Below are 57,671 nucleotides of genomic sequence, written 5' to 3'. Positions count from 1 at the left end.
CGCTGACGCTTTTGCCTTTATGAATATTTCGTTGCGCGGTGCTCAAGAAGGTGCAACCGGCAGCCGATGAAGATGCATTCGACTAGGTGATGCGCTCCAGGAGTGCGGTGATGTTCAACAGCAAGCTCAAGCAAGAAATCCGGCAGCTGCGCGAAGACCTGATGTCCGTGGAACAGGTCAAGAGTAGCCTCGACAGCGAGATGCTGGTACTTCAGCTCGACCCACAGGGACGGATCGAGATGGTCAACGGTAATTTCGAGAGCGAAATGCTCTACCGTTCCGATCAATTGCTTGGACGCAACATCGAGGACATCGTCCCTGCCCATGTGAAATCGCTGGATTTCTACCAACGCATGAAGAGCGCGATCAGCCGTGGCGAGCACCTGAACGGCGCCTTCCGCCTGCTGCGTGGCAATGGCCAGGAAGCCTGGCTGCGGTCGATCCTGCAGCCGGTGAAGAACAGCGAGGGGCGCATCAAGTACTTCACGCTGCACTCCAGCGACCTGACCCGCACCATCGAGACGTCCCGCGAGCACGAAAGCCTGATCAAGGCGCTGATGCGCTCTACCGCGGTCATCGAGTTTGCCCTCGACGGCACCATCCTCACGGCCAATGATCGCTTCCTGGCCAGCGTTGGGTACCGGCTGGAGCAGATCCGCGGCAAGCATCACCGCATGTTCTGCGCGCCGGAAGAGGCCAACTCGGTCGGTTACCAGGCCTTCTGGGACAAATTGCGCCGTGGCGAGTACGTTGCCGAGCGCTTCAAACGCATCGATGCCCATGGCCGGGTGATCTGGCTGGAAGCCTCGTACAACCCGCTGTTCGACGCCCACGACGTACTCTACAAAGTGGTCAAGTTCGCCACCGTGATTACCGACCAGGTCAATCAGGAGCAGGCGGTGGCCGAGGCAGCAGATGTGGCCTACAACACCTCGCTGGGTACTGATGTCAGCGCCCAGAAGGCCACCGATGTGGTTACCCAGACCGTCAGCGTGATGCGCGGCCTGGAAGCCTCGATGCAGGAGGCGGCCGAGGGCATCCAGGCGCTGGATACACAGTCACGGGTGATTGGCTCGATCATCAAGACCATCAGCGACATTGCCGGGCAAACCAACCTGCTGGCGCTCAACGCCGCCATCGAAGCGGCCCGCGCGGGCGAGCAGGGGCGGGGTTTTGCCGTGGTTGCCGACGAAGTGCGCCAATTGGCCTCGCGCACCAGCACCGCTACCGAGGAAATCGCCCGGGTAGTGAAGCAGAACGAGCAACTGGCGCAGGCGGCGGTGGAGATCATCGACACCAGCAAGCGCCAGGCAGAGCAGGGGCTGGCGCTGGCTGACGAGACGGGCAGCGTGATTGTCGAGATCCAGGACGGGGCGAAGCGGGTAGTAGATGTAGTGGGGCAGTTTTCCAGCCGGTTGGGGCAGTGAGGTGTTGCTATAGGGCCGCATCGCGGCCCCTGTAGGATCCATCGACTTGTGCAATAACCGGAAGTTGGCGCGAACCCTGTGGGAGCGGGTTTACCCGCGAACACCGGCGAAGCCGGTGCCATACACCGGGTTGGATTCTTCGCGGGTAAACCCGCTCCCACAGGGGCTGTGTCAGCATGTAGAAACTAGTTGCGCTCCCGCACCCAGAACAACGTAGCCCCCGCCACCGCCGCCGGCATCATCAGCACGTTCACCCCCGGAATCATCAGTGCCAGGTAGGTGATGCCGCCAAAACCCAGCGACTGCCAACGCTTGCTGCGCAGCCAGGCGAGCATGTCCTGCCAGCTCATCTTGTTGTTGTCCGCCGGGTAGTCGATGTACTGGATGGCCATCATCCATACCCCGAACATCAGCCACAGTGGCGCGGCGATGACGTTGACCACCGGGATCAGCGACAGGATGAACAGGCCGATGGCCCGTGGCAGGAAGTAGCCCAGCTTGCGCATTTCGCGGCTGAAGGTGCGTGGCACCATGGCCACCAGCTCACCCCAGCTGAACGCCGGGAAGGTGTCTTCGCCACGCACCACCACTTCGACCTTTTCCGCCAGGAAACCGTTGAACGGCGCGGCAATGATGTTGGCCACCAGGGTGAAGGTGAAGAACACCATCAATACCAGCAAGGCAACGAACAGCGGCCAGAGTATGTAGCTGAGAAAGCTCAGCCAGTCTGGCAGCGTTGGCATCAGGGCATCGAGCCACAGGCTGAACTGGTGGCCGGCGAAGTAGACCATGCCACCGAACAGCAGCACGTTGACCGCCAGCGGCAGCAGCACGAACAACCGCAGGTTGGGGCTCAGCACCAGTTTCAGGCCTTCGCGCAGGTATTGGGGGCCGGAGAGGACAGGGGCTTGCATCGGGAGACTCCGCAGAGAAGGAAAACGCGCTGACCTTACCGAGTTTGCCGCGCCGACGAAAGGCGGCTGGCAAACGGGAAACGGGCTGTAACAAAAGCACCGGGGGCTGGGCGATCGATGAAATCAATGAATAGACGGTGGCTATGAGGTGGATTGTCTAAGGATATTTCCTTAATCTTTGCGACCTCGCTACAGTGCGCTCAACTTTTCCGCTTTTCGGGCCTGCGCGTTGTAGCCTTCCCCAAGTGCTGCGTGGGTCCGTTTTAATTTTCCAGCTGGCGCAGCCGGTACACCGATGCCGGCCCGTGCCGCCGGCTCGACAGGAGTTCGACATGTCTGAAGTACGTCATTCGCGCGTCATCATTCTCGGTTCCGGCCCTGCCGGTTACAGCGCTGCAGTCTACGCTGCCCGCGCCAACCTCAAGCCGCTGCTGATCACCGGCATGCAGGCTGGCGGCCAGCTGACCACCACCACCGAAGTCGACAACTGGCCGGGCGACCCCCACGGCCTGACTGGCCCGGCCCTGATGCAGCGCATGCAGGAACACGCCGAGCGTTTCGAAACCGAAATCGTCTTCGACCACATCAATGCCGTCGACCTGGCCAACAAGCCGTTCACCCTGCAGGGCGACAGCGGCAAGTACACCTGCGACGCACTGATCATCGCCACCGGTGCCAGCGCCCGCTACCTGGGCCTGCCGTCGGAAGAAACCTTCATGGGCAAGGGCGTTTCGGCCTGCGCCACCTGCGACGGTTTCTTCTACCGCAACAAGCCGGTCGCCGTGGTTGGCGGCGGCAACACTGCCGTGGAAGAGGCGCTGTACCTGGCCAACATCGCCAGCAAGGTTACCCTGGTGCACCGTCGCGAGACCTTCCGCGCCGAGAAGATCCTGGTCGACAAGCTCAACGCCCGTGTGGCCGAAGGCAAGATCGAGCTCAAGCTCAACGCCACCCTGGACGAAGTGTTGGGTGACAACATGGGCGTAACCGGTGCGCGCCTGAAGAACAACGACGGCAGCAGCGACGAAATCAAGGTCGACGGCGTATTCATCGCCATTGGCCACACCCCGAACACTTCGCTGTTCGAAGGCCAGCTGACCCTCAAGGACGGCTACCTGGTGGTCAACGGCGGCCGTGAAGGCAACGCTACCGCCACCAACGTTGAAGGTGTGTTCGCTGCAGGTGACGTGGCTGACCACGTTTACCGTCAGGCCATTACCTCGGCCGGCGCTGGCTGCATGGCGGCCCTGGACGTGGAGCGTTACCTGGACGGCCTGGCCAACGCCTCGTTCTGATCCAGCAACGCCGGGGCCGCTTTGCGGCCCTATCGCCGGCAAGCCAGCTCCCACAGGTACTGCACAGCCCTCAGGCCTTTCACGGTACCTGTGGGAGCTGGCTTGCCGGCGATAGGGCCCTCAGCGACGGCAACAAAAAACCGGCTCGATGGCCGGTTTTTTTATGCCTGCGGTCAGCTCACAGGCTCAACCGCATGGACAGGTCCACTGCTTTCACATCCTTGGTCATGGCACCAATCGAGATGTAGTCCACGCCGGTCTCGGCAATTACCCGCAGGGTCGTTTCGTTGACCCCGCCACTGGCCTCCAGCTTGGCTTTGCCCGCGTTGATGCGTACCGCTTCGCGCATTTCGTCCAGGTTCAGCTCGTCGAGCATGATGATGTCCGCGCCCGCTGCCAGCGCGTCGCGCAGTTCTTCCAGGCTTTCCACTTCGATCTCTACCGGCTTGCCCGGCGCAATACGGTGCGCCGCGGTTACGGCCTCGGCCACACCACCGCTGGCGGCGATGTGGTTTTCCTTGATCAGGAAGGCGTCGTACAGGCCGATGCGGTGGTTGTCGCAGCCGCCGCACGTCACCGCGTACTTCTGTGCCAGGCGCAGGCCAGGCAGGGTCTTGCGGGTGTCCAGCAGACGCACCTGGGTACCTTCCACCAGGTCGGCCAGGGAGCGCGCACGGGTAGCGACCCCCGACAGCATCTGCAGGAAATTCAGCGCGCTGCGCTCACCGCTGAGCAGCGAGCGGGCCGGGCCTTCCAGGTGGAACAGCGGCTGGTTGGCCGTGGCGCGGTCACCGTCGGCCACCTGCCAGTGCACCGCCACGCGCGGGTCGAGCTGGCGAAACACGGCATCGACCCAGGCAGTGCCGGCAATCACGCAGTCTTCGCGGGTGATGATGGTCGCCTTGGCCAGGCGCTCGGCCGGGATCAGCTGCGCGGTGATGTCGCCACTGCCGATGTCCTCCAACAGTGCGCGGCGCACGTTGGCTTCGATTTCAGCGGTCAGGTCGGCAAGGCGTAGGTTCGGCATGGTCGGCTCCACAAGCTAGATGCCGGCGATTATAGGGCAGGGGGCCGATGTGTACAGCCGCCCCGGCCATGACCTTTGGTCGGTCTTCGTGAGCAATGCCTGCAAACGAGGGTCATTAACCCGTCCATGAATCGGCGCTGGCAGCTGTGCGATTTTTTACTGATAATGGTGACCAGTATTTGGCGTCATAGCTTTGACGATTTTCGGCCCCTTCGGGCATGACACCCTGCAAGGAGTCCAGGATGCAAAAAGAAGGCAAGGTGGTGCCCCTGGCGGCAGCCATCGACCGAGGGGCGCGTCCGCCTCTGCCTTGCCTTCCGGTATTGCTCCTGCAAGTGCGCGACAAGGCTGCGCTGCAATTGCGCCAGGGCCTTCAGGCGCTGTTCGACAATGCCGACGACACCCTGTTCGAGATGGCCGACAAGGCCGTTGATCGCTGCGACCAGAACCTCTACTTCGAGGCCATGCGCGACCTGCGCCTGAAGCGCAAAAGTATCGAACGCGGCTTCCTTGATACCTTCTATGACACCTACGCGCGCATCGGCCAGGTCGACCTGCTGGCGGATCTGGCTGAACCAGGCAACCTGCGCAGCAAGGTGCAACTGGAGCGGGCGGCGGCCATCGACGGCATGGTTGCGCGGGTGCTGTCACGCGATGGCATTGCCCTGCAGCAACTGGGCCTGCGCTTGCAGGCCTTGCTCGACCGCCCCGTGCATGAGCAGCGCAACCCGCTGGGCCCTGCTGCATTGTGCGGGTACTTCCTCGAAGCTGGCCGTAACCTGGGGGTGGGCCTGCGGGTCAAACTGGTCCTGCTCAAGCTGTTCGAGCGTTATGTCTTGCGCGATGCCGACGTCATCTATGCCGAAGCCAACCAGTTGCTGGCCGTCGCCGGTGTGCTGCCCGAGTTGCAACCGGCCCCGCGCCGTCGCGCCGAAGACCGGCGCATGAGGGCAGGGCGAGGGCCGGCAAGCCAAGGCCAGGAAGTGGGGGCGGATGCAGCAGGTCAGGCCTTCTTTGCTTCGTTGCAAACCTTGCTGGCCCCGGCGCGCGGGCAGTTCGCACCGCGATTGCAGGCGGTGGCTGCCGCCCAGTCGATCAGCACTGCCGACCTGGTCCGCCTGCTTTCGCATTTGCAGCACTACGTGCCGGCTACCGGCGAGCCTGATGATTTCGAGCTCGGCCAACAGCTCGAACAACTGCTGCTGCGGGTCAGCGTGCGCAGTGGCACGCGCCGGCGCATCGCCGTGGCAGACGAGGACATGATCAACCTGGTCGGCCTGCTGTTCGCCTGTATTCAAGGCGACGACAACCTGCCGGCCAGCCTGCGTGCGCTGATCGCGCGCCTGCATATCCCGCTGCTCAAGGTGGCCCTGCTGGACAAGGGGTTGTTCAGCCGCGCCAGTCACCCGGCCCGCCGGTTGCTCAACGAAATCGCAGGCGCGGCCATTGGCTGGGAGTGCGGCGGCGAAGGCCTGCGCGACAGCCTGCACTTGCGGGTAGAGCGCATAGTCCAGCGCTTGATCAATGATTTTGCCGAAGATGTCGGCCTTTTTGCCGAACTGCTCGATGAGTTCCTTGCGTTCAACCACGAGGAACGGCGGCGCAACGAGTTGCTTGAGCAACGCACGCGCGACGCCGAAGAAGGGCGTGCCCGTGCCCTGCAGGCCCGGCAGCAGGTGCAGCGGGTGCTCAACCAGCGCCTGCGTGGCCGGTTTTTGCCCCTGGTGGTGGTGCAAATGCTGGTACAGGCCTGGAGCCAGGTACTGCTGCTGGCCTGGCTAAAGCAGGGTGAGGCCTCCCAGGCCTGGCGGGATGCGCTGCACACGCTAGACACGCTATTGGCCAGCATCAGCCCCGGACATGAGCCGCAAACCCTGTTGCAGCAGGTGCCGGGCCTGCTCAAGGCGCTGCGTGATGGCTTGGCCAGCGTGGCCCTGAATTCGGCGGCCACCCGTGAGTTCTTCCTGCAACTGGAGCAATTGCACCTGCGTGCCTGCGCAGGCGCTGAGCTAGCAGTTGGCCATGACCAACCCTTGGCCGAAGTGCTGGTGGACGAAGAGATCGTGCTGGCGATTGCCGAAGAGCCGTCCTGCGCGCCCTTGCACGTTGCCGATAGCCAGGCAGCGGCGTTGCGGCAGGTGCAGCGCTTGCGCATTGGTACCTGGGTTGAAGTACTTGATGAAGACGAACCGCTGCGCTGCAAGCTGGTGGCACACATCGACAGCAGCGACAGGCTGGTGTTTGCCAACCGCACCGGCATGAAGGTGCGCGAGTGGAACGGTGCGGGCCTGGCGCAGGCGCTACATCGGGGGGAGGTGCGGGTGCTGGATGACGGGTTGTTGTTCGAGCGGGCGCTGGAGGCGGTGCTCGACGGGCTGCGGCAACCGCAGGTGCGGTAGCCGGCAACATTACAATCATTCACATGCAAACGGCGTTGGCGGCAGGGCATACTGTGGTTCTGTTCAAGGCGCTTTCAGGATTTGCCCCATGCAATTGGACCGTGCCACTGGCTGGTTCCACGGAATCGGAATCACCCACTGCCCCTCGCCGAACTTCAATGCTCGCCCCGAAGGCGAATCGGTTTCCCTGCTGGTGATCCACAACATCAGCCTGCCGCCGGCCTGCTTTGGTACCGGCAAGGTGCAGCAGTTCTTCCAGAACCGCCTGGACCCCGACGAACACCCTTACTTCGCCAGCATCAGCCAACTGACCGTGTCGGCGCACCTGTTCGTCGAACGTGACGGGGCGGTGACGCAGTTCGTGTCGTTGCTGGAGCGCGCCTGGCATGCGGGTGTGTCGCGCTTTGACGGGCGCGAAGGCTGCAACGATTTTTCCATCGGCATCGAGCTGGAAGGCACCGACGACCTGCCCTATACCGATGCCCAGTACGGCGTGCTGGAGCAGCTTACCCGGCACATTCGCAGCGCCTGGCCGGCCATCGACCTGGGCCGCATTCAGGGCCACAGCGACATTGCCCCGCAACGCAAGACCGACCCCGGCCCGTCGTTCGATTGGCCGCGCTACCGTGAAGCGTTGCTGCACAACGAGGACAAGGCATGAGTTTTCTGGTGTTGTTGCTGGCGCTGTGGGTCGAGAAGTTTTCAGCCCTGCGCCATCAAGTGCAACGTGATGGGTTTTTTCTTGGCGAGCTGGTACGCCTGGAGCGTAGCGGCAAGGTGCACCCTTGGTGGACGCTGGCCATCCTGGTGTTGGCACCGGTAGCGCTGCTGGTGTTGCTGCTGCATGTGCTGGAGCCGGTGGCCTATGGGCTGTTGGCCTTGCCGGTGCATCTGCTGGTGCTGGTCTACAGCCTGGGCCGTGGCGATGCCAAGGCATCGCTGGGCCCGTTCCGTGATGCCTGGCGGCGCGGTGATGATCAAGCGGCGCTGCATGTTGCAGAGCGCGACCTGGGCGTGGTGGCGGATGAGCCGCATAGCCTGTTGGTGCGTGTGCAGGGCAACCTGCTGTGGCAGGTGTACCAAGGCTTTTTCGCGGTGATCTTCTGGTATTTCGTGCTGGGCCCTGGTGCCGCGCTGGCCTATCGCCTGCTGGCGCTGGGCGGCGAGCACAGCCAGCAGCCTGCGCTGAAGGCGCGGGCCGAACAACTGCGGCACATCATGGACTGGCTGCCGGTTCGCTTGATGGCGTTGAGCTTTGCCCTGGTGGGCAACTTCCTTGCAGTGACCCGGGTGATGTTGCACGAGGTGCTCAACTGGCACATCAGCGCTGCCCACCTGGTGGCGCGGGTGGGGCGTATTGCCGATGACATTCCCGATGAAGAAGACAGCCAGCGTGGGTTGGGGCGGCTGGACAGCCTGTGGGAGTTGCTGCTGCGCTGTGCGGTGCTGTGGTATGCCGGTTTCGCGCTGTGGACCGTGCTCGTCTGACATGGGGTCGCCTTGCTATTTACGTCGCCTGGCAGATCGAGCGCCGCCCGCGCGGCGCATCGCGAGCTGTGCTCGCTCCTACGTTTGTTTCGGGCCAATTATTCCTGTGGGATTTGCGCGCGAACGCTTCGGCGCAAGGCGCGATATCACGTCGTACGAACAAGGCGGTCGCGCGCCTGTCACAGGCGTGACTGGCCCGAAACAAACGTAGGAGCGAGCGCAGCTCGCGATGCGCCGCGCGGGCGGCGCTCGATTAGGCAGGCGCAGCAACTACAAAGGCGAGCACCAGCCAAACAACTCGCAAGCATTGCGGCTGCTAGCCTCAGCCAGCTTCCCGACATCAACACCCATCACCTCGGCCAGCGCCTCGGCAATCTCCGGCAGATGCTCCGGGCTATTGCGCACGCCCGGGTACATCACCGGCGCCATATCCGGCGCATCGGTCTCCAGCACCACACTCTCCAACGGCAGCCGTGCCAGGGTCTTGCGCAGCCGCAGTGCCTGCGGCCAGGTGCCGGCACCGCCAAGCCCAAGCCTAAAGCCTAGCTTGATGTATTCGCGCGCCTCTTCGTAACTGCCGGCAAACGCATGAATCACGCCCGCCCGCGCCGGCTTGTAGCGCTTGAGCGTGGCGATTACCTGGGCATGGCTGCGGCGCACGTGCAACAGCGCGGGCAGGTCGAAGTCGCAGGCCATTTGCAGTTGCGCTTCGAACAGGGCCTGTTGGCGGGTTTTGTCCAGGTCTTCGAGGTAGTAGTCCAGGCCAAACTCGCCCACGGCGCACAGCCGTGGGTCGCCGTGCAGGCGCTCTAGCCATTCGCGCAGTTGCACCAGGTGCTCCGGACGATGCTGGTCGAGGTACACCGGGTGCAGGCCGAGTGCCGCAAACAGGCGCTGATCGGTGCAGGCGAGGTCCCACACCCGCTGGAAATTCGCCTGGTACACCCCCAGCACCACCATCCGTTCCACCCCGCGTGCCGCCGCGTTGGCCAGCAGGCGCGGGCGGTCGGCGTCGAAATCCGGGAAGTCCAGGTGGGTGTGGGTGTCGATCAGGCGCATGTTCAGGCCGCCGTGATGCGCTGCTTGAAGGTGCGGCCCACGGCATGCACGCCCGGTTCGTAGCGTTTTTCCTCGATTGCGGCCAGCGCCAGTTCCAGCGCGGTGGCAGCAATCAGGCCATGCTGCTGGGCCATGGCATTGACCGGCAGTGGCAGGAAGTCGAGCAACTGGTTGTCGCCAAAGGTGCCCAGCTGCAACTGGCGCGAGTCGGCAGGGCGCGCCTGCAGGGTGTCGAACACCCCTTGCAGCAACACGTACGAGGTGGTCACCAGGGCATCCGGCAGGCCGCCCAGGTCATGGATAAGCTGTTGCATGAGGCGCTGGCCGCACTCACGGCTGAACGCTTCGCCCTGGTAGCGACGGACATCACCGGCGTAGCCTTGCAGGGCTTCGTCGAACCCACCGGCACGCGCCTGGCTGACCGACAGCTCGGGGCGTGCGCCAATCAGGGCAATGCTGCGTGGGGCTGCGCTGAGCAGGCTGGTGGCCAGTTGGCGGCTGGCATCGCGATCATCGCTGATTACCGAGCAGAAGTGTGCAGGGTCCAGGCGGCGGTCGATGGCGATCACCGGCAGGCCTTTGTCCTGCAAGTCGCGGTAGCTGTCGTCTTCCGGTGGCAGGCAACTGGCGACGAACAGGGCATCGCAACGGCGCGCGCGGAAAAGCTGCTGCAACTGGCGCTCGCTGTCGGGCTGGTCGTCGCTGCTGGCGATCAGCAACTGGTAGCCACGGGCGCGGGCGCCTTGCTCCAGCTGCTTGGCGATGCGGGCGTAGCTGGGGTTCTCCAGATCCGGGAGAATGAAGCCCAGGGTGCGGGTGTGTCGGCTGCGCAGGCCTGCGGCCTGTGGGTTGGGTGTGAAGCCGTGGGCTTCGACCACCGCGCGCACCCGTTCGACAGTACTGCTGCTGATGCGCTGCTGTTCAGCCTTGCCGTTGATGACGTAGCTGGCCGTGGTCACGGACACACCGGCCAGACGGGCGATATCGCTGAGTTTCACCGAATTTTCCTTGTTATTTCCGGGGCTGGCTCTGAGGCCGGACCGGGTATTTTGACCCGGCGCTGGCGCCATGCGCAGACGACCATTGTCGCAATTGTCCGACAGGATGGGGCTTTTTACCGGGCAGATTATCGAGTAACGTGGCCGCCTGGTCAGATTAAACGTTTCAGCTGCCGAATTTTCTGCCTCGGCTGCCATCTGTGCAAGGCTGTTGAACTGGCCCTTCATGTGAATTTCACAACAATACTCCAGTACCCGACCGGGAACTGCAAAAGGAGAAGGTCATGCTCGAACTCGCCAAGGAGCAGATAGCCATGGGCCAGACGGCCGCCGACAAGGCCGGGGCGTTGCGCCTGCTGGCGGACCGGCTGGTTGCCGATGGCCTTGTCGCGCAGGGGTACCTGCAGGGGCTGCAGGACCGCGAGGCGCAAGGCTCCACCTTCCTTGGCCAGGGCATCGCCATCCCCCATGGCACCCCGCAAACCCGTGACCTGGTGTATGCCACCGGCGTGCGTCTGTTGCAGTTTCCCGAAGGCGTGGACTGGGGTGATGGGCAAATGGTCTATCTGGCCATCGGTATCGCCGCCCGTTCCGACGAACACCTGCGCTTGCTGCAACTGCTGACCCGCGCGCTGGGCGAGACCGACCTGGCCGAGGCGCTGCGCCGGGCCAGTTCCGCCGAAGCACTGCTCAAGCTGCTGCAAGGCGCGCCACAAGCGCTGGCGCTGGATGCGCAACTGGTCGGCCTGAACCTGCCGGCCGAAGACTTCGACGAACTGGCCTGGCGCGGTGCCCGCCTGTTGCAGCGCGCCGACTGCGTCGACAGCGGTTTTGCCGCTGTGCTGCAGCAGGCCGAGCCGCTGCCACTGGGCGAGGGCCTGTGGTGGCTGCACAGCGAGCGCCAGGTGCGTCAGCCGGGCCTGGCTTTTATTACCCCGCAGCAGCCACTGCGTTACCGTGACCAGCCGCTCAATGGCCTGTTCTGCCTGGCCAGCCTTGGCGCTGCTCACCAGGCCCTGCTTGAGCGCCTGTGCGAAGTGCTGATCGAAGGCCGCGGGCAAATGCTCTATCAGGCCACCAGCAGCCGTGCAGTGCTTGAAGTGCTGGGCGGCGAGGCGCCAGCAGACTGGCCCAGCGCGCGCATCGTGCTGGCCAACCCGCATGGCTTGCATGCCCGCCCGGCCAAGGTGCTGGCGCAACTGGCGAAAGGTTTCGAGGGGGAAATCCGTATACGCTTGGTCGACAGCGCGCAGCCGGCGGTGTCGGTGAAGAGCCTGAGCAAGCTGCTCAGCCTCGGCGCCCGTCGTGGCCAGGCCCTGGAACTAGTGGCCGAGCCGGGTATCGCCGCCGATGCCTTGCCGGTGTTGCTGGCCGCCATCGAACAAGGCCTGGGTGAAGAGGTGGAGCCGCTGCCGCCAAGTGCGGAGCCCGTTGCCAGTGTTGCTGCCCAGGTGCTGCAAGCCCCTGCGGCCGGTAGCCGCGTTCAGGGCGTGGGCGCTGCCCCCGGCATTGCCAGTGGCCCTGCCCATGTGTGTGTCGAGCGTGAGTTCGACTACCCCCTGCGCGGCGAGTCCTGTGCCCAGGAACGGCAAAAGCTGCGCCAGGCCCTGGCCACGGTGCACAGTGAGCTGCAGGCCTTGGTCCAGCGCAGCGACAAGGCCATTGGCGAGATTTTCGTCACTCACCAGGAAATGCTCGCCGACCCGGCCTTGACCGATGATGTCGAGCAGCGCCTTGCCCAGGGGGAAAGCGCTGCGGCGGCGTGGATGGCGGTGATCGAGGCCGCGGCGCGCCAGCAAGAGGCGTTGCACGATGCCCTGCTGGCGGAGCGCGCCGCCGACTTGCGCGATATCGGCCGCCGCGTGCTGGCGCAGTTGTGCGGTGTGCATGCCCAGGCTGAACCCGAGCAACCGTACGTGCTGGTGATGACCGAAGTCGGCCCGTCCGACGTCGCCCGGCTGGACCCAAACCGGGTCGCCGGTATCGTCACGGCTCAGGGCGGCGCCACTGCCCACAGCGCCATTGTCGCCCGTGCCCTGGGCATCCCGGCGGTGGTCGGTGTGGGGGCGGCGATCCTGCTGCTGGAGCCTGGCACCCCGTTGCTGCTGGATGGCCAACGCGGCGTAGTCAGCGTGGCGCCGCCGGAGGATGAATTGCAACGCGCGCTGGCCGAGCGTGATGCGCGCGAACAGCGTTTGCAGGCCGCCTGGGCCAACCGGTTTGAACCCGCTGTCACCCGCGATGGCCACGCCGTGGAAGTATTCGCCAACATCGGTGAGAGCAGCGGCATCGCCAAGGTAGTGGAGCAGGGCGCCGAAGGTGTGGGCTTGCTGCGCACCGAACTGATTTTCATGGCCCACCCGCAGGCCCCGGACGTGGCCACCCAGGAGGCCGAGTACCGCCGCGTGCTCGATGGCCTGGGCGGGCGGCCGCTGGTGGTGCGCACCCTCGATGTCGGCGGCGACAAGCCGCTGCCGTACTGGCCGATCACCGCCGAGGAAAACCCCTTCCTCGGCGTGCGCGGCATACGCCTGACCCTGCAGCGCCCGCAGGTGATGGAAGACCAGTTGCGCGCCTTGCTGCGGGCCGCCGACCAGCGCCCGCTGCGCATCATGTTCCCGATGGTGGGCCAGGTGCACGAGTGGCGCGAGGCGCGGGCCATGGTCGAGCGCCTGCGTGCAGAAATCCCGGTGGCCGACTTGCAACTGGGCATCATGGTCGAGGTGCCTTCGGCGGCCCTGCTGGCCGCGCAACTGGCGCGCGAAGTGGACTTCTTCAGTATCGGCACCAACGACCTGACCCAATACACGCTGGCCATCGACCGCGGCCACCCCAGCCTTTCGGCCCAGGCCGACGGCCTGCACCCGGCGGTATTGAGCCTGATCGACATGACCGTGCGCGCCGCCCATGCCCACGGCAAGTGGGTGGGCGTGTGCGGCGAGCTGGCGGCCGACCCGCAGGCGGTGCCGGTGCTGCTGGGGCTGGACGTGGACGAACTCAGCGTGTCCGCGCGCAGCATCGCCGAAGTCAAGGCCCTGGTTCGCCAGGCCGATCATCAGACGGCCCGCGCCCTGGCGCGCGAGGCCCTGCAACAAGACAGCGCCGCAGCGGTTCGCGCGCTGGTGGAGCGTTACTGAATGGCCAAGATCCTCACCCTCACCCTGAACCCGGCGCTGGATATCACCATCGGCCTCGATACCCTGCGCCCGGGGCAGGTCAACCGCAGCCAGGCGCAACAGAGCCACGCGGCGGGCAAAGGGCTGAACGTTGCCCAGGTACTGGCCGACCTGGGGCACAGCGTGACCGTTGGCGGTTTCCTCGGGTGCGATAACCTGCAGCCGTTCGAGGCGCTGATCGACTGGCGCGGCTTTACCGACTGCTTTGTTCGGGTACCGGGCGAAACCCGCAGCAACATCAAGCTGGTGGAGGCCGATGGCCGCGTCACGGACATCAATGGGCAAGGTCCGGAGATCGACGAGGCGGCATGCAGTGCCTTGCTGCACCGCCTGGAGCAGGTCGCCCCGGGGCACGATGCCGTGGTGGTGGCGGGCAGCCTGCCGCGAGGGATCAGCGCCGATTGGTTCCGCCAGCTGCTTGACCGGTTGAAGGCCCTTGGCCTGAAGGTGGCGCTGGACAGCAGCGGCGAAGCCTTGCGCGCCGGCCTGCAAAGCGCGCCCTGGTTGGTCAAACCCAATACCGAAGAGCTTGGCGAAGTGCTTGGCCTGGCTGTGGATAACCCGGCGCAGCAACGTGCCGCTGCCGAGCAGCTACTGGCCAGCGGCGTCGAACATGTGGTGGTGTCTGCGGGCGAGCAGGGCGTCAGCTGGTTCGCCCGCGACCTGGCCCTGCATGCCTGCCCGCCCGAGGTAAGGGTTGCCAGCACGGTGGGGGCGGGGGATTCGCTGGTCGCCGGCATGGTCCATGGCCTGCTGCAGGGCGAGGCCCCTGCACAGACGTTGACCCGCGCCACCGCGATTGCCGCCCAGGCCGTCACCCAGGTTGGCTTCGGCATCCGTGACCGTGAGCAGCTGGCGCGCCTGGAAGCCGCGGTGCAACTGACAGAACAACAAGAGGGTTGCCGATGAACATTGCCATTGTCACTGCCTGCCCCAACGGCCAGGTGTCGAGTGTGCTGAGCGCGCGCTTGCTGTCTGCCGCTGCCCAGCGGCGCGGCTGGAGCACCAGTGTGGAAGTGCAGGATGCCGAGCACCCCGAGCGGCAACTGAGCGCCGCGCAGATCGCCGAGGCCGACTGGGTGCTGGTGATCAGCACCGGCCCGGTGGACCTGGCCCGCTTCGTGGGCAAGCGCGTGTACCAGAGCACGCCGTCCCAGGCCCTGGCCGACCGCGAGGGCTTTCTTGATGAAGCGGCGGCCAACGCCCAACCGCTGATGGCTGCAGCAGGCGTGCCGGCCGAAGTCGCCAGCGCTGGCACACGCATCGTCGCAGTCACCGCCTGCCCGACGGGTGTCGCGCATACGTTCATGGCGGCGGAGGCATTGCAGCAAGCCGCGCAACAGATGGGCTATCAGCTCACCGTCGAAACCCAGGGTTCGGTCGGTGCGCGCAATCCCTTGTCTGTCGAGGCCATCGCTGAAGCGGATGTGGTGCTGCTGGCTGCTGATATTGAAGTGCCGACCGCGCGGTTTGCCGGCAAGCGTATCTACCGATGCGGCACAGGCATTGCGCTCAAGCAGGCACGCGCCACCCTGGACAAGGCCCTGGCCGAAGCCAAGGTGGAAAGCAGCGCCGATACCGCAGCGGCTGCCACGACGGCGAAGGGGGAGAAGACGGGTGTGTACAAGCACCTGCTTACCGGCGTGTCGTTCATGCTGCCGATGGTGGTGGCGGGTGGCCTGCTGATTGCCCTGTCGTTCGTGTTCGGCATCGAGGCCTACAAACAGCCGGGTACCTTGCCGGCCGCGTTGATGCAGATTGGCGGGGAGGCCGCGTTCAAACTGATGGTGCCGCTGCTGGCGGGCTATATCGCCTGGTCCATCGCCGACCGCCCGGGGCTTGCGCCGGGCATGATCGGTGGCCTGCTGGCCAGCACCTTGGGTGCCGGCTTCATCGGTGGCATCGTCGCCGGTTTCATTGCCGGTTACAGCGCCAAGGCCATTGCCCGCTGGGCGCGCTTGCCCAGCAGCCTGGAAGCGCTGAAGCCGATCCTGATCATTCCCCTGCTGGCCAGCCTGGTCACAGGCCTGGTGATGATCTACGTGGTCGGCCAGCCAGTGGCGGCCATGCTCGAAGGCCTTACGCATTTCCTCGACAGCATGGGCACCACCAATGCCATTTTGCTGGGGCTGCTGCTGGGCGGCATGATGTGTGTCGACCTGGGTGGGCCGATCAACAAGGCCGCCTATGCCTTCTCGGTGGGTTTGCTGGCGTCGTCGAGCTACGCACCGATGGCGGCGACCATGGCTGCCGGCATGGTGCCACCGATCGGCCTGGGCATCGCCACCTTCCTGGCCCGGCGCAAGTTCGCCCAGAGCGAGCGGGAGGCGGGCAAGGCCGCGTTGGCACTGGGGCTGTGCTTCATTTCCGAAGGGGCGATCCCGTTTGCTGCCAAAGACCCGCTGCGGGTGATCCCGGCGAGTATCGCCGGAGGGGCGCTGACGGGGGCACTGTCGATGTACTTCGGCTGCAAGCTGATGGCGCCGCATGGCGGCTTGTTCGTACTGCTGATCCCCAATGCGATCAACCATGCATTGCTGTATTTGCTGGCGATCGTGGCGGGCAGCCTGCTGACGGCGGTGGTGTATGCGGTGATCAAGAAGAGCGAGCAGGTTGAGCTGGCGGTGGCGCCGGTTAAAAGTGCCTGAGCTGACCCCGTACTGTAGGAGCAGCCTTGTGCTGCGAAGAGGCCGGTAAGGCTAAAAGCTGTCTTCGGCTGTAATGGCCTCTTCGCAGCACAAGGCTGCTCCTACAGGGCTTTGTGTTTACCTTGAAATCGACACAAGGCCGCTCCCACAGAGCCCGCCTCAGCGCTCTCAGCGCCCATGCTTCTTGCGCAACGGCACCAGCAGATCACCCAGCCCGTTGTGGTCGATTTCATGCATCAATGCCAACAACCCACCTAATTCCCCCGCAGGGAAGCCCTTACGCGCAAACCACGCCAGGTAATCCCCCGGCAGGTCCGCAATGGCTCTGCCCTGGTACTTGCCAAACGGCATGGTCCGGGTCACCAGCAGTTCGAGGGTTTCCGGCTTCATCATCGATGCACCTGGCTGTGGAAAAGCGCCGACCATACTGCAATCTGCACGAAGGCCCAAGCGGCAATCATGCAGAACGCCCTCATCAGGCTGTATGCGTAAGTCTCTAACTATCTGATTTATATGGATTTATTTCTAACGCAAAGACTGGCACGAACTCTGCTCCCTTACAGATGACTATCACCTGCCAAGGAGTTCGACCATGAGCAACCCCAACAAAGACGTGATTGACGTGCTCAACGACCTGATCGAGTACAGCAAGGATGGCGAGAAGGGTTTCAAAACCTCGGCCGAAGACGTGAAAAATCCCGAGCTGAAAGCGTTCTTCGTCCAGCGTGCCGGTGAATGCGCCAACGCCGCTGGCGAGCTGCAAAGCGAAGTGCGCCGCCTGGGTGGCGACCCGGAAACTTCTACCAGCATCAGCGGCGACTTGCATCGCGGGTGGGTCAACCTGAAGTCGATGGTCACCGGCAAGGACGAAGAAGCGGTGCTCAACGAAGTCGAGCGCGGCGAGGACCACGCCCTCAAGGCCTACAAGGAAGCCCGCGAGAAGCTGGTGAAACTGGGCCGCAGTGCCAGCGACATGACCTATGGCCTGGTGGAAAAACAGCTGCAAGGCGTGCAGCGCAACCATGACCAGGTCAAGGCCCTGCGCAACGCCGCCCGCGCCCGCTCCTAAGCGTCAGGCCCCTCTACCCGGTTGCGGCCCTTGGCCTTGGCCCGGTAGAGCGCTTCGTCCGCAGCCCCCAGCACCCTGCTCAGGTCGTGCTGGGTGCCGGACAGGCCGATGCCGATGCTCACTGTCACCGAGTGGGCGTCATCGGCAAAAGGTGCCAGCGCTTCGACGCTGGTGCGTATGCGCTCGGCCAGCAGCCGTGCGCCGGCTAGATCAGTTTCTGGCAGCACCACCTGAAACTCCTCCCCCCCATAACGAGCGGCCAGATCTGCCGGGCGGCGGATGCTCGCCTCGATGGTTTTGGCCACCTCACGCAACGCGTGGTCGCCCCCGGCATGGCCGTGGCGCTGGTTGAACGCCTTGAAGTGGTCCACATCCACCATCAGCACCGCCAACGGCTTGCGATTGCGCTGCGCGCGCGCCCACTCCTGGCGCAGCACCTGGTCCAGACGGCGACGGTTGGCCAGGCCGGTCAGGCTGTCGGTTGCGGCCAATGTCGCCAGGCCCTGTTCGGCCTCCTGGCGGCGGCGCAGTTCGCGGCCCAGCAGCAGGGTCAGCCAGAGAATGCCCACGCACAACACGCCCGTGGCGACGCTCACCAGAATCGCGGTGCGGCGCCAGGACTGGAACACTTCGTCGGCCGAGTGCACCACCAGCACGATCAGCGGCAACTGCGCGACCCTGGCGAAGGTGTAGATGCGCGGGTTGCCGTCGCTGCCGGAGCGGGCCGTGAAGTTACCGCTCTGTTCGCTGAGAATGCGCTTGAAGTTGGGCCGCTCGGCATAGTTGCTACCGATTGGCGGGTCTTGCGGACGTGAGGGCTGACGGGCGAGCAGCTGCCCGTCGGCATTGAACAGGTTGATGCTGCTGTCGTCGCCGATGTCCAGGCGCTTGAACAGCTCACTGAAGTACGACAGGCGCAGTGCGCCTGCGGCCAGCCCGGCAAACTCGCCATCGGGGCCGGAGATGCGCCGGCTGAAGCTGATGCACCAGTCCAGGCCGCCAAGCCTGGCCTTGAACGGCGGGCCCACCAGCAGGCCCAAGTTGGCATCGCGCTGGTGCGCCTTGAAGACCCCGGTGTCGCCGAAGTTGGCCTGGCGCGGCACATTGCTGGTGGAGTCGCCCACTACATTGCCTTGCTTGTCCAGCCACAGCACGTCACCGCGCTTGCGGTCGACGAAGGCTTCATTGAACAGCAGGCGTTGGCGCAACGGGCCGGGTATTTCCGGTAGTTCCTTGCGCCCGACGGCCCAGATCAGGCCTTGCAGTGACTGATCGTAGAGTTCGGCGTTGCGCAGGATGTCGCTTTCGATCAGCTGGACGATGTTGTTGGACGAGCGAATGGCCGACAGCTCGACGCTGTCCCGTTCGCGCGCCAGCAGGAAGCTGACGATGGCCACGATGGCGAGCACGGCAAGGCAACTGCCCAGGTTGAGGGTCAGCTCGGGGTGCGACCTGAGAAATGCGAAGCGCGGTAATCGGGTGGGCATGCTCGCTACTGCGTGGGCAGGGCCATTCGCGGCGGCGATATTCTAGGGAAGCGGAGATTGTCGGACAAGATTTGTCCGACGGAATCACGTATGGGGCTGCTATGCAGCCCATCGCCGGCAAGCCAGCTCCCACAGGTACTGCGAAGCTCTTGAGCCTGTGCATTACCTGTGGGAGCTGGCTTGCCGGCGAAACGAGGGCAAAGCCCTCGCATACGGTGTTAGATCAGAACACGTTCAGCGGGTAGTCGACGATCACGCGCACTTCGTCGTTGTCGCTGTTGCTGTCGATCGACGCATAACCCTGGCTGCCACGGTGGGTGGCGTAGCGCACCAGTACCGACAGGTCCTTGAGGTCACCCTCCTGGAACACGTACTTCACGTCCAGGTCGCGTTCCCAGTGCATGGCGTTCTTGCCATCTTCACGGTAGTAGTCGTAGTGGCTGGTGTCCTGGGTGGCTTGGGTCAGGTCGGCTTCACCGCGCGAGTACGACAGCGAGGTGGTCAGGCCAGGCACGCCGACACCGGCGAAGTCATAGTCGTACTGCAGCTTCCACGAGCGCTCGTTCGGCGCGTTGAAGTCCGAGTACATGCGCGAGTTGTCCAGGTACACGCTGTCGCCCAGGTTGATGTAGTCGAACGGCGTGTTGCCGTTCACTCGCTGGTAGGCAGCGGTGACGCTGTGGTACCCGGCGTTGACGGTGAAGTGCACGCTGTAGGTGTTGTTGTCGATCTTGCCCAGCAGGGCCTGGCCGGTGTCCTGGGTGTGGTAGAAGTGCACGCCCGGGTTCAGGCTGACCAGGTCGTTGACCACGTAGGTGTAGTCGAAGTCAGCGTAGTACTGGTTCCAGATGTCCTTCAGCTCGGCGGCGTAAAGGTTGGTGGTGATGTTCTCGGTACCGCTCCACGACGCGCCTGCCCAGTTCAGGTGCTTGCTCTTGTCGTGTTCGTCCAGCGAGCCGTAGTAGGTGTCGATACGGCGGTGGCCGCTCTGGTTGTACGGGTGGGTGAAGCTCACCTGGCCGCCTTCGAGCAGCAGGCCGTCGATGCTGGTGTTGGTCAGGCTCACTCCACGGAAGGTCTGCGGCAGCATGCGGGTTTCGCCGCCAGCGATCACCGGGTTGGTGAGGAACAGGTCACCGGCTTTCAGTTCGGTGTCGAACGCCTTCAGCTTGATCGCCGCACCGGCAGTGGAGAACGAATGCGGGGCAGCGCCCAGCTCGCCGTCGTCTTTGATGTGCTCGGGCAGGATGCTGGTGCCGGCATGGCCGCCACCACCGTCGAGTTTCAGGCCCAGCATGGCATGGGCATCCAGGCCAAAGCCGATCACGCCTGGGGTGTAGCCCGACTCGAAGCGCGCAACCGCGCCCTGGCCCCACTCGCGGGTGTCACGCACGCCAGCGTTGTGGTTGTCGCGGTTGAAGTAGGCATTACGGAAATGCAGGTTGAAGGACGAGCCTTCGATGAAGCCATCAGCCTTGTCTTCATCTGCCTGGGCGGCGAAAGGGATCGTTGCAGTCAACGCAATGAACAGCGGGGTAAAACGGAACGCGGAAGGCACCGGTACTAGCTCCTTTGGTCTGACGGTGGGGCAGTTTTTATTTTTGAATGTGCGTCTTTTTTATAGGTAGACGTTACAGCGTGGCTGAGAGTTAAAGCACATAAAAAAAGCCGCTGATCGGCAGCGGCTTTAAAAGGCTAACATATCGGCACCGGTGGTGCCCATTGCATAGCCAAGGGAAATCGGGAGCAGTGACAGCGCGTGATCAGCTGTCGGCGTTGGCATCGACAGAAACTTTGGAAGCTGTCTGTTTTGCGTCTTTGGCGGCGTCAGCCTTGTTTGCAGCTACTGCGTCGCGGGCGTCTTGATGGACGGCGGCGAGCTCTGCATTACGGGTGACGAAAGCGCTGGATTCTTCGGCCATGGCCAGGGGCGACAACAACAGGGAAGACAGAACGAAGACGCTGGCAATACCCATACTGTTGGACATTTGAAACTACCTTCTTGCGGGGCAAGTGCTAATGAGGACAGGAGTAAAGTTAGTCCTTTCAGTGCACTTGAAACAGAGCGAAGTGCGATAAGCACTGTTGCGCAAAAGGTAACGATCCAAAGAAAAGCAATAGTACTTTCGCCGCAAACCCCCGCGCTAGACGCGGTCCCTGTAGGAGCGGCCTTGTGTCGCGATGGGCTGCGCAGCAGCCCCGGCATTAGTTGCCATGGCGCAGAATCTGGGGCCGCTTCGCAGCCCATCGCGACACAAGGCCGCTCCTACAGAGACCGTGCAGGCTTCAGGATCGGTAACTGGATACCGAAGGTATTGAGCCCGGCCCCACTGCGCACAAACACCTCCCCCCCATGCATCAGTGCAATCGCCTTGACGATGGCCAACCCCAACCCATGGTTGCCCCCACCGCTGTTGCTGCGCGCGGCATCCACCCGGTAGAAGCGTTCGAACAGCAATGGCAGGTGCTCATCGTCAATCGCCGGCCCCGGGTTGCTCACGGCGATGCTGACCTGCTCGGGCCCGGCATCGATCTGCACCTGGATCACCTGATGCGGCGCGGTGTGTTGCACGGCGTTGTTCAGCAGGTTGATCAGCGCCCGGCGCAACTGGGCCTTTTCGATGGGGGCCTGGGCGTCGCCGGTCACGCTCACGCTGACCTGGGCGTCTTCGAGGATGTAGTCCAGGTAATCGAGGGTGGTCGCCACTTCTTCGGCCAGCGAGGCCTGGGTCAGGGCGGTGGCCTTGCTGCCCTGGTCGGCGCTGGCCAGGAACAGCATGTCGTTGATGATGCTGCGCAGGCGCTCCAGCTCTTCCAGGTTCGATTGCAGCACTTCGAAATAGTGCTCGGCGCTGCGGCCGCGGGTCAGCGCCACCTGGGTCTGGCCGATCAGGTTGGTCAGTGGCGAGCGCAGTTCGTGGGCGACGTCGGCGTTGAAGGCTTCCAGCCGTGAGTAGGCCTGGCTGACCCGGTCGAGCGCGGCGTTGAAGGCGCCCGCGAACTGTGCCAGCTCCGGGGCCAGGGCGTGGGTTTGCAAACGCCCGTCCAGGCGTGGCGGGGCCAGGGCCTGGGCCTCGTTGGACAACGCCAGCAGCGGGCGCAGGCCAATGCGCGCCACCCAGTAGCCCAGTATTGAAGCCAGCAGCACGCCAAGCACCGCCAGCCCGACAATCGCCACCAGCAGGCTGTGCTGGGCCTGCCAGAAGGTTTCGGTGTCGATGCCGATCAGAAAGCGCATCGCCGGCCGCTCGCCCAGCGCCGGCAGCTCACTGACCAGCACCTTGTACGGGTAGGGCCGGTCGGGCAGGCGCAGGTCGCGCATACCCTGCGGGCCTTCGGCGAAGGCACGTACCAGCTCGCTGGGGTGGCCGTATTCGTAGGCCGGGTTGCTGCTGACCACCCAGAAGCGGATGCGCTTGTCTTCTTCGCTGAGCAGGTTGAGCTTGTTGTTGATCTTGGCCCAGTGCTCCTGCGTGCCGAAGCGGTTGAGGGTGGATTCAAGCACGCTGAAGCGTGCATCCAGCTCCGCTTGCGGCAGCAGGTCCAGGCTGCGGTCCACCTGGCGGTACAGCGCCGAGCCGATCAGCAGGAACACGCCCAGCGCCACCAGGATGAACAGCGCCGACAGGCGCAGGGCGATGGAATTACCCCGCACGGTTTTCCAGGACATAGCCCATGCCTCGGATGGTGTGCAGCAGTTTGTTGTCGAAAGGCCCGTCGAGCTTGGCGCGCAGGCGTTTGATCGCCACTTCCACGACGTTGGCGTCGCTGTCGAAGTTGATGTCCCAGACCAGCTCGGCAATCGCCGTCTTCGACAGGATTTCGCCCTGCCGGCGGGCCAGCACGCTGAGCAGCGAGAATTCCTTGGCGGTCAGGTCCAGGCGTTGGCCGGCGCGGGTGGCCTTGCGCGCCATCAGGTCGATCCACAGGTCTGCCACTTGTACCTGCAACGGTTCATGGCTGCTGCTGCGCCGGGTCAGGGCCTGCAGGCGGGCGACCAGCTCCAGAAACGAAAACGGCTTGCCCAGGTAGTCGTCGGCGCCTTCACGCAGGCCATGGATGCGGTCTTCGACCCGCTCGCGGGCGGTCAGCATGATCACCGGCGTCTGCTTGCGCGCGCGCAAGGCGCGCAGCACGCCATAGCCGTCCAGGCCAGGCAGCATCACATCCAGCACGATCACCGCGTAGTCACCCTCCAGGGCCAGGTGCAGGCCATCGATGCCGTCCCGCGCAAGGTCCACGGTAAAGCCCTGTTCGCTCAGGCCGCGATGCAGGTAGTCGGCGGTTTTTTCTTCGTCTTCGATGATCAGCACACGCATGGTCTTGTCCTAGCTGGCACTTGGCGCTGCCGCACGGGCAGCCTGGCGGCGGTGGAACAGGCGCTCCAGGGCCAAGTATATGACCGGGGTGGTGAACAGCGTCAGGGCCTGGCTCACCAGCAGGCCGCCAACCACGGCAATGCCCAGTGGCTGGCGCAGCTCGGCGCCGGTGCCAAAGCCGAACATCAGCGGCACCGCGCCCAGCAAGGCCGCCAAGGTGGTCATGATGATCGGCCGGAAGCGCGTCAGGCACGCCTGGTGAATCGCCTGCTCCGGTGTCATGCCGTGATGGCGCTGGGCTTCAAGGGCGAAGTCGATCAGCAGGATGCCGTTTTTCTTGACGATACCGATCAGCAGCACCACGCCGATCAGCCCCATGATGCTGAAGTCCTGGCCCATGGCCCACAGCAGTATCAACGCGCCCAGGCCGGCCGAGGGCAGGGTGGAGATGATTGTCAGCGGGTGGACGAAGCTTTCGTACAGCACGCCCAGGATGATGTACACCGCCACCAGCGCCGCCAGGATCAGCCACGGCTGGCTCGACAGCGAACTCTGGAAGGCCTGGGCCGCGCCCTGGAAGTTGCCGCTGATGGAGTCGGGCATGCCCAGTTCGCGCTGGGTGCGGTCGAGGATGCTCACCGCATCACCCAGGGCCACGCCGGGGGCCAGGTTGAACGACAGGTTGGCCGCCGGGAACAGGCCGTCATGGCTGATCGACAGCGGCCCGGTGCTGGGTGGTGCCACGTGAGCCACGGCCGACAGCGGCACCATTTCGTTGGTCAGCGGCGAGCGCAGGTAGAAGTAGTTGAGGCTTTCGGCCTTGCCGCGCTGGCGGGCATCCAGTTCGAGGATCACCTTGTACTGGTTGGTATCGGTCTGGAATTCGCTGATCTGCCGCTGGCCGAAGGCGTCGTACAGGGCCTGGTCGACGTCGGTGGTGGTCAGGCCAAAGCGCGCTGCGGCCTGGCGGTCGATGTCGATGCGGGTGACGCTGGCACCCAGTTGCAGGTCGTTGGACAGGTCGCGGAACGCCGGGTTTTCCCGCAGGCGGTCGGTCAGGCGCTGGGTCCACAGGTTCAACGCCTCGCCGTCGTTGCTCTTGAGCACGTACTGGTACTGCGTGCGCGAAGGCCCGGAGCTGAGGTTGATGTCCTGGCCGGCGCGCATGTACAGGACGATACCCGGTACCTGGGCCAGCTTGGGCCGCAGCCGGTCGATCAGCTCGCTGGCCGATACATCGCGCTCGCCACGCGGCTTGAGGGCGATCCAGAAGCGGCCGTTGGCGATGGTCTGGTTGCTGCCGGTAACGCCCACCGAATGGGAGAATGCACGCACTGCAGGGTCTGCCTCGATGATCTTGGCCAGCGCCTGGTGCTTCTCGATCATCGACGGGTACGAAACATCCGCCGCAGCTTCGCTGGTGCCGAGAATGAAGCCGGTGTCCTGCAGCGGGAAAAAGCCCTTGGGGATGGCTACGTAACCGGCCACCGCCAGCGCCAGTGTCACACCAAACACGCCGAGGGTCAGGCGCTGGTGGGCGAGGGCCCGGTTCAGGCCCTTTTCGTACCACTTGACCAGGCGCTCGCCAAAGCCGCCCTTGTGCTCACCGGGTGGTCGGCGCATGAACAGCGCGCACAGGGTCGGCGCCAGGGTCAGCGAGACCACCACCGAAATCAGGATGGTGGCGGTAGCGGTCAGGGCGAACTCCTTGAACAGCCGGCCGACCACACCACCCATGAACAGCAGCGGGATGAATGCAGCAATCAGCGAGAAACTGATCGACACCACGGTAAAGCCAATTTCCCCGGCGCCCTTGAGCGCCGCGGTGCGGCTGTCGTCGCCGGCTTCCAGGTGGCGGTGGATGTTTTCGACCACCACGATGGCATCGTCAACCACGAAGCCCACCGAGATGACGATGGCCACCAGGGTGAGGTTGTTCAGGCTGAAACCCAGCACGTACATCAGCGCGCAACTGGCGATCAGCGACACGCCGAGCACGCTGGACACCACCAGGGTTGCCGACCACTGGCGCAGGAACAGCGCCATCACCCCGATTACCAGGGCCACGGCGATCATCAGGGTCAGTTCCACTTCGTGCAGCGAGGCGCGGATGGTCTGGGTGCGGTCCTGCAGCACCGACACTTCGACCGAGGCCGGCAGCATCTCTTGCAGCCTGGGCAGGGCGGCCAGCACGCGGTCCACGGTATCGACGATGTTGGCACCAGGCTGGCGGAAGATCACCAGGTTCAGCCCCGGCTGGTCGCCGGACCAGGCCTTCACGTAGGCGTTTTCAGCCCCGTTGATGACCTTGGCCACGTCCTTGAGGTGCACGGGTGCGCCGTCGCGGTACGAGACGATCAGTTGCGCGTAATCCTCGGGGTGGAACAGCTGGTCGTTGGCGGCAATGGTCGACACGCTGTGCTCGCCGTACAGCGCGCCCTTGGCCAGGTTCAGGCTGGTCTGCTGGATGGCCAGGCGCAGGTCGGCCAGGGTAAGGCCGATGGCGGCAAGCTTCTCGGGTTGCGCCTGCACGCGGATTGCCGGGCGCAGTTGCCCGGTGATGTTGATCAGGCCTACCCCGTCGATCTGGCTTAGCTGGCGGGCCAGCAAGGTTTCGGTGTAGTCGCTGAGGTCGTTGCCGGGCATCTGGTTGGAGCTGACCGTCAGCACCAGCACCGGGCTGTCGGCCGGGTTGACCTTGCGCCAGGTCGGCGGGTTGGGCAGGTCTTGCGGCAAGCGCGCGGTGGCCGTGTTGATCGCCGCCTGCACTTCCTGGGCGGCGGTGTCGATGTTCTTGTCGAGGGTGAACTGCAGGATCAGCGTGGTCGAGCCCAGGGCGCTGCTGCTGGTCATCTGGGTCATGCCGGGGATGGCGCTGAACTGCACCTCCAGCGGCGTGGCCACGGACGACGCCATGGTTTCCGGGCTGGCGCCGGGCAATTGGGCGGTGACCTGGATGGTCGGGAAGTCCGCCTCCGGCAGTGGCGCCACCGGCAGGCGCGGGAAGGCGATGGCGCCCAGCAGCACCAGGGCGAATGTCAGCAGCAGGGTGGCGATGGGGTGGTCGATGCACCAGGCGGAAACGCCGTTGCGGGTGTTCATGGCTGGCTCCGGCGGTCAGCCATTTCCGACGCTGCGGGGGCGTCGGCGGTGATTTCTACCCGCGCGCCCGGCTTGAGCCGCGACTGGCCGTCGAGCACCAGCCGGTCGCCCGGCTTGACCCCGGCGATGATGTTCAGCCCGCTGTCCTGGTACAGCACCTTGACCGGCACGCTGGTGACCTTGTCGCCGTCCAGGCGGTAAACGAAGTGCCCGTCGACGCCGCGTTGCACCACGGGCGGCGGTACCACCAGGGCGTTTTCTTCCACGGCGGTGCGCAGGCGAATGGTGACCAGCTGGCCCGGCCACAGATGGCCGTCCTTGTTGTCGAATTCGGCTTTTACCCGCACGGTGCCGGTGGTGGCGGAAACCTGGTTGTCGATCAGCGCCAGGTGGCCTTCGCCCAGCAGGCTACGCTCACCGTCGGCATCCATGTAGGCCTGCACCAGCGCCGGGGTGGTCGCCTTGAGCAGGCTTTGCAGGGTTGGCAGCATTTGCTGCGGCAGGGAGAACTCCACGGCAATCGGGTCGATCTGGGTGACGCTGAACAGGCCCTGGGTGTCGCTGGTGCGTACCAGGTTGCCAGGGTCGACGTTGCGGATGCCGGCGCGCCCGGTGACCGGTGAGCGGATCTGCGTATAGGAAAGCTGCACTTCGGCATTGGCGATGGCGGCCTGGTTGCCCTTGACCGTGGCCTGCAACTGGTTGACCAGCGCCTGTTGCTGGTCGAGGGTCTGCTTCGATACGCCGTCATCGCTGCTGAGCAGGCGGTAGCGCTTGAGGTCGACCCCGGCCACCTGGATCTGTGCCTGGCTCTGGCCGAGCTGGGCGCGGGCCTGGTCGAGGCTGGCGCGGATGCTGCGGTCGTCGAGGGTGGCGAGCAGGTCGCCTTCCTTGACCCATTGGCCTTCCTTGACCAGCACTTGGGTGAGTATCCCCTCGACTTGTGGCCGCACCTCGACGCTGTGCAGCGACAACACCGAGCCGATGGCGCTGGCATAGCGCGGCACGTCCTGCTGGGCGACGCTGACCACACGCACCGGCACGGCGGTTTGCGCGCGGGCGGCCGGTGCGGGTTGGCGCTGGCTGAACCAGATGCCTGCTACGACCAGGGCCAGGAGCGCCAGGGCGGCGAGGAGGACAGAGCGGGACGGACGTCGCATTGGTGCGGGCACCTTGGCCAGAAGTGAGGGAAACGATGGTCTGTACTCAATCTTATAGCCCCCGAACCGGGTCGGCAGCGTGACCGCTGGCTGACAGCGCTGTCAGTTTCGCGCCCTTTGGTCATGCGCGGACTTCTCTCGTCAAAGCTTGCGCGATACTTGTGGGAGCGGGCGCGCCCGCGAACACCGGCAGAGCCGGTGCCATCCACCGCGGTGGGTTCTTCGCGGGGATGCCCGCTCCCACAGATTACCGTGCATGCCTTTCTGCAGCCGGTCAGGCTAGAAACCGATAAAGGCGTAGTACACCGGGGGCTCGCTGGTAGTGCGCAAACCAAGCCCCTGCAAGCTGGCGACCAGCGCTTCATCCTGCACATGCAAGGTCCACTGCCCCCCGTCATCCCCCTGCACCTGCGCCAGCGCTGTGGCAAACGCGCCCATGTCCGGCAGGTAGGCGGTAAAGCCATTGCCCTTGAGCGCACTGGTGGTCATGCCCAGCGCCTGACACACCGCCACCTTGGCGGCAATGTCGTCGCGGTCGGCCTGCCGCGAGGCTTGCACCAGCGCTTCCAGTTCCGTATCGACCAGTTGCGTGCCGTGAATCAGTTCCGGCCCTTGTTGCCAGGCTTCCGGCGGGCAGTCCTTGTTGTCCGGGCGCAGCGGAATGTGCGGGTTGATCTCGACGGGGTAGATGCGACAGACCAGCGGGCGCTCATCGTAGATGGTGCACAGGTCGTTGTCGTCGAGGTTGCGGCAGCGCCCGGGGTTGAAGGCGGCAAAGGTGACCGACACGCGTGCTTCGCCGTCGCCGCAGTGCACGGCATGGGAACGGCGCAGCACGTGCTCGCGCTGCTCTGCCGGCATGCCAGGGCCATCGGTGACGAACGCCTCGATCAGCACCACCACCTGGCCGGCGGCATCCGCCCAGCGGCGTGCTTCATTCAGGGTCAACGGCACATGGTGCCCGGTGCAGCACTTGCCGCAGCCGGTACAGCCGAATCGCAAGCTCTCGGTCACTTGGCTTCCGGGCTCCACTCGCTGACGAAGGCACGCTGGTGCTGGCGGTCGTACAGGCACAGCTCGGTGCCGGTGCGCTGCTGCATGTGCTTCTGGGGGTAGACGCCTTCAACCAGCAGGGCGCTCATGCCGACCTGGTCATCGAACTCGGCGGGCTTGCCGCGGGCGTGGGCATCCTTGAACTGGCTGGCGGCCAGGCAGGCCTTGAGCATCTGTTGGCGCTGCTCGTTCCAGGCCTGGCTGCTGGAGGCGTGGGCGACACCGCTGAAGAGGGCGCAGGTGATCAGGATAGAGCTGAAAAACTTCATACGCGATTCCGGCAATTTGCTTGCGAGGGGCGCGAATTATGCCCGACTCACCCCCGGCGGCAAGCCGGGGAGTTTGTCGCTTAATATATCAGTGCTCTGCAAACACCACGGTACGCGCGGCCACCACCAGACAATCGGTCAGCTCTGGCGAGGAGAACTTGGTGAGGATGGCATTGGCCCCGGCCTGTGTTGCCTTCTCGCTGCTCATGGCGCTGTCCAGCGAGGTGTGCAGCAGCACGTACAGGTGCTGGAAGTCGGGTGTTTCTCGCAAGGTGCGGGTGAAGGCGTAGCCGTCCATTTCGCTCATTTCGATGTCGGAGACGATGATGTTGATCTCCTGCGCGGTGCCTTGCAGTTCCAGCAGCACGTTGATGGCGTCTTTGGCGCTGCGCGCGGTGTGGCATTCGATGCCCAGGTTGCGCAGGGTGTGCACCGACTGCTGCAGGGCCACCTGGCTGTCGTCCACCACCAGGATATTGGCGGCGGCCAGCAGGCTGGCGTCTTCTTCGGCCAAGGTGCCGTGGGGCGCCTCGGCCACCGGTGGGGCGATGGAGTGGATGACTTTTTCGATGTCCAGCACCTGCACCAGGGCGTTGTCGACCCGGGTCACGCCGGTGATGAACGAGCGGTTGCCCGAAGCGAAGGGTGGCGGTTTGATGTCGGTGCTCAGGCAATGCACGATGCGGCTCACCGCCTGCACATGCAGGCCTTGGCGCGAGCGGCTGATCTCGGTGACGATCAGGCAGCCGCCAGACGGGTCGGCCAGTGGCTGTTCGCCAATGGCGCGTGACAGGTCGATGACCGACAGCGAATGGCCACGCAGGGTCGCCACACCTTTCACGTTGGGGTGCGATTCCGGCAGCTTGGTCAGCGGCGGGCAGGGGATGATTTCGCTGACCTTGAGCAGGTTGATTGCCATCAACTTGCCGCTGCGCAGGGTGAACAGCAGCAGGGACAACGAGTCCGCGCGGGCATTTTGCGTGGCCATGGTGACCTTCGGTGGGGAACAGGGGATAACCGGTTATCGGCCTGATCAGGCTGGGCTTTAGTTCTTGAAGTGTCGTGGATCGACCAGGCGGCACTGCCCCCTGTGGGAGCGGGTTCACCCGCGAAGAGGCCGGCCCAGACAATGCAGATCGCAGGCCAGGCCCTTTCGCGGGTAAACCCGCTCCCACAGGGATAGCACCATGGCTACTGTCAGCGTTCGCGCAGGGCTTCCCTGGCCCGGTTCAGCGGCTTGATCAGGTAATCCAGGATGGTCTTCTCCCCGGTGCGGATATCCACCGTGGCAATCATCCCCGGCACGATCGCAAAGTGTTTGCCGGCCTTGTTCTGCAAGCTGTCCTGCTCGGTACGGATGAACACCCGGTAGTAATAGATTTCCGGTTTCACTTCATCCTGCAGGGTGTCCGGCGAAATACCCACCACCTTGCCTTCCAGCCCGCCATACACCGAGTAGTCATAGGCACTGATCTTGACCTTGGCCGCCTGGTCCGGGTGGATGAAGGCGATGTCCCGTGGCGCGATGCGGGTTTCGACCAGCAGGCGTTCGTCCATCGGCACGATCTTCATCACCTGGCCACCGGGCTGCACCACGCCGCCCAGGGTGTTGACCTCGATGTCCTTGACGATGCCGCGCACCGGCGAGCGCAGGGTCAGGCGAGTCAGCGAGTCACTGCGCCCGCGCACTACCTCGGACAGGCTGTCGGCCTCGGCACTGGCCCTGGCCAGTTCTTCCCGGGCACGCACCAGGTAGTCGGAGCGCGCCTCGTTGGCCTTGAGTTCCAGCTCCGAACGCTGGCGGTTCAGGCGGATCACTTCGACCCGGCTGGAGGCGCCCATCTTTGCCAGGTTCTCGGTGATCTTCAGCTCGCTGCGCACCAGTTGCAGTGAGTCCTGGATACCCGCCAGGGTCTGCTCCAGGCCGCGCCGGCGGGTCTGGTACAACGCGGTTTCGGCGTCGATCAGGTCGGGTGAGTCGCGCAGGCTTTCCGGGAAGGTCAGCGGCTTGCCGGTCACCTCTGCCTGCAAGCGGGCCTGGCTGGCCTTGGCCGCGCGGTACTTGGCTTCGCTCTCGCCGACGCTGGAGGCGGTCTTGGTCGGGTCGAGCTGGGCCAGCACCTGGCCGCGCTCGACCAGGTCGCCTTCGGCCACGCTCATCTGCGCGACGATGCCGCCCTCGAACGACTGGATCACCTGCTCGCGCGAACTGGGGATCACCTTGCCGGTGCCGGTGGACACTTCGGTCACCTCGAACCAGGCGGCCCAGGCCAGGAACGCAGCCAGCATCAAGGCGCAAAGGGTGATGATGCGGCCGGCGCGGAACACCGCCTGGTCGTCCTGCCCATCCAGGTAGGAGGCCGGGAGTTCATGGTTGCTCATGCCTGGGCTCCTTGCAGTTTGGCCAGCGCGGCATCGCGGGTGTCATCGATGACGATGCGCCCGCCGTCCAGCACCAGGATGCGGTCGACACGTTGCAACACGCTCAGGCGGTGGGTGGCGATCACCAGGGTACGGCCCTGGCAGAAGCGTTCGAGGTTATCCAGCAGCTTGCGCTCGGTCATGTCGTCCAGCGACGCGGTCGGTTCGTCCAGCAGCAGTACTTGCGGCTGGCGTACCAGCAGGCGCGACAGCACCAGGGCCTGGCGCTGGCCGCCAGACAAGCCCAGGCCGCCTTCCAGGATCAGGTGGTCCATGCCCTTGGGCAGGCGGCGGACGAAGTCCAGCGCGCCCGTGGCAGCCAGTGCGGCCACCAGTTCCTGGTCGCTGGCCTGGCCGGCGCCGAGGGTGAGGTTTTCCCGCAGGGTGCCGTGGAACAAGCGCGCGTATTGCGCCAGCACGCCCACGTCACGGCGCAGGTCGGCAGGGTCGAGGTGGCCCATGGCGATGCCGTCCAGGCTGACCTCGCCTTGCACCAGGTCCATGGCCCCTCCCAGGGCTTGCAGCAGGGTCGACTTGCCGGCGCCGTTGCGCCCGAGCACGGCAATGCGCTCGCCCGGCTGGATATCCAGCTGGCCGATGTTCAATACTGGCGGGGACTCCTCGCTGTAGCGGAAGTTGGCCTGGCGCAGGCGGTACTCGCCACGAATGGCCGGCAGGTGCACCCGGGCTTCGCCTTCGGGGTGGTCGACCGGTGACTGCATCAGTTTGTCCAGCCCTTGCAGGGCCACCTTGGCCTGCTGCCAGCGGGTCAGTACATGGGTCAGCTGCGCCAGTGGCGCCATCATCCGTGACGACAGCATCGACGCCGCTACCAGGCTACCGGTGGTGAGGTCGCCAGCGATGACCATCGGTGCGCCGACCACGATGACCACGGCAAACACCGCGCCCTGCACGTTCTGGGTCCAGGTCACCAGGCCATTGGTGAGGGTGCGCAGGCGCAGGTTGGTGTGGGCGCAGGCGGCGTTGTACTGGTTCCACTGCCGCTCGAAGCGAGCCTCGGCCTGCAGTGCCTTGATCTCGTCCAGGCCCTGGATGCTTTCCACCAGCATGGCGTTGCGCAGCGCCGATTCACGCATCGAGGCGTTGGCATACCTGGCCAGGCGCCGTTGTGCCAGCAGCCCGGGCAACACCATGGCCAGCAGTGCGACCAGCGGGATGATCACCAGCACGCCGCCGATCAGCCAGAACACGAACAGGAACAGCAGGAAGAACGGCAGATCGGCCAGGGCCGTGGCGGTACTGGAGGTGATCAGGTCGCGGATCGATTCCAGCTCGCGCAGCTGGGAGATGAACGACCCGGTGGACTTGGGCCGTACCGAGTTGCGCAGGCGCAGGGCATGCCCGTAGACCAAGTCGCTTACCCGCAGGTCGGCGCGTTTGCCGAGCAGGTCGGTCACCTTCAGCCGCAGCAGGCGCATGCTGAAGTCGAACACCAGCGCCAGCACCACGCCGCCGAACAGCACGTACAGGGTTGGCAGCGATTCGGCCGGGATCACCCGGTCGTACACCTGCATCGAAAACAGAACCCCCGCGAGGGCCAATACGTTGGCCACCAGCGAGGCGACCATCACCTGCCCATAGGGGCGCAGGTCGCGCAGCACGATGCGGGTAAACCAGTGGCGGTCGTAGGGCGCGGTGTAGTCATCGGTGCGCACATCGCGCAGCGGCCGTGCCGGGCGCAGCAGGGCGACGCGGTTGATGCGGCCCTTGAGGGTGTCGCGGGGCAGGCGAGAGGTCAGGCCCTGGTCACCGGCAAACACCACCGCCAGGTCGTCCTCTTCGGTGACCGACTCGACCACCGCCAGTTGGCCATCGTCCAGTTCCAGCACCAGCGGTGTACGCCACTGTCGCAAACCCTTGGCATCGAAGCGCACGAAGCGCAGGGCCAGGCCGGCCTGGCGCGCCATGTGGCGAAGGATCTCGTCCAGCGGGCGGGCATCCTCTACCGCGGCCAGGCGAATACGCTGGGGCGACACGTCCAGGCGGTAGTGGTGCGCCACCTGCAGCATCACTTCCAGCCACGGCCCAAGGTCCGGTCGATGAGGCGCTTCGGCCGCAGGGGCGGTGGGTTGTTCAGGCAGGGTCACATTGATCGAATCGGTCATGGCTGGATCTCCACCCCTTGCAGGTTGCGCCCCTCAAGGCCAAAGGCCGTGCGCAGGGCGCCGGTGTTGTACAGGCAGTCGACATCCAGGCGCAGCAGGTCGGAGCGGGTGCCGGCGAGTTCGAAGCGTGACTGGTAGATCTCCTGCTCGGCGTTGAGCAGGTCGAGCAGGGGCCGCGTGCCCAGGTCCAGGTACTGGCGGCCGTACAGCATGCGTGCTTCCTGGATGCTGACCTGGCGCGCCTCCAGCGACGTCAGACGACGGCCCAGCCCGGAGGTTTGTGCCATGGCCTCGGCCAGGCCACGACGGGCTTGCAGGCGGGCCGCGTCCTCGGCGGAGTCGGCGGCGGTCAGGGCATGACCGGCCGCGCGGCTGCGGGCACTGATGGCACCCCCTTGATAGATGGGCACCTCGACGTTCAGGTAGATGCCCGCCTGGGTGCGGTCCATGCGTGAGTTGTCGCGGTTGTAGTCGTTGTCCAGGTAGTGGTTGACCTGCGGTTGCAGCGACAGGGTCGGGTAGGCCTCGGCCTTGGCCTGGGCCAGCTCGGCCTGGCCCTGGGCGCGCTGGGCCAGGGCCATCAGCACGGCAGGCAGGCGGTCATCGCCTTGCGAGGGCCGCTTGCAGGCCTGGTTCAGCGCGGCTGGCGAATCCTCGGCCAGCGCCGGCGGGGTGATGCGCCCCATCAGCGCCGCCAGGGTCGAGCGCCAGCGCTCGTACTGCGACTGGTACTCCTCCAGCGTGGCGCGGGCGCTTTCCACCCGGGACTCGGCCTGCACCACATCGGAGCGCGTGCTGGCGCCCATGTCGCTGCGCTGGCGGGCCATGCCGGCAATGTCGCCCACCCCGCGAATCTGGTCGCGGGCAATGGTCATCAGTTGTTCATAGCGGCGGGTTTCGATCCAGGCGTAGGCCGTGTCGCGGGCCAGCTCGTCGACCACCAGCAGGATGTTGGCCTGGGCGCGGGCGGCGGCAGCCTGGGCCGCGTTGACGGCGCTGTCGACCTTGCCGAAGTCGTAGAGCATCTGCTTCAGCGACAGGTTCAGGGCCTGGCTGTTGCGGTCGCCGCCATAACCGGTGTCGTAACCGGTGCGGATACCGCCGGAAATCTGCGGGTAATACCCGGCGCGGGCGACGTTGATGCCTTCGCCCTGCTTGTACAGGTTGCCGATGGCCTCGGCGATACTCGGGTGCCATTGCGCGGCCTGCAGCACCGCATCGGTCAGCCCCAGCCGCTCGCCACTGGCGACCGGGGCCATGCCGGTGGGGGGGCGTGCGGGCACCGCTTCGGGCGCATCGCGTAGCAGTGATGGCCCGATCTGGCGCAGTTGGGGGTCTATGTCATCGGCTGCCTGGGCAACCGGGTGGAAGTTGAGGGCCAGGAGCCCGAAGGCTCCCAGCAACAGCGGTGACAGCGGACTGCTTCGCTTCACATAGTTCCCTTACTGCTGGTCGTCCTTGCCGCCGGGCATATGCCCGGCGGGTTTGCAGCGGCCTCAGACCACATGGATACCGTTCTGTACCCACAGGTGATGGCTTGGATCCTCCTGGGCCGTGTATTGGTTATAGTCGATACCGTCGGCAGTTTGGTTCCCGACCAGCGTCCAGTTGTCCGTCATGTGAACCGAGTCTTTGTCGTCCCCCTTGATGATCAGCGTGTCGGTGCCGGTTTCGGTGATTGCCACCACGTCCGCCAGGTTGAGCGTCAGCGCCACCGAACTGGTGTCGTTGAGGTCGATGACTTCGATGTCATGCACGCGCCCGGCCAGGTTGCCCAAGTCGATGCTGGCATCGCCGCCGCCCCACAGCAGGGTGTCGGTACCTGTGCCGCCCTCGACACTGGCGAAGTTCTGGTCAACCACCACCAGGGTGTCGTTGCCCGCACCACCCTGCAGGGTGATGTGGCCACCCTGGCTGCCATCGAGGTGGTCGTTGCCGTCGGTGCCCGCGATCACATCGGTGGCGGCTGCCAGGCTGGCCAGCGCTACGGCCTCGTCACCGGTATCGGCCTGCAGCGAAGTGAAGGTGGTGAGGCCGGCAGCATTGTCCAGGTTGATGGTGAGCGTGGCGGTGTCGGTGGTGCCGTTCGGGTGGGTCAGCTCGTAGGTGAAGGTGTCGTGCTGGCCGACCACTGCCGAGGTGAGCCCTGTGTTGAGGGTGTAGGTGTAGCTGCCGTCGGCATGCACCAGCAAGGTGCCATAGGTGCCGGCCACGCTCACCCCGTTGTAGCCCGGGATGGTGTAGGTGTTGGCCGCTGTCAGCACGCTCAGCACGGTCAGTGCCGAACCTACGTTGTCGTCGCTCAGCAGGTTGCCGGTAGCCGCGGTCGCGCTGCCCACCACGAACTGGTCCAGGTGCGTGGCCGTGGCATTGACCGTGGTGGTGATCGAGCTGAGCAGCCCGATGCCGCCTGCCGAGACTTTCACGTGGTAGGTGCCAGGCCCCTGGTCCTGGAAGGTATAGCCGGCACCTCCGCCCAGCAAGCTGACCAGTGAGCCCCCGTTCACCACCTGCACCGACACGTACAGGCCGGTCGCCGGGTTGAGCTTGAGCAGCTCGATGGTGGTGCCGTTTAGCAGGCTCAGGAGGTTGGTGGAGTTAACCACTACCTGCAGGTCGGTCACGGTGTTGGCAGCGACCGTGGTGGTGTACGTGGCCGAGCGCGAACCGATTACCGGCAGGCTGAGGGGCGTGAACGTGGTGGACGAGGTGGTTTCCGGGTTGACCAGGGTGATGTGGCTGCTGCCCACGTCGTTGACCGCATCCACCACCGTGGCTGGTGCGGCGTAGTTGCTGTCGCTCCAGATCTCCGTGGCTTGCGGGCTGTCGATGCGTACATACAGGTTGGCCGCATCGGACAGGCCGTTCGGGTGCACCAGCTGGTAGCTGAACACATCCACCTTGCCGACACTGCCTGGGCTGCCGTTCGGCGTGTAGGTGTAGCTGCCGTCACCATGGATCACCAGGGTGCCGTACAGGCCCTGCACCGTGGTGGCCGTACCCGCGGCAACGTAGCTGCCGTTTTTCAGCACTTGCAGCACGGCGCCGCTGTCCGGGCCACGGGCGTCCACGGTGCCATCGGTGCCCACGTCGGTGATGACGTTGCCCGAGGTGGGGGTGCCGGTACCGGTGAACTGGGTCAGGCTGGTGGAGGTGATATCCAGCGTGGTGCTCACGTTGGTGACCAGGCCAATGCCGCCACTGCCGACGGTCAGGCGGTAGTCACCGGCTTGCAGCACCCCGATGTCCACCTGCAGGCCGATTGGCAGCACGATCAGGTCGAGCAGCCCCTGGGTGTTGCCGGTGGCGAGGGTCACCCAGGCGCCGGTGGCGTCTTTCACCTGCAGGGTGAAGCTGGCGTTGTTGAGCAGTGCCAGCACGCTGTTGGTGGTCAGTGTCAGGGTCGGGTCGGCCGTAGTGCCGGCGGCTACCGTCCAGGTGAACGTCTTGGTGAAGCCTGACAGCACCGTAGTGAAACTGTCGGTGTAGGTCTTGCTGGCGCTTACCGGTACCAGGTTGACCGTTGCCGTCGCCAGGTTGTCGCTGGCGATGACCGGTGCGTTGGCGTCCACATCCGGCGCGGTGACGTTGACGTTGCCCGACACGTTGCCGCGCGGGTCGCTGACAGTAACCGAGAGGATCTGGCCGTTGTCCTGAGGCGGGTTCAGGGTCACGGTGAAGACGCCGTTCGGCTGCACCGTGGCGGTTTGCAGCACGGTACCGCTGGCGCTGCGCACGGTCACGGTGGCACCCACTTCGCCGGTACCGGTGAGGGTACCGCCGTCGGCACTGAACAGCAGGTTGCCGGCAGCCGCAGGCGGGGTCAGGTCCGGTGCGGTCAGCGCGGTGCCGGTGGACACGTTGCCGGCGCTGTCGGTGAGGGTGACGCTAAGCGCCTGGTTGTCGATCTGCGCGGCGGTCAGGCTGACCACGAACAGGCCGTTGCTGCCCACCGTCGCGGTACCCAGCACCGTCCCGGCACTGTTGCGCACGGTAACCGTGCTGCCGATCTGGCCAGAGCCGCTGACTGCGGTACCGTTGGCGTTGATGGTGGCCAGCGGGGCGGCAGGCGGTGTGGTGTCCGGTGCGGTCACGCTGGTGCTACCGGACAGGTTGCCCGCAGCATCGGCCTGGCGCACCACCAGCAGTTGCCCGTCGTTCTGAGGCGAGGTCAGGGTGATGGTGAAGGTGCCGTTGGCTTGCACCACGCCGGTACCGACCTGGCCGCTCGGGCCTTGCACGGTGACGGTTGCGCCAACCTCGCCGTTACCGGTAAGGACCGTGCCCGTGCCATTGATGGTCACGTTGGTCGGCACCGCTGGCGGCTGCACATCATTGGCTGTGAAGCTGGTGCTGCCCGACACGTTGCCCGCGGTGTCCGCCTGGCTCACGCCCAGCACCTGGCCATTGAGCTGCGCGGCGTTCAGGTTGACGGTGAACACACCGCCGCCATTCACCACCGCCGTGCCGAGCACGTTGTTGCTGGCGTCGCGCACGGTCACCGTGGCGCCGGCTTCACCCGTACCCGTCAGCACCAGGCCATTGACAGACAGGCTGGTCACCAGCGGGTTGGTGGGTGGCGTGATGTCAGCCGCCTGCAGGAAGGTCGGCTGCGATTCGCCGCCGATCAGTGCCACGGCTGTCACCGAAATGTGCTGGCCGTTGAGCTGGGCTGCGTTCAGCGTGAGCGTGAAGGTGCCGTTCAGGGTCGCGCCGCCCGTACCGATCAGGTTGCCTGCGGCATCGTACACGCGAATGCCCACGCCGCTTGGCGCATTGCCTGTCAGGGTGAGGCCGTCGCTGCCCAAGGTCACGTTGGTCGGCGGCACTGGCGGTGCGATCAGTGGGGTGACGTAGGTCGCGACTGCAGAGGTATTGATGCCGTCGGACTGTGTGATCGCCAAGGTTGCGAGCGAGCCCGCGGCCGGCACCAGGGTTATCTGGAAGTTGCCAGCGGCATCCACAACGCCGGTTCCGATCACGTTCCCAGCGAGGCTGACGGTGACCGAGGCATTGGCTTCGCCCTTGCCAGTCAGCACGTTGAAGGTGTTGTTGATCGCCAGGTTGGTTACCAGGTCGGGTGGCGAGGTGTCGTTGGTCTGGTAGGGGACCGTCACCGAAACGTTGCCGGCATCGTCCGTGGACACCACCGTCAGCAGTTGGCCGTTGTTTTGCGCCGGGCTGATAGGCACCGTGAACTGGCCGTTCTCACCTACCTCCACCGAGCCCACGATGTTGTTGTTCGGGCCGCGCACCGTGATGATGGTGCCGGCTTCGGCCGTACCGGTCATGGACGTGCCTGCCGGGTTGAGCAACAGGTTGCTCGGTTGCACCGGCGGCGTGAGGTCTGGCGCGGTCATCTGCAGGGGCGCCGACGGGTTGCCGGTGGTGTCCTGGGCAATGACGGTAAGGACCTCGCCGTTGATCTGCGGGTTGTTCAGGTTGAGGACAAAGGTGCCGTCCGGGTCGACCGTCACCTGGCCCAGCAGGTCGCCGTTATTGTTGATAACGGTGACCCGGGTGCCAGCTTCGGCGGTACCGATCACCTGCGTACCGCTGTCATTGATGATGGCAATCACGGTGGCCGGTGGGGTGATGTCCGGTGCCGTGAGCGTGCTGACCGTGGACACGTTGCCGCTACCGTCAGTCAGCGTTACCTGCAGCACCTGGCCATTCAATTGCGGTGCGTTCAGGCCGACCGTGAAGGTGCCATCGGCGGCCACCAACACGTCGGTGCCGATTTGCGTGGTACCGAGGTATACGCGCACCGTCGCACCGGCTTCGCCGACACCGCTCAGTGTGTCGCCTGCCACATTGAGCCGCAACTCGGTAGCGGCCGCAGGCGGCGTATGGTCCGGGGCCAGCACGGTGACCGGCAGGCTGATGTTGCCGGGTGGGTCGGCCTGGAGTACCGACAGTGTTTCGTGGTTGATCTGTGCTGGCGACAGTTCGACACGGAAGCTGCCATCTGCCAGCACTGTGCCGGTGCCCAGCACGGTACCGGCGGTATTGCTCACGATGACCGTTGCACCGGCTTCGCCCAGGCCGCTGACCACACTGCCGTCGGCGTTGATCACCACGGCGGTGAGCGGGGCCGGCGGCGTGAAGTCCGGCGTCTGCAGCGTTGCCACTGGCGACACGTTACCCGCCCCATCGGCCTGGGTGACGCTGAGCAGTTCGGCATTGCCCAATGCCGGGCTCAGCGTGAGGGTGAAGTGGCCGCTGGCATCGACGATGGTGCTGCCGATTGCCTGGCCGGCCGGGTTGGTAACGGTCACCAGCGCGCCGACTTCGCCGCGCCCGGTGATGGTGACGCCATCACTGGAAATGGCCAGTTCGGTGGGTGCTGCAGGGAGTGTGGTATCCGCTGCGGTGATGGCGCTGGCGGCGGACTGGTTGCCCGCCGCATCGGTCAGCACCACGTGCACCTGCTGGCCGTTGGCCTGAGGCGATGCGAAGCTGACCTGGAAGGTGCCGTCGGCGCGCACCGTTGCGCTGCCCAGCACAGTGCCATCGGCGGCGAGTACGCGGACAGTTGCACCCGCCTCGCCGGTACCGTTGAGCAGGCTGCCACCGCCGGCGAAGGCCAGGTTGGCGGCGGCATCCGGCGCCACCCGGTCAGGGGCGGTCAGGCTGACGCTGTTGGACTCGTTGCCGGCTACGTCGGACTGGCTGGCGCTGAGTTGTTCGCCGTTGATCTGTGCGGCGCCCAAGGTGACGCTGAAGTTGCCGCTGGCATCGACCACGGCGGTGCCCAGGTCGATACCGCCTTCGCCAATCACGGTGACGGTAGCGCCCGGTTCACCGCGGCCACTGAGTACCAGGCCGTCGTTGGACAGCACCAGGTTGGTCAGCGCTTGCGGCGCGGTGGTGTCCGGTGCCAGCAGGGTGGCCGGCAGCGAGACTGCGCCGTCGCTGCCGGTGGCGCTGACCTGTAGCACTTCACCGTTGGCCTGGGCACTGCCCAGGTTGACGGTGAAGGTACCGTCGTTGGCTACCGGGCTGCTGCCCAGCAATACGCCGTTGGGGCCATACACCTTGACCGTGCTGCCCACCGCTGCGGTACCGGTCACAGACAGGCCGTCAGCGGCCAGCACCAGGTTGTCTGGCGTTGCCGGTGCCAGAAGGCCCGGCGCCGTGACGTTTTGCGCAGGGGAGACGTTCTGTGCGGCATCAGCCTGGACCACGCTGAGGCTTTCACCGGTGATCGCGGCCGGCGACAGGGTCACGCTGAAGTGACCGTCGGCGCCGACCGTGGCAGTGCCCAGCACGGTATTGTCGGGTGCCCGCACGGTGACCGTTGCCCCTGCTTCGCCACTGCCTGTCAGGGTGGCCCCACTGGCGGAGACCGCCAGGTTGGTCACGGCCGCCGGCGGTGTGGTGTCGGCTGCGGTGTAAGGCGCAGTCGGCGACACGTTACCGGCCGCGTCGGTGGCGGTTACCTGCAGGCTCTGGCCATTGGTCTGGGCACTGTTCAGGGTGACCTGGAAGGTGCCGTTGCTGCCGGCGACCGCCGTGCCCAGCACATTGCCACTGGCATCGCGCACGGTCACGGTACTGCCGGCTTCGGCGTTACCGGTCAGTTGCAGACCCGTACCGGACAGCGCCAGGGCTGTCGGTGCCGCAGGTGGGGTGAAGTCCGGCGCGGTGACCGCCACGGCGGTGGAGGTGTTGTTGCCCGCGTCGGTCTGCGTCACGCTCAGGTGCTGGGCGTTTAGCTGAGCGCTGTCCAGGGTCAAGGTGAAGCTGCCGTTGGCGGCCACCAGGCCGGTGCCGATGATGGTGCCATCCGGGCCGCGTACGGTGACCGTGGCGCCGGCTTCGCCCAGGCCGGTCAGGGTCAGGCCGTTGTTGTTCAACGCGACGTTGGTCAGCGGCGCGGGTGGGGTCAGGTCCGGGGTCGTCACGTTGACTGCTGGCGACGTATTGCCGGCGGCATCCACTTGCGTGACGCCGATGGCCTGGCCGTTGGCTTGCGGGGTGTCGAAGGTCACCGTGAAGCGGCCGTCGGCGCCCACCGTGGCGGTGCCCAGCACGCTGCCGGCGGCGTTGCGTACCTGCACGGTAGCGCCCACTTCACCGCTGCCGGACAGCTGCCGGCCGTCCTGGCTCAAGGCCGGGTTGGTGATGGCAGCGGGTGGCGTGCGGTCTGGCGTGGCCAGGCTGGCCGGGCCGGAGACGTTGCCGGCCGCATCGCTGAGGGTGACCTGCAGCGGGCTGCCGGTGGTTTGGGCGTTGGGCAGGGTGACCTGGAACTGGCCGTTCTGGTTGACGGTACCGGTGGCCAGGATGGCGCCACTGGCATCGCGAATGGTCACGGTAGCGCCCGCTTCGCCCTGGCCGCTGAGCACGGTAGCCGCGTTGTTCAGGCTGAGGTTGCTGGCCGCCAGCGGTGCCTGCAGGTCGGGTGCCTGCACGCTGGCTGCCAACGATACGTTACCGGCGGCGTCGGCCTGGGTGACGATCAGGTTCTGGCCGTTGGCCGCAGCCGGAGCGAGGTTGACGCTGTACAAGCCATTGCTGCCAACCACGGCGCTGCCGAGCAGGGTGCCCTGGGCGTCGGTGACCCGAACGGTGGCGCCCACTTCGCCCTGGCCGGTCAGCGTGCTGCCGGTGCGGTCGATGTTTGCGGTAGGTGCGTTTGGCGCGGTGGTGTCGTTGGCGATGACGGTAGCCGGAACCGATGGCTGGCCATCGGCGCCGATACGTGCGCTGACCTGCAAGGTTTGCGCATTGAGTTGGGCGTTGCCGAAGAACACCCGGAAGGAGCCATCGCTGCCCACCGTCGCGGTGCCCAGGGTGGTGCCGCCGGACGTCACGGTAATCAGCGAGCCGACCGTGCCGGTACCCGTCAGCACGAAGCCATCGGCACTGATGGCCAAGCCTGCAGGCGTTGCCGCCTCGGTGCCGGTCGGGCCGCTCAGGGTAACGCCATCGGACTCATTGCCGGCAGGGTCGATGACCACCACGCTGACTTGATCGCCCGAGGTCAACGGCGGGTTGACCGGTATCACGAAGGTGCCATCCGGGCCCGCAGTTGTCGTGCCGAGGTCGTCGCCGGTGACCGGGTCGCGGATGACCACGGTGCTACCCGGCTCAGCAGTACCGCCAATGGTGCTGCCATCCGGGCTCACGGTCACGCCGGTGGCGGGTTCCGGGTCGGTGGTGTCGGGTGCGGTGACGGTAACCGGCGCCGAGCTGTTGCCAGCCGGGTCGGTGACGATCACGGTCACGGTTTCGCCGTTGTTCTGGGGGGTCGGCAACGTCACGCTGAAGCTGCCGTCGGCATTCACCGGAACCGTGGTTTCCACGCCAGCGCCGTCACGCACGGTCACGGTTTCTGCACCCGGCGCGTTGCCGCTGACGGTAGTGCCATCCTCGCTGACCTCAACCCCGGTCGGCAGGGCCGGTGGGGTGATGTCCGGTGCATTGATCGGTGTGTTGTCGGAAACGTTGCCCGCGGCATCGGTCAGGGTTACCTGCAGGGTCTGGCCATCCAGCTGTGCGGGTGCCAGCGGCACGGTGAAGCTGCCGCCTGCCGGTACCACCACGCTGCCCAGCAGATCGCCGGCGGCATTGCGGACCTCGACGGTGCTGCCTGCTTCACCCGTGCCCTGGATGGCGTTGCCGCCCGCGGTGATGGTGAGGCCGGCCGGAGCGGTCGGTGCCGTGTTGTCGTCGGCGGTGAAGGTGGCCGATGGCGAGGCATTGCCGCCGCCATCGATCAGCACCACCGACAGCACTTCGCCGTTGGTCTGGGCGGGGTTCAGTGTCACTTCGAACGTACCGCCTGCACCCACCGGGATGGTGCCCAGCAGGTCACCTGCAGCGTTGCGAACCTCGACGGTGCTACCAGGCTCGCCCTGGCCGCTGAGCAGCGTGCCGGTAGGGTCAAGGCCCAGGCCTTGCGCCGGCAACGGTGCCTCGAGGTCGGGTGCGGTGACGGTGCCGGCGGGTGAGTCGTTACCGGCGTTGTCCGCCTGGCTGACGGACAGGGTCTGGCCATTGAGCTGTGGCGGGTCAATGCTCACCTGGAAGCTGCCATTGGGCTGAACGGTGGCGGTGCCCAGCACGGTGCCTTGGGCGTTGGTGACACTTACCTGTGCACCTGGCTCGCCGCTGCCGGTAATGGTCCGGCCATCGCCGGACAGGGTCAGGCCGGTCGGGGTAGCCGGCAACTCGGTGTCCGGTGCCGGCAGGTCGACTGCCGCCGACAGGTTGCCGGTCGGGTCACGCTGCTCCACGGTCAATGCCTGGCCGTTGGTCTGCGGTGGGGTGAGGGTGATTTCGAAACCACCGTTTGCGCCGACCAGGGCACTGCCCAGCACGCTGCCGTCCGGCCCGCGCACGGTGACGGTGGCACCGGGTTCGCCGTTGCCGGTGACCGTGGTGCCGGTGCCATCGATGGCCGGGGTGGTGACTACCTGCGGCGGCGTGGAGTCGGGTGCGGTGAAGCTCACCGGCCCGGCGCTGTTGCCCTGGTTGTCGGTGGCCTCGACGGTCAGGCTTTCACCATTTCGCTGTGGCGCGTTGAGGGTGACGTCGAAGCGGCCGTCCCCACCGACTGTGGCGGTGCCCAGCACGGTGCCGTTGGCGTCGCGCACGGTGACGATGGAGCCACTTTGGCCCACGCCGGTCAGGTGAATACCTGCCGTATCGATGGCCATGCCCGAAGGTTGCAGCGGGCCATCGATGTCGGGCGCCATGAGGGTGGCGGTCGAGGTGTTGCCGGCTGCGTCGCGAAGTACCACGTCCAGTTCCTGGCCGTCGGTCTGCGGCGGGATCAGGACCACGCTGATCACACCGTCAGCACCCACCTGGGCGTTGCCCAGCACGGTACCGTCGGCGCTGATGACCTGCACGGTGGTGCCCGGCTCTCCGCGGCCGGTCAGCAGGCTGCCATCGGCGCTTACTTGCAGCTGGGTGGCTTCATTGGGCGGGGTGATATCGGGGGCGAGGATCTGGGTAGGCAGCGAGCTGTTGCCAGCGCCATCGACAGCCACCACATCCAGGGTTTCGCCGTTGGCCTGTGCCGGGGTGAGTGTGATGAGGAAGCTGCCGTCCGGGCCAGCCTGGGTGCTGCCCAGCACATTGCCCTGTGCGTCGCGCACTTCTACCTGCGTACCTGCCGGGGCGGTACCGGCGAGGGTAGAGCCGTCAGGGGCCACTACAATGCCGCTCGGGCTCTCGGGCAGCGGTGTATCGGCAACCGTCACGCTGAGCCCCACCGAGGTGTTGCCAGCAGCATCGGTCTGTACCACCACGAGGGTTTCGCCCGCCACCAGCGGTGCTTCAAGGTCGACCACGAAGGTGCCATTCGCTGCCACGGTGCCGGTACCGATGACCGCGCCCAGTGCGTCGCGTACTTCCACGGTGGCGCCGGGTTCGCCCCGGCCAGACACGGCCAGGCTGCCATCGGCTGCCACCACGTCGGTGACGAGTGTCGGGGGGGTGATGTCCGGGGTCACGTAGCTCAGCGGTGCCGAGATGTTGCCTGCCTCATCGATCACGGTGATGGACACGGTTTCGCCATTGGCCTGTGGCGGGTCGAGGGTCAGGCTGAAGCTGCCATCAGGTTGGGCAATGGCGGTACCGATCAGGTTGCCCGAGGCATCCCTTACCTCTACCCGGGCGCCCCCTTCGGCAGTGCCGGTCAGGCTCACGCCATCGGTCAGCACCAGGGCGGTCGGTTGCACCGGTGGCACCAGGTCCGGGGCCGCCAGTGGGCTAGGTGTGGACACGTTGCCGGCGGCATCGGTCAGGGTCACTTGCAGGGATGATCCATCCACCACCGGGGTTGGTAGTTGCACGTTGAAGCTGCCATCCGGTTGTACGGTACCGCTCACCAGCACCTGGCCCTGATCGTTGAGCACTTTCACGGTGGCGCCCACTTCACCACGGCCGGAGACCGTGCGGCCATCGGCGCTGATGACCAGTTGGGTAGCTGGCGCTGGCGGGGTGGTGTCGCCGCCGTTATCAATGATCGGCGCGGTGACGGTACCGGCCGTGGAGGCGTTGCCTGCGGTATCGGTGGCGGTCACCCGCAACTGCTCGCCGGCCACTTGTGGCGGGGTGAGGCCGATGCTGAATGCACCGTTGGCCCCCACCACCACACTGCCCAGCACGGTAGTCCCGTCGGCTGCCAGCACACGCACGGTGCTGCCGGCTTCGGCACGCCCGGTCACCACGCTGCCATTGGCGCTGACGGCGAGTTCGCTTGGTGCGGTAGGGGCGGTGATGTCCGGCGCGGACACTTGTATCGGCAGTGACGAAGCCCCGTTGTTGTCGATGGCGACCACGTCCAGCAGCTGGCCGTTGGCCTGTGCCGGGTTGAGCACGACAGTGAAGGTGCCCTCGGCACCCACCACGATGCTGCCGACCACGGCGCCGTTGGCATCATGCACTTCCACGCGGCTGCCGACCGGCGCGGAACCGCTGATGCTGGTGCCATCCGCAGCGATTACCAGGTCACTCGGGCTGGCCGGTGTGGGCACCAGCGGTACGTCGAAGGTCAAGGCCGTGGACGCATTGCCGCTGGCGTCCGTCTGCACCAGGCTCAGGCGCTCGCCCGGCAGCGCGGCCGGGGCCAGGTCGAGCAGGAAGGTGCCGTTGGCGGTCACCGTGCCCGTGCCGATCACGGTGCCATTGACGTCGCGTACTTCGACGGTGGCCCCGGCTTCGCCGCGACCGCTCAGGGTCAGGCCGCCTGTGCCGACCACGATGTTGCCGACTGCGGCAGGGGGGGTGATATCCGGTGCATCGAACGGCAATGGGGTCGAGACATTACCGGCGGCGTCTACCAGGCGGATGTCGAGGACCTCGCCATTGGCCTGGGCAGGGGAGAGGGTAACGCTGAAGCTGCCGTTCGGGTTGACCACGCCAGTGCCGATCACGTTGCCCGAGACGTCGCGCACCTGAACGGTAGCGCCAGGCTCACCGCTACCGGTCAAGGTAACGCCGCCGGCCAGTTCCAGACCGGTGGGCTGGGCCGGGGCTTGCAGGTCTGGGGTGGCCACTGTGCCAGGGGTGGAGGCATTGCCGGCGGCATCGGTCAGCACCACTTGCAGGGTACTGCCATCGTGGACCGGCGGGGCCAGGGTGACCTGGAAGGTGCCGTCCGGGTTGACCGTGCCGTTGGCCAGCACGTTGCCCTGGGCATCGCGCACCTGCACGCTGGCGCCCGCTTCGCCACGGCCGCTCAGTTGGCCACCGGCCAGGCCGACGACCAGGTTGGTTGGCGCCAGGGGTGGGGTGGTATCGCCACCGTCGATGTCTGGGGCAGTGACGCTACCGGCGCTGGAGGCATTGCCGGCGGCGTCGGTCGCGGTAACTTGCAGCACCTCACCGTCCACCTGTGCCGGGTTGAGGGTGATGCTGAAGCTGCCGGTAGCGCCCACTACCGCCGTACCCAGCACGGTAGTGCCATCGGCGGCCAGCACACGCACGGTGCTGCCCGCTTCGGCACGGCCGGTGACGACGGTGCCGTTGGCATTGATTGCGAGTTCGCTCGGTGCGGCCGGGGCGGTGATGTCCGGTGCAAAAACCTGCACCGGCAGGGACGAAGCACCCGTGCCGTCGATGGCGACCACGTCCAGCAGCTCGCCGTTGGCCTGGGCCGGGTTGAGGATGACGGTGAAGGTGCCTTCGGCGCCCACCACCACGCTGCCGACCAGGTTGCCGTTGGCATCGCGTACTTCCACGCGGCTACCGGCCGGGGCAGCACCTGTGATGCTGGTGCCATTCGCGGCGACTACCAGGTCGCTGGGGCTGGCAGGGGCAGTGGTCAGCGGTACTTCATACTGCAAGGCTGCGGACGCGTTGCCGCTCGGGTCGGTTTGAATCAGGCTCAGTGCGGCGCCCGGTTGGGCTGCCGGGTCGAGATTGACCACGAAGGTGCCGTTGGCGCCGATCGTGGCGGTGCCGATGACGGTACCGATGGCATCACGCACTTCAACCGTGGCACCGGCTTCGCCGCGGCCGCTGAGCACCAGGCCACCGGCACCGACCACGATATTGCTGACCGCCGCAGGCGGGGTGATGTCCGGTGCAGCGAACTGCAGCGGCGCAGAGCTGTTGCCGGCGGCATCCACCAAGCGCACGTCCAGCGCCTCGCCATTGGCCTGCGCCGGGGACAGGGTGACGCTGAAGGTGCCGTCTGAGTTGACCAGGCCGGTGCCAATCACGTTGCCGGCGCTATTGCGCACCTGCACCGTGGCGCCGGGTTCGCCGCGGCCGGTGAAGGTGACGCCATCGGCCAGGGCCAGTTCGGTCGGCTGCGTCGGGGCTTGCAGGTCTGGCGAGGTGGCCGAGCCTGGTTGCGAGATGTTGCCAGCGGCATCGGTGAGGGTGACTTGCAACGTGCTGCCGTCATTCACGGCAGGGGACAAGGTTACAGCGAAGGTGCCATCCGGGCCGACGGTACCGGTTGCCAGGACAGTGCCTGCGGCATCGCGTACCTGCACGGTGGCGCCGGCCTCGCCACGCCCGCTCAACTGGCCGCCCGCCAGGCCAAACACCAGGTTGGTCGGTGCGTCGGGTGGTGTGGTATCGCCACCGTCGATATCGGGTGCGGTGACCGAGCCCGCGGTCGAGGTGTTGCCGGTGGCATCGGTGGCGGTGACTTGCAGCACTTCGCCGTCGACCTGTGCGGGGTTGAGGGTGATGCTGAAGCTGCCGGTGGCGCCAACCACGACGCTGCCCAGCACGGTGACGCCATCGGCGGCCAGCACACGCACGGTGCTTCCCGGTTCGGCACGACCGGTGACGATAGTGCCGTCAGCGTTGACGGCCAGCTCGCCCGGGGCGGCAGGTGCGGTGATGTCCGGTGCGGTGACCTGCGCTGGCAGGGACGATACGCCAGCATCGTCGATGGCTACCACGTCCAGCAGTTCGCCATTGGCCTGCGCCGGGTCGAGGACCACGGTGAAGCTGCCATCGGGGCCGGCCACGACACTGCCAATCAGCGTGCCGTTGGCATCATGCACTTCCACGCGGGTGCCTGCAGGTGCAGTACCGCTGATGCTGCTGCCATCTTCGGCGAACACCAGGTCGCTGGGGCTGGCCGGGGCGGTGGTTACCGGCACCTCGTACTGCAGTGCTGCGGAGGCGTTGCCGCTCGGGTCGGTCTGCACCAGGCTCAGTTGCTCACCCGGCTGCACCGCTGGGTCGAGGTTGATCAGGAAGGTGCCGTTGGCGGCGACCACACCGGTGCCGATCACGGCGCCGTTGGCATCACGCACTTCGACGGTGGCGCCGGCTTCGCCGCGGCCGCTCAGGGCCGCGCCCTCAGCGCCGACCGCGATATTGCTCACGGCAGAGGGCGGGGTGATGTCCGGTGCATCGAATTGCAGTGGGGCCGAGGTGTTGCCGGCAGCATCTACCAGGCGTACGTCCAGCGCTTCGCCATTGGCCTGGGCTGGTGCAAGGGTGATGCTGAACAGGCCATCGACAGCGACGATGCCGGTGCCGATAAGGGTGCCGGCGGCATTACGGACTTGCACGGTTGCGCCCGGCTCGCCACGACCTGTGAAGGTCACGCCGTCAGCCAGGGCCAGGTCAGTCGGTTGGGCAGGCGGCAGCAGGTCAGCCGAGGTAACCGAGCCCGGCTGGGAAACGTTGCCGGCCGCATCGGTCAGGGTGACTTGCAGGGTACTGCCGTCGATCACGGCAGGGGCCAGGGTGATGGTGAAAGTGCCGTCAGCACCGACGGTGCCAGTCGCGAGGATGTTGCCAGCAGCGTCTCTCGCCTGCACGGTAGCGCCGGCTTCGCCGCGGCCACTGAGTTGGCTGCCTGCGAGACCGATTATCAGGTTGGTCGGCGCCTCTGGTGGGGTGGTGTCACCGCCGTCAATGTCTGGCGCTGTGACCGAGCTTGCAACGGAAGTGTTGCCTGCGGCATCGGTCGCCGTGGCCTGAAGTACTTCGCCGTCGACTTGTGGCGGCGCGAGGTTGATGCTGAATACACCGGTCGGGCCGACCACGGCCGTGCCCAGTTCGGTGCCGTCGACCGCAACAATGCGCACGGTGCTGCCCGGTTCGGCACGGCCCGTCAGGACGGTGCCGTTCGCGCTGACGGCCAGTTCGGTCGGGGCGGCAGGCGCGGTGATATCCGGTGCGCTGATCTGCGCAGGTAGCGAGGAAACGCCGCTGTCATCGATTGCGACCACATCCAGCAGTTCGCCATTGGCTTGGGCAGGGTTCAGTTCGATGCTGAAGGTGCCGTCGGCATTGGCGATGGCGCTGCCGATCAGGGTGCCATTGGCGTCGTGTACCTCTACGCGAGTACCTGCCGGGGCGGAGCCGGTGAGGGTTGTACCGTCTGCATCGATGGCCAGGTTGCTCGGGCTGACCGGTGCAGTGGTCAGTGGCACATCGTATTCGAGGGCAACAGAGGCGTTGCCGCTTGGGTCGGTCTGCACCAGGCTCAGTTGCTCACCCGGCTGCACCGCTGGGTCGAGGTTGATCAGGAAGGTGCCGTTGGCGGCGACCACACCGGTACCGATCACGGTGCCGTTGGCATCGCGCACTTCGACGGTGGCACCCGGTTCGCCACGACCGCTCAGCACCGCGCCCTCGGCGCCGACCGCGATATTGCTCACGGCAGCGGGCGGGGTGATGTCCGGTGCATCGAATTGCAGGGGTGCCGAGGTGTTGCCGGCGGCGTCCACCAGACGTACGTCCAGCGCTTCACCGTTAGCCTGGGCGGGCGCAAGGGTAATGCTGAACAGGCCATCGACAGCGACGATGCCGGTGCCGATAAGGGTGCCGGCGGCATTACGGACTTGCACGGTTGCGCCCGGCTCGCCACGACCGGTGAAGGTCACGCCGTCAGCCAGGGCCAGGTCAGTCGGTTGGGCAGGCGGCAGCAGGTCTGCCGAGGTAACCGAGCCAGGTTGCGATACGTTGCCGGCCGCATCGGTCAGGGTGACTTGCAGGGTACTGCCGTCGATCACGGCAGGGGCCAGGGCGACGGTGAAGGTGCCGTCAACACCGACGGTGCCAGTCGCGAGGATGTTGCCTGCGGCATCACGTACCTGCACGGTGGTGCCGGCTTCGCCACGGCCGCTCAGCTGGCTGCCCGCGAGACCGATCACCAGGTTGGTCGGGGCTTCAGGCGGCGTGATATCGCCACCGTCGATATCTGGTGCAGTGACCGAACTGGCCACCGAGGTATTGCCGGCGGCATCGGTCGCCGTAGCTTGCAGCACTTCGCCGTCGACTTGCGGCGGCGCGAGGTTGATGCTGAACACGCCGGTCGGGCCGACCACGGCCGTGCCCAGTTCGGTGCCATCGGCTGCCAGGATACGCACGGTGCTGCCCGGTTCGGCACGGCCTGTCAGCACGGTGCCGTTCGCGCTGACGGCCAGCTCGGTCGGGGCGGCAGGCGCAGTGATATCCGGTGCACTTATCTGCGCAGGCAGCGAAGAAACGCCGCTGTCATCGATCGCGACCACATCCAGCAGTTCGCCGTTGGCTTGGGCTGGGTTGAGCTCGATGCTGAAGGTGCCGTCGGCATTGGCGATGGCGCTGCCGATCAGGGTGCCGTTAGCGTCATGCACTTCTACGCGAGTACCCGCTGGGGCGGAACCAGTCAGGGTCGTGCCATCGGCATCGATGGCCAGGTTGCTCGGGCTGACCGGTGCAGTGGTTAGCGGTACATCATATTCAAGGGCTACGGAAGCGTTGCCGCTTGGGTCGGTCTGCACCAGGCTCAGGTGTTCACCCGGCTGCGCAGCGGGGTTCAGTTCGATCAGGAAGGTGCCGTTGGCGCCGACCACACCGGTACCGATGACGGTGCCGTTGGCGTCGCGGACTTCGACGGTAGCCCCCGGTTCGCCGCGACCGCTCAGCACCGCGCCCTCGGCGCCGACCGCGATATTGCTCACGGCAGCGGGCGGGGTGATGTCCGGTGCATCGAATTGCAGTGGGGCCGAGGTGTTACCGGCAGCATCTACCAGGCGCACATCCAGGGCTTCGCCATTGGCCTGCGCGGGCGCAAGGGTGATGCTGAACAGGCCATCGGCACCGACGACGCCAGTGCCGATAAGGGTGCCGGCGGCATTACGGACTTGCACGGTTGCGCCCGGTTCGCCGCGACCGGTGAAGGTCACGCCGTCAGCCAGGGCAAGTTCAGTTGGTTGGGCTGGCGGCAGCAGGTCGGCGGAGGTGACCGAGCCCGGTTGCGACACGTTGCCGGCGGCGTCGGTCAGGGTGACTTGCAAGGTACTGCCGTCGATCACGGCAGGGGCCAGGGCGAGGGTGAAGGTGCCGTCAGCACCGACGGTGCCAGTCGCGAGGATGTTGCCTGCGGCATCACGTACCTGCACGGTGGTGCCGGCTTCGCCACGGCCGCTCAGCTGGCTGCCCGCGAGACCGATCACCAGGTTGGTCGGCGCCTCTGGTGGGGTGGTGTCACCGCCGTCAATGTCTGGCGCTGTGACCGAGCTGGCAACGGAAGTGTTGCCTGCGGCATCTGTCGCAGTGGCTTGCAGTACTTCACCGTCGACTTGCGGTGGGTTGAGATTGATGCTGAACACGCCGGTTGGGCCGACCACGGCTGTGCCCAGTTCGGTGCCATCGGCTGCCAGGATACGCACGGTGCTGCCTGGTTCGGCACGGCCTGTCAGCACGGTGCCGTTCGCGCTGACGGCCAGCTCGGTCGGGGCGGCAGGCGCAGTGATATCCGGTGCACTTATCTGCGCAGGCAGCGAAGAAACGCCGCTGTCATCGATGGCAACCACATCCAGCAGTTCGCCATTGGCTTGGGCAGGGTTCAGTTCGATGCTGAAGGTGCCGTTGGCATTGGCGATGGCGCTGCCGATGAGGGTGCCGTTAGCGTCATGCACTTCTATGCGAGTACCCGCTGGGGCGGAACCAGTCAGGGTCGTGCCATCGGCATCGATGGCCAGGTTGCTCGGGCTGACCGGTGCAGTGGTTAGCGGTACATCGTATTCGAGGGCAACGGAAGCGTTGCCGCTTGGGTCGGTCTGCACCAGGCTCAGGTGCTCACCCGGCAGCGCAACTGGGCTGAGGTCAATCAGGAAGGTGCCGTTGGCGCCAACCACACCGGTACCGATCACAGTACCGTTGGCATCGCGCACTTCGACGGTAGCCCCCGGTTCGCCGCGACCGCTCAGCACCGCGCCCTCGGCGCCGACCGCGATGTTGCTCACGGCAGCGGGCGGGGTGATGTCCGGTGCATCGAATTGCAGTGGTGCCGAGGTGTTGCCGGCGGCGTCCACCAGGCGTACGTCCAGTGCTTCGCCATTGGCCTGGGCAGGGTTCAGGGTCAAGCTGAACAAACCATCGGCACCGACGACGCCAGTGCCGATGAGGGTGCCGGCGGCGTTACGGACTTGCACGGTTGCGCCCGGCTCGCCACGACCGGTGAAGGTCACGCCGTCAGCCAGGGCCAAGTCAGTCGGTTGGGCAGGCGGCAGCAGGTCGGCCGAGGTAACCGAGCCCGGCTGGGAAACGTTGCCGGCGGCATCGGTCAGGGTGACTTGCAGGGTACTGCCGTCGACCACGGCAGGGCTCAAGGACACCACAAAGTTGCCATCCGGACCGACAGTGCCAGTCGCCAGCAGGTTACCTGCTGCGTCACGCACCTGCACGGTAGCGCCGGCTTCGCCACGGCCGCTCAGCTGGCTACCCGCCACGCCGATTACCAGGTTGGTCGGGGCTTCAGGCGGCGTGATATCGCCACCGTCGATATCCGGTGCAGTGACCGAACTGGCCACCGAGGTATTGCCGGCGGCATCGGTCGCCGTAGCTTGCAGCACTTCGCCGTCGACTTGCGGCGGCGCGAGGTTGATGCTGAACACGCCGGTCGGGCCGACCACAGCCGTGCCCAGTTCGGTGCCATCGGCTGCCAGGATACGCACGGTGCTGCCCGGTTCGGCACGGCCTGTCAGCACGGTGCCGTTCGCGCTGACGGCCAGTTCGGTCGGTGCGGCAGGCGGCGTGATGTCCGGTGCTGTGAATGCCAGCGGGATCGAACTGTTGCCAGCGGCGTCCACCTGGCGAATGTCCAGGGCTTCGCCGTTGGCCTGGGCTGGCGAGAGGGTGAGGCTGAAGGTACCGTCGGCGTTCACCAGGCCGCTGCCGATGAGGTTGCCGGCAGCATCGCGCACCTGCACGGTGGCGCCAGGTTCGCCGCGACCGGTGAGGGCTACACCGTTGGCCAGGGCCAGGTCGGTCGGCTGGTCTGGGGCGGTGGTGTCAGGGTTGTCGACGTCCGGTGCCGTGATGCTGGCAGCTGGCGAAGTATTGCCGGCAGCGTCCACGGCGCTGACTTCCAGGGCCTGGCCGTCGGTTTGTGGCGGTTGCAGGGTGATGCTGAACTGGCCATCCGCACCCGCTACCGCAGTGCCCAGCACTACGCCGTCAGCGCCGCGTACGGAAACCGTCGAGCCAGGTTCGGCACGCCCGGTAAGGGTGGTGCCCTGTTCGTTGATGGCGAGGTCGGTTGGAGCCAGTGGTGCGGTTGCATCCGGGGCCGTCACCGCGCCTGGCGCCGAGACGTTACCGGCGCCATCGGTCAGGGTGACTTCAAGGTTTTCGCTGTTGATCTGTGGTGGGTTCAACGTCACGTTGAAGCTGCCGTCGGCACCGACGGTGCCGCTGCCGATCAGGTTGCCGGCAGCATCGCGGATGTTCACCGTGGCGCCCGCTTCGCCACGGCCGCTCAGGCGCAGGCCATCTGGCGAGACCAGCAGGTCGATGGGCGTGGCCGGCGCTGTGGTGTCAGGGTTCGAGCCACCGCTGCTGCCACCACCGCCATTATTGGTCGCAGCCGCCACACCCCCGACACCGAGCAGGCTGAGCCCGGCAATCGCGAAGGTCGACATGGCGCTACCGGCGGTGCCGATACCTGCGACTAGTTCATCCAGCGAGGCCACATCCTCGAAGGTAAAACCGGTAAACGCAGCGGCGTCATACTGCGCATGCCACAGGGTGCCGTCCTCGCCGACGAAGACGATGTCGCTGCCGACCCCGGCCTGGTCCACCGCGAAGAAGTTGCCAACGGTGACTTTTTCACCCGACTTCAGGGTGATGATCAGGTCCTGCCCGCGTTGGGTAACGGTGGCTACTTTGTCGGGAGATACCGGCATCTGCACGACGCCTGGTGCTTTGAGATTGATATTGCCCCAGGCGCTCTGAGTGGCGACTTCGGATTGCTTGTCGGCGATGACGATGTTGTCCATGGATGCTCCCTGCTGGTAACCGGATCCCCCGGCCCGACAGTTCGGGCCACAACCGCCATAACAGAGCCCTTGCAGGGGTGTTACGTGCAGCCTCGACCAGGCAGTCGAGATTTGGGTGGTTAGGGAGATATAGCAGTCAGGCAGGAAGCAACCAGAGGCTTTCTGGGTTAATCCTTTTGTAGGTGAACCTCAGCGAAGCCCCAGCCGGCGGGCCAATCGGCTCAGGTTTGCGCGGTCCAGGCCCAGCTCGCGCGCGGCTGCCGCCCAGTTGTCCTGGTGGCGTTGCAGGCAAGCTTCGATCACCTGGCGCTGGTAGAGGTCAACCGCTTCGCGCAGGCCGCCTTCAGGCAATGCTGCTACCTGGAGCGGGGTTGTAGGGGAGGGCAGGGGGGCCGGTGTTGCCGAAGGCTCGCGCAGGTCCAGGTCGATGGCTTCGAGTGTGAGGATGCGGGGCCGATCGGGGTGTTGGCCGAGTGCCTTGAGGGCTGAGCGGCCGATCAGGTGTTCCAGCTCGCGCACGTTGCCTGGCCAGTCGTAGGCCAGCAGCGCGGCCTGGGCTTCGTGGCTCAGTCGCAGGCTGTTCAGGCCCAGGCGCGAACGGTTCTGTTCGAGGAAGTAGCCAGCCAACAGCAGTACATCTCGACCACGTTCGCGCAAGGGCGGCACGTGCAGCGGGTACACGCTGAGGCGGTGATAGAAGTCGGCGCGGAAGTTGCCGTTGCGCACTTCTGCTGCCAGGTCACGGTTGGTGGCGGCAATCAGGCGCACGTCCACGCAGTGCTCGCGGTCCGAGCCCAGGCGTTGCAGCTGGCCGCTTTGCAGTACACGCAACAGCTTGGCCTGGACGGTGAGTGGCAGTTCGCCTACTTCGTCGAGGAACAGCGTGCCGCCATTGGCCAGCTCGAACTTGCCGCGGCGCTCGCCGTGCGCACCGGTGAAGGCACCGCGTACATGGCCGAACAGTTCGCTTTCTACCAGGGTGTCGGGCAGGGCGGCACAGTTGAGGCTGACCAACGGCTTGTCGGCGCGGCTGCTGGCCTGGTGCAGGGCAAGGGCCACCAGTTCCTTGCCGACACCGGTTTCGCCGGTGATCAGCACGGTCAGGTCGCTGCCGCCGACCAGGCGGATTTCCTCTACCAGGCGTTTGTGCGCCGGGCTCTGGCCAATCAGTTCTTTATCCTGGCCACTGGCCTGGCGGTAGATCTCGGCGCGGTGGTGTTCGTCCTCGGCGCGCAGGGCCAGGTGCTCGATGCGCTCGGCCACGGTAACGGTGGCAGCGGCCAGGCTGGCGAAGGCCTGCAGGGCATCCAGTTCCAGGCTCTGGAACTGCCCGGGGGTGAGGGCATCGAGGGTGACCAGGCCCCAGGGGCGTTCATCGACCATCAACGGGCAGCCCATGCAGTCGTGCACTTCAAGGTCGGCATCCGGGGCATTGACCAGGCCATCGTAGGGGTCGGGCAGTTCGGAGTCGCTGGCAAAACGGGTGGGTTCCGGGCGGCTGAGCAGGATCTGGAACCGTGGGTGCTCACTGACCCGGAAGCGCCGGCCCAGGGTGTCGGGGCTCAGGCCGTCCACCGCCAGTGGCACCAGCCATTCACCATCCAGGCGCAGCAGCGCGGCGGCATCGCACGGCAGCAGGCCGCGCATGGCCTGCAACAGGCGGCGGTAGCGTTCCTGGTCGGGCAAGTCGCGGGACAGGTCGCTGACCAGGGGCAGCAAGGCGGTGAGCAATGGCTTTGTGGTCATAAAGACTCCTGTGAGTCGATATGACTATACGCCGGGGTGGGTCGTTTTGACATGACCTGCGTCAAGCCCCTGATTTTGTTGGCTATAAAAGTTGGCACGATTGCTGAAATGGCCAGGGCAGTCATTTGAAGCCACAGGCTCAGGAGTTGTCGCAATGCTCAATGCCGAACAACGTGCAATCATCAAAGCCACTGTACCCCTGCTGGAAAGCGGCGGCGAAGCGCTGACCACCCACTTCTACAAGATGATGCTCAACGAGTATCCAGAGGTCCGCCCACTGTTCAACCAGGCCCACCAGGCCAGTGGTGACCAGCCACGGGCCCTGGCCAACGGCGTGCTGATGTATGCCCGCCACATTGATCAGCTGGAGCAACTGGGCGGCCTGGTCGGGCAGATCATCAACAAGCATGTTGCCCTGCAGATTCTGCCGGAGCACTACCCGATCGTCGGCAGCTGCCTGCTGCGCGCCATCGAGGAAGTGCTGGGCAAGGACATCGCCACCCCTGCGGTGATCGACGCCTGGGCGGGTGCCTATGGCCAGTTGGCCGACATCCTGATGGGTGCCGAAGAAAACCTCTATAAAGAGAAGGAAGAGGCCGAGGGCGGCTGGCGCGGTACCCGCGAATTCCGCCTGGTACGTCGCGAGCAGGAAAGCAGCGAGATCGTCTCGTTCTACTTTGCCCCGGTAGACGGCAAGCCGGTGCTCAAGGCCGAGCCAGGCCAGTACATCGGCCTGAAGCTGGACATCGACGGTGTCGAGCAGCGCCGCAACTATTCCCTGTCGGCGCTGTGCGATGGCAAGGAGTACCGCATCAGCGTCAAGCGCGAGGCGGGCGGCAAGGTTTCCAATTACCTGCACGATGAGCTGGTGGTGGGCGAAACCCTGCAACTGTTCCCCCCTGCGGGTGATTTCACCCTGGCTGCCAGCGACAAGCCGCTGGTGCTGATCAGCGGGGGCGTGGGCATCACGCCGACCCTGGCGATGTTGCAGGCGGCGCTGCAAACCCGGCGTGAGGTGCATTTCATTCACTGCGCGCGTAACGGCTCGGTGCATGCCTTCCGTGACTGGGTCGATGGCCTGGCGGCGCGTCATCCGCAGCTCAAACGCTTCTACTGCTATGCCGAGACGGAAGGTGGCGCCGCCGCCGATGCCGTGGGCCTGCTGAGTGAAGACCTGCTGGCCGAGTGGTTGCCGCAGGAGCGTGATGTGGATGCCTACTTCCTTGGGCCCAAGGCCTTCATGGCGGCGGTGAAGCGCCAGTTGAAGGGCCTGGGTGTGCCA

The 57,671-nt window shown here is 65.6% G+C and carries 30 protein-coding genes and 1 pseudogene (1 of these 31 running past the window's edge); 11 read left to right on the top strand and 20 right to left on the bottom strand.

Annotation, left to right across the window (positions count from 1 at the left end; translation table 11 throughout):
- Positions 1-89: 89 nt before the first annotated feature.
- Both ABOC32_RS27985 and ABOC32_RS27980 read left to right on the top strand, forming a co-directional pair.
- Positions 90-839, top strand: a pseudogene (locus ABOC32_RS27985) (PAS domain-containing protein); the annotation flags it as partial.
- Positions 840-995: 156 nt separating this feature from the next.
- Positions 996-1,427 carry a methyl-accepting chemotaxis protein gene (locus tag ABOC32_RS27980; RefSeq protein WP_426811667.1) on the top strand — a complete coding sequence of 144 codons (432 nt, stop codon included), beginning with the start codon at positions 996-998 and terminating at the stop codon, positions 1,425-1,427.
- Between the two features lie 185 nt (positions 1,428-1,612).
- Here the strand turns inward: ABOC32_RS27980 and cysZ are convergent, their stop codons facing one another.
- On the bottom strand, positions 1,613-2,341 hold the full coding sequence (gene cysZ, locus ABOC32_RS27975) for a sulfate transporter CysZ (RefSeq protein WP_426809649.1): 729 nt from the start codon (positions 2,339-2,341) through the stop codon (positions 1,613-1,615).
- 332 nt (positions 2,342-2,673) lie between these two features.
- Between cysZ and trxB the strand changes: the two genes are divergently transcribed.
- Positions 2,674-3,636: a thioredoxin-disulfide reductase gene (trxB, locus tag ABOC32_RS27970; protein ID WP_003247318.1), complete on the top strand. Its 963-nt coding sequence runs from the start codon at positions 2,674-2,676 to the stop codon at positions 3,634-3,636.
- Positions 3,637-3,814: 178 nt separating this feature from the next.
- Here the strand turns inward: trxB and nadC are convergent, their stop codons facing one another.
- Entirely contained in the window at positions 3,815-4,663 is an 849-nt protein-coding gene (gene nadC, locus ABOC32_RS27965; protein ID WP_426809648.1) for a carboxylating nicotinate-nucleotide diphosphorylase, read from the bottom strand.
- A gap of 242 nt (positions 4,664-4,905) precedes the next feature.
- Here nadC and ABOC32_RS27960 point away from each other — a divergent pair, with 242 nt between their 5' ends.
- From ABOC32_RS27960 to ampE, 3 genes are all read left to right on the top strand, one after another.
- Positions 4,906-7,062 carry a DUF1631 domain-containing protein gene (locus ABOC32_RS27960; RefSeq protein ID WP_426809647.1) on the top strand — a complete coding sequence of 719 codons (2,157 nt, stop codon included), beginning with the start codon at positions 4,906-4,908 and terminating at the stop codon, positions 7,060-7,062.
- 88 nt (positions 7,063-7,150) lie between these two features.
- A complete protein-coding gene (ampD, locus tag ABOC32_RS27955) occupies positions 7,151-7,723 on the top strand; it encodes a 1,6-anhydro-N-acetylmuramyl-L-alanine amidase AmpD (RefSeq protein WP_086978151.1) in 573 nt (190 codons plus the stop codon).
- The gene (gene ampE / locus ABOC32_RS27950; protein ID WP_426809646.1) at positions 7,720-8,550 is read left to right on the top strand and encodes a regulatory signaling modulator protein AmpE; all 831 of its coding nucleotides are present in this window, start codon (positions 7,720-7,722) and stop codon (positions 8,548-8,550) included. The genes ampD and ampE overlap by 4 nt, the downstream gene beginning before the upstream one ends.
- A 270-nt stretch (positions 8,551-8,820) precedes the next feature.
- On the opposite strand, the gene ABOC32_RS27945 is transcribed toward ampE, so the two are convergent.
- Both ABOC32_RS27945 and cra read right to left on the bottom strand, forming a co-directional pair.
- Positions 8,821-9,609, bottom strand: coding sequence for a TatD family hydrolase (locus ABOC32_RS27945; protein ID WP_426809645.1), 789 nt, complete (start codon positions 9,607-9,609; stop codon positions 8,821-8,823).
- 2 nt (positions 9,610-9,611) lie between these two features.
- Entirely contained in the window at positions 9,612-10,607 is a 996-nt protein-coding gene (gene cra / locus ABOC32_RS27940; RefSeq protein WP_043200568.1) for a catabolite repressor/activator, read from the bottom strand.
- Between the two features lie 284 nt (positions 10,608-10,891).
- On the opposite strand from cra, the gene ptsP reads away from it, so the two are divergent.
- The 3 genes from ptsP to ABOC32_RS27925 are packed head-to-tail and all read left to right on the top strand — an operon-like array spanning position 10,892 to position 16,431.
- Positions 10,892-13,744, top strand: a complete 2,853-nt coding sequence (gene ptsP, locus ABOC32_RS27935) for a phosphoenolpyruvate--protein phosphotransferase (RefSeq protein WP_426809644.1) — start codon at positions 10,892-10,894, stop codon at positions 13,742-13,744.
- On the top strand, positions 13,745-14,692 hold the full coding sequence (gene pfkB / locus ABOC32_RS27930) for a 1-phosphofructokinase (protein WP_426809643.1): 948 nt from the start codon (positions 13,745-13,747) through the stop codon (positions 14,690-14,692). It begins immediately after the preceding gene.
- The gene (locus tag ABOC32_RS27925) at positions 14,689-16,431 is read left to right on the top strand and encodes a PTS fructose-like transporter subunit IIB (protein WP_426809642.1); all 1,743 of its coding nucleotides are present in this window, start codon (positions 14,689-14,691) and stop codon (positions 16,429-16,431) included. The genes pfkB and ABOC32_RS27925 overlap by 4 nt, the downstream gene beginning before the upstream one ends.
- Positions 16,432-16,599: 168 nt before the next feature.
- Here the strand turns inward: ABOC32_RS27925 and ABOC32_RS27920 are convergent, their stop codons facing one another.
- Complete coding sequence (locus ABOC32_RS27920; RefSeq protein ID WP_043200601.1) at positions 16,600-16,821, bottom strand: DUF3820 family protein; 222 nt, start codon at positions 16,819-16,821, stop codon at positions 16,600-16,602.
- Between the two features lie 202 nt (positions 16,822-17,023).
- On the opposite strand from ABOC32_RS27920, the gene ABOC32_RS27915 reads away from it, so the two are divergent.
- Positions 17,024-17,500 (top strand): ferritin-like domain-containing protein, encoded by a 477-nt coding sequence (locus ABOC32_RS27915; RefSeq protein WP_234227508.1) that lies wholly within the window; start codon positions 17,024-17,026, stop codon positions 17,498-17,500.
- Here the strand turns inward: ABOC32_RS27915 and ABOC32_RS27910 are convergent.
- The 15 genes from ABOC32_RS27910 to norR form a co-directional block, all read right to left on the bottom strand.
- Entirely contained in the window at positions 17,497-18,987 is a 1,491-nt protein-coding gene (locus ABOC32_RS27910) for a diguanylate cyclase (protein WP_426809641.1), read from the bottom strand. The two genes, ABOC32_RS27915 and ABOC32_RS27910, sit on opposite strands and share 4 nt — an antisense overlap.
- A gap of 223 nt (positions 18,988-19,210) precedes the next feature.
- Positions 19,211-20,545: an OprD family porin gene (locus ABOC32_RS27905; RefSeq protein ID WP_426809640.1), complete on the bottom strand. Its 1,335-nt coding sequence runs from the start codon at positions 20,543-20,545 to the stop codon at positions 19,211-19,213.
- Between the two features lie 205 nt (positions 20,546-20,750).
- Positions 20,751-20,975: a hypothetical protein gene (locus ABOC32_RS27900; RefSeq protein WP_019470382.1), complete on the bottom strand. Its 225-nt coding sequence runs from the start codon at positions 20,973-20,975 to the stop codon at positions 20,751-20,753.
- 278 nt (positions 20,976-21,253) lie between these two features.
- Positions 21,254-22,657 carry a heavy metal sensor histidine kinase gene (locus ABOC32_RS27895; RefSeq protein ID WP_426809639.1) on the bottom strand — a complete coding sequence of 468 codons (1,404 nt, stop codon included), beginning with the start codon at positions 22,655-22,657 and terminating at the stop codon, positions 21,254-21,256.
- Positions 22,632-23,306, bottom strand: a complete 675-nt coding sequence (locus tag ABOC32_RS27890) for a heavy metal response regulator transcription factor (protein ID WP_012270545.1) — start codon at positions 23,304-23,306, stop codon at positions 22,632-22,634. The genes ABOC32_RS27895 and ABOC32_RS27890 overlap by 26 nt, the downstream gene beginning before the upstream one ends.
- A gap of 9 nt (positions 23,307-23,315) precedes the next feature.
- On the bottom strand, positions 23,316-26,408 hold the full coding sequence (locus ABOC32_RS27885) for a multidrug efflux RND transporter permease subunit (RefSeq protein ID WP_426809638.1): 3,093 nt from the start codon (positions 26,406-26,408) through the stop codon (positions 23,316-23,318).
- Positions 26,405-27,568, bottom strand: coding sequence for an efflux RND transporter periplasmic adaptor subunit (locus ABOC32_RS27880; RefSeq protein WP_426809637.1), 1,164 nt, complete (start codon positions 27,566-27,568; stop codon positions 26,405-26,407). The genes ABOC32_RS27885 and ABOC32_RS27880 overlap by 4 nt, the downstream gene beginning before the upstream one ends.
- 279 nt (positions 27,569-27,847) lie before the next feature.
- Positions 27,848-28,582: a YkgJ family cysteine cluster protein gene (locus ABOC32_RS27875; RefSeq protein WP_426809636.1), complete on the bottom strand. Its 735-nt coding sequence runs from the start codon at positions 28,580-28,582 to the stop codon at positions 27,848-27,850.
- The gene (locus ABOC32_RS27870) at positions 28,579-28,890 is read right to left on the bottom strand and encodes a hypothetical protein (protein ID WP_426809635.1); all 312 of its coding nucleotides are present in this window, start codon (positions 28,888-28,890) and stop codon (positions 28,579-28,581) included. The genes ABOC32_RS27875 and ABOC32_RS27870 overlap by 4 nt, the downstream gene beginning before the upstream one ends.
- A gap of 88 nt (positions 28,891-28,978) precedes the next feature.
- On the bottom strand, positions 28,979-29,878 hold the full coding sequence (locus ABOC32_RS27865) for a chemotaxis protein (RefSeq protein ID WP_426809634.1): 900 nt from the start codon (positions 29,876-29,878) through the stop codon (positions 28,979-28,981).
- Positions 29,879-30,087: 209 nt separating this feature from the next.
- Positions 30,088-31,272 carry an HlyD family type I secretion periplasmic adaptor subunit gene (locus ABOC32_RS27860; protein WP_426809633.1) on the bottom strand — a complete coding sequence of 395 codons (1,185 nt, stop codon included), beginning with the start codon at positions 31,270-31,272 and terminating at the stop codon, positions 30,088-30,090.
- Positions 31,269-33,437 (bottom strand): type I secretion system permease/ATPase, encoded by a 2,169-nt coding sequence (locus ABOC32_RS27855; protein WP_426809632.1) that lies wholly within the window; start codon positions 33,435-33,437, stop codon positions 31,269-31,271. Before ABOC32_RS27855 ends, ABOC32_RS27860 begins: the two co-directional genes overlap by 4 nt.
- Positions 33,434-34,870 carry a TolC family outer membrane protein gene (locus tag ABOC32_RS27850; protein WP_426809631.1) on the bottom strand — a complete coding sequence of 479 codons (1,437 nt, stop codon included), beginning with the start codon at positions 34,868-34,870 and terminating at the stop codon, positions 33,434-33,436. The genes ABOC32_RS27855 and ABOC32_RS27850 overlap by 4 nt, the downstream gene beginning before the upstream one ends.
- Positions 34,871-34,933: 63 nt before the next feature.
- On the bottom strand, positions 34,934-54,643 hold the full coding sequence (locus tag ABOC32_RS27845) for a BapA/Bap/LapF family large adhesin (RefSeq protein WP_426809630.1): 19,710 nt from the start codon (positions 54,641-54,643) through the stop codon (positions 34,934-34,936).
- A 189-nt stretch (positions 54,644-54,832) separates the two neighbouring features.
- The gene (gene norR / locus ABOC32_RS27840) at positions 54,833-56,389 is read right to left on the bottom strand and encodes a nitric oxide reductase transcriptional regulator NorR (protein WP_426809629.1); all 1,557 of its coding nucleotides are present in this window, start codon (positions 56,387-56,389) and stop codon (positions 54,833-54,835) included.
- 154 nt (positions 56,390-56,543) lie between these two features.
- Between norR and hmpA the strand changes: the two genes are divergently transcribed.
- Positions 56,544-57,671 carry the 5' portion of an NO-inducible flavohemoprotein gene (gene hmpA, locus ABOC32_RS27835; protein ID WP_426809628.1) on the top strand. It continues 51 nt past the right edge of the window, so the window shows 1,128 of its 1,179 coding nt (coding positions 1-1,128); the start codon lies at positions 56,544-56,546; its stop codon lies beyond the right edge, outside the window.

The organism is Pseudomonas sp. WOUb67, assembly GCF_050058005.1.
Lineage (GTDB): Bacteria > Pseudomonadota > Gammaproteobacteria > Pseudomonadales > Pseudomonadaceae > Aquipseudomonas > Aquipseudomonas putida_R.
The sequence above is the reverse complement of the archived record's forward strand: the minus strand, read 5'-3'. Positions and strand labels throughout refer to the sequence as shown.

Excerpts from the sequence above, each read along its gene's own strand:
- ABOC32_RS27980 (WP_426811667.1), top strand. The coding sequence starts at position 996 with ATGCGCGGCCTGGAAGCCTCGATGCAGGAGGCGGCCGAGGGCATCCAG.
- cysZ (WP_426809649.1), bottom strand. The coding sequence starts at position 2,341 with ATGCAAGCCCCTGTCCTCTCCGGCCCCCAATACCTGCGCGAAGGCCTG.
- trxB (WP_003247318.1), top strand. The coding sequence starts at position 2,674 with ATGTCTGAAGTACGTCATTCGCGCGTCATCATTCTCGGTTCCGGCCCT.
- nadC (WP_426809648.1), bottom strand. The coding sequence starts at position 4,663 with ATGCCGAACCTACGCCTTGCCGACCTGACCGCTGAAATCGAAGCCAAC.
- ABOC32_RS27960 (WP_426809647.1), top strand. The coding sequence starts at position 4,906 with ATGCAAAAAGAAGGCAAGGTGGTGCCCCTGGCGGCAGCCATCGACCGA.
- ampD (WP_086978151.1), top strand. The coding sequence starts at position 7,151 with ATGCAATTGGACCGTGCCACTGGCTGGTTCCACGGAATCGGAATCACC.
- ampE (WP_426809646.1), top strand. The coding sequence starts at position 7,720 with ATGAGTTTTCTGGTGTTGTTGCTGGCGCTGTGGGTCGAGAAGTTTTCA.
- ABOC32_RS27945 (WP_426809645.1), bottom strand. The coding sequence starts at position 9,609 with ATGCGCCTGATCGACACCCACACCCACCTGGACTTCCCGGATTTCGAC.
- ptsP (WP_426809644.1), top strand. The coding sequence starts at position 10,892 with ATGCTCGAACTCGCCAAGGAGCAGATAGCCATGGGCCAGACGGCCGCC.
- pfkB (WP_426809643.1), top strand. The coding sequence starts at position 13,745 with ATGGCCAAGATCCTCACCCTCACCCTGAACCCGGCGCTGGATATCACC.
- ABOC32_RS27925 (WP_426809642.1), top strand. The coding sequence starts at position 14,689 with ATGAACATTGCCATTGTCACTGCCTGCCCCAACGGCCAGGTGTCGAGT.
- ABOC32_RS27920 (WP_043200601.1), bottom strand. The coding sequence starts at position 16,821 with ATGAAGCCGGAAACCCTCGAACTGCTGGTGACCCGGACCATGCCGTTT.
- ABOC32_RS27915 (WP_234227508.1), top strand. The coding sequence starts at position 17,024 with ATGAGCAACCCCAACAAAGACGTGATTGACGTGCTCAACGACCTGATC.
- ABOC32_RS27910 (WP_426809641.1), bottom strand. The coding sequence starts at position 18,987 with ATGCCCACCCGATTACCGCGCTTCGCATTTCTCAGGTCGCACCCCGAG.
- ABOC32_RS27900 (WP_019470382.1), bottom strand. The coding sequence starts at position 20,975 with ATGTCCAACAGTATGGGTATTGCCAGCGTCTTCGTTCTGTCTTCCCTG.
- ABOC32_RS27895 (WP_426809639.1), bottom strand. The coding sequence starts at position 22,657 with ATGTCCTGGAAAACCGTGCGGGGTAATTCCATCGCCCTGCGCCTGTCG.
- ABOC32_RS27890 (WP_012270545.1), bottom strand. The coding sequence starts at position 23,306 with ATGCGTGTGCTGATCATCGAAGACGAAGAAAAAACCGCCGACTACCTG.
- ABOC32_RS27885 (WP_426809638.1), bottom strand. The coding sequence starts at position 26,408 with ATGAACACCCGCAACGGCGTTTCCGCCTGGTGCATCGACCACCCCATC.
- ABOC32_RS27880 (WP_426809637.1), bottom strand. The coding sequence starts at position 27,568 with ATGCGACGTCCGTCCCGCTCTGTCCTCCTCGCCGCCCTGGCGCTCCTG.
- ABOC32_RS27870 (WP_426809635.1), bottom strand. The coding sequence starts at position 28,890 with ATGAAGTTTTTCAGCTCTATCCTGATCACCTGCGCCCTCTTCAGCGGT.
- ABOC32_RS27865 (WP_426809634.1), bottom strand. The coding sequence starts at position 29,878 with ATGGCCACGCAAAATGCCCGCGCGGACTCGTTGTCCCTGCTGCTGTTC.
- ABOC32_RS27860 (WP_426809633.1), bottom strand. The coding sequence starts at position 31,272 with ATGAGCAACCATGAACTCCCGGCCTCCTACCTGGATGGGCAGGACGAC.
- ABOC32_RS27855 (WP_426809632.1), bottom strand. The coding sequence starts at position 33,437 with ATGACCGATTCGATCAATGTGACCCTGCCTGAACAACCCACCGCCCCT.
- ABOC32_RS27845 (WP_426809630.1), bottom strand. The coding sequence starts at position 54,643 with ATGGACAACATCGTCATCGCCGACAAGCAATCCGAAGTCGCCACTCAG.
- norR (WP_426809629.1), bottom strand. The coding sequence starts at position 56,389 with ATGACCACAAAGCCATTGCTCACCGCCTTGCTGCCCCTGGTCAGCGAC.